The sequence below is a fragment of the Clostridium sp. DFI.1.208 genome, assembly GCF_024463855.1.
Classification (GTDB): domain Bacteria; phylum Bacillota_I; class Bacilli_A; order Erysipelotrichales; family Erysipelotrichaceae; genus Clostridium_AQ.
The window spans coordinates 1-42,500 of the sequence record NZ_JANGCA010000042.1; the positions used below are offsets into that span (position 1 = coordinate 1).

Here is a 42,500-nt window from a genome sequence, read left to right on the forward strand (position 1 = left end):
TTTAACTATAGTTCTTTTCAACATATTTACATTCACAATTTCAAAGATCGAATACTATATTTTCAAGTATTTTATATTTCATACTTTTTCATAAATTACTACTTGACTTTAATATAGTTGTCTTTCTCTATTGTTTCTAAATAGCCTTTTGCTTTTTCACCTAGACGGACAATATTTTCAATATCTTCTTTCGTAAGTGCATTTTCACTATTTTCCATAGTACGCTCTTCAATCAAGGCTTTCTTATTGGCATCTAAATCCCCATACCACTTCATTGCCTTTGCTTTTTCTTTGGCTTTCTTTCGCTCTATCTTCAATTCCAATTCCTTTTGTTTTTCCAATCGAGCCTTTTCTTTCTTTTGTTCTTTTTCCATCTTCATTAAAGCCTTTTTCTCTTTCTTCGCCTGTTTTCGTTCAGCTCTTGTCGGTTTTTTCGGCTTTTCGATTGTTTGAACAGATTCCTCTTTTTGTTTCTTACCTTTATTTTTCTTTGCTTCTTTTTCAGCTAATAACTCTTTTTCAGTCTTATACTCTAATGGCTTTCCGAAATCCAAATAGTGTCTTTTTAAGAAAGGTAGTAATCTATCGGCTGTCATTCCCTGCAATGTCAAAAAGCCACAAAGCATCAAAGGTAAACCCATGATAATGACAATCCAACTTGAAATCTCATCTCCCAATATAGGTGTTAAATATAAATAAGTAGGCACTGTAATAATTCCAGTTAAAACAAGAAACAACCATTGTCGAAAAGTAAATCCATAGTATTTTTCTGCCACTCCTGAAAGTTCTTTATGTGTTCTGATTCTAATATCATCCATACTATGCACCACTCCATTTCTCTGCTAACTGTGAAGATGTTGTTAAAGCTGTAGATAGAATACCGTTCATAAGAAGTATTCCAATCATTGCTCCAATTCCACCACCAAAAGTCGTTGTACTATTTTGCAAGTCTGCAATACCTAAAGCATAGATATGTACACAAAGTATCATTATCATTCCTTCAAACGCTAAGGCGACAGCATTCATAATAAATCGTTTCCCAGTTCCACTACCGTCTTCCCAAGTTCCAATCGCAAGTGGAATCGGTGCAAAGGCAAATGCCAAAACAATTTTTATTACTCGTGTAACGATTTGAGATATACACATAACAAATGTTCCAATTAAAGGAAGATAAATAATAATAAATACCACAAACAATACAAATGGCATGATACTCCAATTTATAATAGGGATTGTAATTCCACCTTCAGCAGTATCTATCAGTTCTTTAATCATTTCTCCAATAGAAAATTCTGTACCTGTTTGAAAGTTAATTGTGTTTATAACCGTATTCGTAAACTCATTTCCAATTTTCATAATCATATTTAAAAACTCATAGGAATAGGTAATTAGCATCTTGAATATCAAAAATCGTGCCACACTCATAATAATTCGCTCCCAAGAGATACGATCAATTTCCATTGCTTGTTTAATCAAGTCAATCATCACGAATACAGTTAATAAATTCAATCCTAATGATACAAACGCACTATTTAATATCTCTGCCAATGTTCCGAATTCAGATGCAGTAATTGTATTCCAATCACAAAATTCCTTGGCAGTTAATCCCATGTTTCCTAAATCAATATTAAAACCAAATAGTGAAAAAGCTATATCTAGTAACGATTGTGCAATTTCTCCTAATGAATCCCACATTGTTTTTCACTCCTTTCCTAAAAAGACAGGGCGAATATTTTTACTCGCCCATACATCTTATAAACCAAAAATATCAGGTGCTTGTGCAATGGCAATTAGCATAAATCCTGCCATTAAAGTCATTAACCCACGACTCTTTCCTTCAGCATCATCTCTTTGCCACCCTAATGCAAATAACACACCACCAACAAGTCCTACAACTCCACCAATCTTCATCAACCAGTCACACACGAAATCAATAAATTGGTCGATAGAATCCGTATTGGAATTGACTGCGAGTACATTTGTCATATTCAATACCATCATCATGGCTGTCGTATTTACGATAAGCCCTGCTTTTGCGACTTTTTCTCTTGTCTTTTTAGACATATTGTTTTTCATTGCTGTTAGTTTTTCCATTTCCATAATCCTCCTTCTTAACAACAAAAAAACAGGCACCTTGCCTGCATATAAAAAATGCTCCCCTTATTTCTATCCCTTCATTTCTAAGGGCATCACCCCTTTCAATAAAATATATAGAGTAGCTAAGATATGCTATTTTATATCGCTCCAAACAGCTTTCAGTTTTCCTTTTCCATATTTTGCTTCAAGCTGTGCTTCCGTTACTACTTTCATTTCAAATGGCTCTTGTACAGTGCAAGGAACTCCAATCGCTTTCATCAATTCTTGTTGTTGCTTTGTCTTTGACTTTCTTGGTTTCTTCATTTCCTGTAGATGATCGTACAGTTTCGCATGGTTTTCTTTCCATTCTTTTGTTTTCTTAAATTCAGGGTCTTTCGTACCATCCTGTTCTGTCCATGCTTCCCACATTTCTTTATAATCATCATGGCTCTTTAAGTCATATAATTCAGAATAGAAAGGTTTTGTTCCTGCCATTAACAAGATTCCATGTCCTGCTTCTAGTTCAGCTAATTCATCCATGGTTGCTAGTTCTCTACCATATACATCCCAGTTTTGAGAAGATGAACCTTGTCTTGAATAGGTTCGTCCTGAAGACTTTTTATACAATGTCTGCTTTCCTAACATGGTACTCATATATTCCAAAGTTTCTTTTGAACGAGAACCTAAGAAAAAGATGTAGTCACAACAGTCTAACGCTGTTTCCCATTCATCTTTATAGATTTTCTTTAACTGTGATAAAGACTGAAGAATAATGGTAATTCCACAATCCAAGCCACGACAATATGCCCAAAATTCCAAGAAACGATTGATAGCCCCTTGTTGTCTAAACTCATCCATGTAGATATTACATGGAGTTGCCAATCGTCCACCATTTGCTTGTGCATTTTGGTCGATTATTGTGAATATCTGTGAATACATGATATTCATCAAGAAGTTGAATGCATTGCTGTTAGGGTCAGAAATAATGAAATAGGCAACTCGTCCATGTTCTCCTTCATCAGCGTTTAATGGCATACCAATTCTATCTAATTCCATAGTGTCGTTATATGTCATTTCATCTACTTCACGCAAGTTGAAAGGAGCAAGTCGGGCTGATGCCGTCATAATAATAGTGGACATCATCTTTGGAGATTTTGCCGATACAACAAAATGTTTCCACTGTTTGATACCAATGTTATTAGGATCACGACTTTCCCATTCATCAAATAAGTTTCTAAGTTCTGAATTTCCTTCTTTGTCAGGTTCTCCCTTACGAATCAGTTCCATGATTTTTCTGAAATTTCGTTCTTCGATTGGATAATTGAAAATCACATAGTAAAACAATGCCTGTAAGAACACCATTTCTGCCTTTTCCCAAAAGGGGTCACCAGTATTGGATTCAATCGTTTCTGATTTTGTATTTTCCATAATCGTATTTATTAGATTCATGACATCATCTTCAGCAATATTTCGTCCTTCATCCATCAATTCTTGTACAATATCTTGACGGCTTTCATCACTATCTAGGTCTAACAAAAACGCTTCTTTTGGTAACTTACGAATATATTTCAATGGATTATAATGGTCGCTTCGCCATTTATCCTTGATATTTAAAACTCGAATATCATATCCTTTTTTCTTTAAGCTCATTCCTGTAGCCTTCAAAATTTCTTCTTTAGGGTCAGTAACGATAATTGTTTCAGCCATTGAATTTAAAATATTAGGAATTAACCAATATCTTGATTTCCCAGTTCCAGGTCTTCCTATCAAAGTGCAGTTTCGATTTCGTTTAGTCACTTTCATATTTTTAGAAAAGATTTCTGTCTTTGTGAATATCCAATTTTGATACATATCCTTTTCACGCATATCTTTCGTAAAATTAGGGTCATTCCATTTCGCACTACCAAACGCTTCTTCCTGCATATTCTTTTTATAAGAAGAATGTAGAGTTTCATAAATCATCCACGAAAATAACGCTAAAAATGAACCTATCATCAGTGTAAATTGATTAAAGATAAGAGGCTCAAATGAAAAAAATTGATCGCTTGCTTGGTTTAATACCTCAAACGACCACTCTCCATCATTCAATTCCACCAGTGTTCCTAATCGTAAGCCAAAATAAAACACAATCAGTAGTACAAGGACTACAATGACTGTGTTGCTTTTATATTCTCGTTTTACTTTCATATCTACTCATCCTCTTTATTTAACTCTAGGTCAAATTCATTCAATGAGCTTAAATCTTCTTGGTTTGCCATATCTTTTTCTGCCCACGAAATACTGTTTTCTTTATTTTCCATTTGTACGGAATCCTTGTTTAAATCTATGGACTGTTCTTGTTGCTTTAAGTCTTCGTGGGCTTGTTGGTTTTTTAATTTCATTTCCCTATCAATCATCTTTGTTTGATGTTCGGATACATGAATTTCGTAATTTCCATCTTCCTGCTTACGAGCAATATAATCATATCCCTCATATTTTTCTCGAAAATTTTTCATTTCTTCTTTTGGTACGATAGCGTGAATTGGTGCATCTCCATTTTTGAGATTTTGTAGCGTTTCGCCACCATTTGCCCCATATTCAATAATCTTATGCCCGTCTGTTCCCATGATTTCTTCCATACGCTCACGAGAACTTTTATGATAGACAACCATGACATGATCTTCATCTTGAAGTGTTGCACCAAAAACTTCTTGAGAACACATATCTTCATAATGCTCTACAAACTCTTCTTTTGTAATGATATGACGGCAGGTATCTGCATGAGGAAATTCAGCAATCATTCGATTTCCATATTCAATGCCCTCTTCCATTGATTCTACCGTTAATTCCATATCTTCCATCTTTAATTCAGGCACTAGGTTTTCGTCCATTTCTTTTTCAAATACACTGTTATCAAAATCCTTTGTCAATCGCATTTCTCGTATATCTGCCAACATTTCATTTAATGCATTCGAGTGTCTTTGATTGACGATAAAGATATATTTATTTTCAGCTGGCATCCTATTTTCCTGATTTACTAAGTTCTGATATTTATCAGCCTGCGATTCACAAAACTTGCCTAATAAAGAAAAACGCTCATATTTAACGGCTCTGTCTTTCCATTGTGCTAATTTAATATCATTCTTTGCCATTTTCTCTTGGTTATGAATAGAAATACCCCTTCGTATTTCTCGTCCTGATGGTTCTACTTCACGATAAGTTGCAAGTATTTCGGCTTCCCTTAATTTAGCAATCATGACCTTTGCTTCTTCTTTGGTAAGTTCAGGAGTATGGATCAGTGTTTTATTCGGTCCGTCCTTCTTGATAGCATTTAACGGATTCGCAAACATCTTGATGCCGTAAAGGGTAAGCATCTTTGTTAGTTTTGCCAACCCTTTAGTTGCTTTTGCTGAATACTTTACGGCTGTTCTTTCTATCGTTTCCCCTGAACGCTGAATATCCATTTTAGTATCATTCATACGATTTCACTTCCTTTTCTAATTCCTCTGTCGCTTCCATATTATCTATATCAATCGAACCTTTGGTAGATTCGTTATAAAGGTAGTCTATGTCTTTGGCACATACAAGTCCATTGAATTCCCCTGATTTTTTATAGGCAGAATATTCATGATATGGTGTAGATACCAAAGCAATCTGATTATCATTGATGCGTTCCAATTCCTTTTTATTGACTCGCACATATCCATAGGTACGGTCTTTAAAGATGGGTATCTGTACAAATCCATTCGATTGTTCCACCAACTTATTCTCATCTACGACAGCCCATACTTTCTTTCCTTCTGAAGATAAAAACATATCCAGTTCATTAAAAGAAATATTCCCTTTTAACTCCATTCCATCACTAACATCTTTTCCTACGGATATAGTAGAAATGGTTTTAAATTTGTCGATTCCCATCACTTCGGGTGTCACTTCAATATAACTTCTCCCTTCTACATAACGCACACTTGTTTTAGGAATAAACAAGGTATATCCCTGCATAGCACTTCGCACCATCAATGTACCCTTCTCATTGTTTAGAATCAAATGAACTGGAATACGATATTTTTGAAATTTCTGTACCATTTCCGTAGAACGAGAAGGTATATCCAATTTCTTTTTCATGATTGGATTTCCTTGCTGTTTCCTTTTTACAGGTGTTGATTGTAAGTTTTTATTCATTGCTAAATTTATGTCAATGGATTCTTTCTTCTTTGTCTTATCTTCCCAACGCTTCATCAAATCATTACAATTCCATGTTTCCTGCTGTTGCCCATCCGAACGATAAATCGCAAAGGTATCTTTCGTAGATACTGTTGCCACTAAAATTTCTCGATTTGCCGACCATTGTGTATCTTTTTTAGGGATATACATATATTTCTTCGCCATTGTATTAGGAATTCTAACAAAATAAGAATCGTCTGTTTCTCTTGTTATTAAGTTATGGTGGACAGTGAAAGTTCTCTCTTTAGATACTGTTTTCTCTTTTTGAATACTTTGTTCAACTTCTTGTTTTCCATTGCTTTTTTGTGGGGTTGCAATATTGTTCTTTGTCAATTTCAAACTTCCACCACTATTGTTGTAAAGGAGAATGGATTTAAAATCTTTTCCATCTACTGTCTTATATTTAGGGTCAATCGCAAACAACATAGATTTATCAAAAATAGAACTATAGGAGAAAACCGACATTCCTTCTTTTTTTCCAATCCACTTCATCTCTAAGGCTTCTAATAAGAATTTTGCATTATCAGAACCTTCTATATCAATGATACCTGCTAACTCCTGATATTTATTAACGATATACAATTCATCAATATGTTCCAATTCTAATTTTTCATTATCGGAAAATGTCTTTTCAAACTGCTTAACCACCAATCGCTTCTGTTCCATGTTCAGCTTCATTTGTGCCTTCTGTCCAATCGTATTCTTTACGAATGTTTTATTAAAAACATTTTCATGCTTGAATTTATGTATCGTTTCATAGCGTAGCCATTGTTCATCATTTGTCATGGTATCCTGCACTAAAGCAGAAATCAACACCCTGTCTAGTTCAGGAGATAGGTATCGTGTAGGGTCTTCATGAAAACGATTCAAGATGTTTTGACGGATTCGATCATAATTCTTCTGATAGAATTCCACCATTGTTTTATCCCCAGTTCGATTTACATAGGTATTGACATTATTGATAATGTATCGTTCCATCAGATTGACCTGAAACTGAAAGATTGGATTTGTCTTTTCTTCCAATGACATGGCATGGATAATATCATCCACTTCTTCTTTGGAATAGGTAGAATGTTTTACTACATAATCTTTGAAGTTCATTTCATCATAAGAAGTTTTAATCAGCTCCTCTTTTTTTGCTTCCTCATAGGCTTCTTTAATTGTTTCGGAATTGAATTCCTTATTCTCAAAATATTTGTTTTCCATAAGGAATTGAAAACCTGATACTCGTGCTTTTTCTAAATCATGTTCTACTGCTCCTGCATTGGCAAAATCCCATAAGTCCTTACTATCTTTCTCTTCTGTCAGCTGTAGATTTTCTTTTACTTTATTTAGATCTATCACACTCACACGGAATCGCTTGTTCATGAGTTCAGGTATCTCTTTTACCATAGCTTGTCTGCCTGCATTATCATTATCACGCATCAGCACGATTTCACAATCTAGCCTGCGTAACATGGCAATCTGCTCTTTGGTAAAAGAAGTTCCCATGGTAGCAACGATATTACGAATATTCATCTTATTACCACCTGCGACATCCATAAATCCTTCTACTACATAGATCTTATCATTGTAGGCATAATTTTTTGCGACATTAAAATTATATAAGTGATTGGATTTCATGAATATATCTGTATTTCTTCCATGTAGATATTTAGGTTCTTCTCCATGAATCGCTCGCCCACTAAAGGTAACGGTATTTCCTCGCTCATCCATCACAGGAATTAAGATACGATTCCCAAAGACTGGATGATAGTTTCCTTGTTCATCTTCTCGAATAAACCCTGTTTTCAACAAATATTCTAATGGAAATGACTTTTTATCAATCCATTGTTGTATCTGCTCATAAGAAATATAGCCAAATTGTAATTCCTGAATTAAGTCTTTTGTAAATCCACGATTTAGAAGATATTGTTTTGCTTTCGTATTCCCTAAACTTGTCAAATTGTAATTGGCAATCTCTTTGATTTTATTCAGCGTATTTAACAAGACTCGTTCATGCTCTGAATAGATACGAGAATTATGAGAATATTGTGCATTTAATGAATTTTGGTTGTTTTGTTCTTTTGGAATATTCAAATGACAAATATCAATTACTTTATTCATGGCATCCCGTACTGTAAAGTTACGATTTCCTAATACTTTGTTTTCATACTTCTGAACAAAAGAAATTGCATTTCCACTTTCATTACACACAAAACATTTCCAAATCTTGTCGTCACGGATACTCAAGGATGGGTCGTGATCGTCATGAAAAGGACAAACTGTTTTAAAATCTTTCCCTTTCTTAACAATCTTTAAACCATATTCTTCCATGACTTCACGAACGCTTGCTTGATTGATAATCATCTGATATTTTTGTTGAAACATAGAGTTTTGTTGTTCTGCCATTTTTCCACCTACTTTCTTTTAAAAAAATAGGAAGTCACTTCCTATTTCTCTATATCTTCCATTTCTTCTTCAAGTTCTATATCTGTTTCTTGTTTTTTTTCCATCAATGTACAATTATCCAATACATAATCCAATTCATCCAACATTCCTTGAATTTCTTTTGCATCTTCTACAAGTTCACTAGGCGAAGGTACATTCATGCGATTGTCATCAACAGTTCTTGCTTCTAACCACATGGCAATATGTTCCTCTTGATCAAAATTCATTGCATACTCACAAATTTGTTCGACTGCTTTTTCTAATGACTTATCATGTTGAATACAAAAAACAAAATCTTCTCCTGCTGGCGAATATTGTTCAATTTCCCATGAAGTTCCACCATCATAGATTTTCCAATCATGAGCTTCGAGTAAATCTCTTAAATCGTCCAAAGATTTCAATGTTGTCATTTTCGCTTCATAACGGAGAATATCTTTATACGATAACCATTCAGGTTTAATTGGTACTTGATTATAGTATCGTTTCATTGCGTGAATGTGGTCTTGAACTGTGTCAGCCCATAAATTCCTCTCGCTTCGTTGTCCATAGCCTAAGTAATACTCACAATCTTGTTGTAATCGACCTAACATCATATATTCATGTTGATACGAACCATCAATCATCATCTGCATTTCATTCGATAAACACATTCCATATTCATCTATTTCATTGAACGACATTTCAGGAACCATATCATACAATTCTAATAATAAATCATCATCATAAACGATTTCGTCATTTTCTACTTTCTTGTAATGTTTGTCAATCACAAGTTTTATCAATTCCTGTACCTTGTCATTTCCATATACTTCAGGAATTTTCTCCTGCAAATCTTCAAAAAATCTTTCCTTATCAAATCTCATTTTATTTACCTCTGTGTTCTTCCTTCTTTATTTTCAAATCTTCTTTAACTGCATAATTATGATTTTGTTATTTACCATCTATCTTCTGTAATATCTAATTCATATTCTTCCACATCTTCTTTTACTTCATCTAGTTGTGTTTCTGAACCATAAGATTTGTTTTTTGATAAATCTTGTTCAACTTGATTTTTCGTAAAACATTGTCTATCATATGAAGTAGATAGAGCATTTATAAGGTTTAAGAGCAATTAGAGCTTGGCAGACTTTATAAATGCTCTATTTTTTCGTTTACAAAAAATAGGAAGTCACTTCCTATTTTTCAATTTCATCCAAATCTTCTTCTAAATCCATACCATAAGTTTCTTCTATACAACCTTTTTCTTTTGCCAAGTCTTGTTCAACTTGACTTTTATTGAAACTTGCCCTAGTATAATAATTAGACAGGGCATATGTAAGACCTTTGGACAATTGGAGTCCTCTAGATTTTACATATTGCTCTGTTTTTTTGTTTGTGTAAAAAGTTTTATCATTCTCATATGAACGATTTAATAATTGTTCTAATTTTTCTTTTTCGTAAATGGATGTAATTTCATTCAACAGAAGATTTCCACCCATATCTTTGTTTTCTCTACAGATTGCAATCATTGGAAATCCATCATCATCTACTTCATCTAATAAAATAATCTTACTTGTATCGTGTTGGTAACTATCAAATGCCAACACGCTTTCTTTTAAATACATTTCACAGTTACTGACAAACTCATACCCTATATCATGCTTTTCTCTAAGTTTAATAACTGTTGATACATTCATGACTAATGGATTATCTGTAGCAAAATCTTCTATGTAATCCAGTGAGTGTGTACTGTCTGCAACTATCAATGGGTATCGTGTATCATAGATACCACTCATCAACTGAATCAACTGTTTATCAAAAGAAGTAATCGTACCATCTTCATGAACAATATTCTTATTGATTTTTCTCAATGTATCTATCTTTGTCATTCATTAACACCTTCTTCCAAATAAAAAAATAGGAAGTCACTTCCTATTTTTCAACTTCATCCAATTCTTCAAAATCATCTTCTATATTTTTAATTTCTTCATTTTGTATGCCAATCTCTTTATCACTTAATTCAATTAGCTTATTTTGTACCATTTCAATTTCTGATGAATTTTTGATTACATCTTCTAGTTCCACCCATTCTCCAAGATACAGTTTGCTACCTTCTTCTTTTTCAAACTTTTCTAACGAAAACCTTGGTTCTTCCTTTCCGGTTTCTTGTACGATTTGAATGATGTAAAAATGATCCTTATTGTGAATATCTGTGAGAAAATAATTATGCCATTTTAAACAACCTTCTCCATTGTCTTTTGAATCTAAATTGATTTCAAATGTACAACTATTAAATGAAATTAGATTTTTATCTATGCTTTGAGATTTCTCTTTTGCAAATAAATCAAGAAATGCTCCATGAAAAGTGGCAACTGGTTCGCCATGCTCATCTGCCTCTTTCCAATCATCCCACATTTCAACAATAGAATACATATCATGTACTCCTGCTTCTTTGATTGATTGAAGGTCACGAGAGAGTTCGTCTAAGTCTTCCTGTGCATATGTTTTATCTAAGAATTCTTCAGGCTCTAAAAACCATGTATGATTATCAGAGGCTTTCGCCACTTTTACCATATCTTGAATAATCTTTCCATAATCATTCGGATTAATTAATAGTGTTTTTTGTTTTTCAGCATTTAAACCATCTAATTTATCCATGATATCCTTTTTAGAATATGCTCCAAAGTATTCTCCATCTTTACTCCAAATTTCAAAATCCTCAGATAATCTTAATTCTTTATCAGGATACCCATAAATCGTTCCTGTTACGAGTCCATAGTCAAAGTCTTTGAGAAATTCTCCATTTTCATACTCTTCAGCAAGATGGACATTCAATCCATTTTGTTTCATATACACATAAAGCTCATACTCATATTTTTCAGTACCAAGTGGTGCTTTATGTTCTTTATTGAATTTTACAATTTTATCGTAAACTTCCTGCATATCCTTTAAGGATTGCTGAAACACTTGTTTTCTATTTTCTGATTCTTGCTTTTCTTTCGATTTATCAACCTGTTGCAATGTATCCTTGGATGCTTCCATTTGTTTATCAATTTGATGAGATAAAACTTGTCTTCTATACAAGGCATCTCTAAATACTTGAAATTGCCTTTCATTTTTTAAATCTTCAATAACCTGTTCATAAGTTGTAGGATACCACACAGTACTTCCATCTGCACTTTCTCGTATAACCATGATATATCCATTTTCAACTTGTAAAATTTCTTCCTCGATACATTGACGAATGATAAAACGAATTTCTCGTTCTTTTTCTAAATCATTTAAATTCCAATTTAAATGATTATCTTGAATATATTGATTCCAACCAATCCATTTTTCGTTTGGTGCTTCTTTTACACCCCTTGCTGTAATTTCAAGATAAGATTTTCCAATTCTTTTTCCATCCATATCTTCTTGATAAATAGCAACTGCATATCCCATTAAATTATTGATAGCAATTCTACCAATTAAAGTTTCTATATCATCTAACACATCTTTATCTTGAATATAATATAAATGATTATTTCCAATATTATTAGGAGTAGTATAATCCTTAGTTATTTCAAATTGATAAGGTTCTAAATATTCATTAAGTAACTGCCTTGTTTTTTCTTGGTCAATTCCCTTACCACCCCAACTAGAAGTTTCTAAAACAGATTGATTTCTACCAATAAACTTTAACAAGTCTTCACTTTCCATTAAACCACAAAATTCAACAATTCGTTTATTACTGGATGTCAATCTTTTCTCCATTTTAACCACCTACATTTCAATTTCATCTAAATCTTCTTCGATTTCATTCATTTCTGTAGATATTTCTTCCTTCCGAATACCAAACAATTCAATATCTACTCGATCTTCTAAATTTTTAAACACATCAAAATGCTTATCAATAATTTGACAAGCCTCTAGTTCACTATCTGTTAAATTATCTCGTATCCAAATCGTGCTACATTGTCCATTACAATCAAATTCAATCAAATTATAATTACCCTTATACGAATCTAAAAATTCTTTTACGATTTCTTTTTCTTCTTCACTAAGTTCATCCATATCCGTATATGATAAATCTTCTTTTAGCTGTTCTAAATCTTTATTGAGTAATGCATTACACTCCAAACAGCAGTCACCAAAAATTCGATTTCCTGTCAATTTCATTTTGAATTGCTTTAAATCTTTTATCACATCATATACAATGTCTGAATCAAAGATTTTTAACTGTGTCGGACAATAATCATCCAACAATAATCCTATAAAATGTCTTAAATCTTGTGCATAAGTAAAATCATATGTATCCTTCATGTTTTTCTATCTCCTATTTTTCAAGTTCATCTAAGTCCTCTTCTATTTCACTTTCTTTATCAAAATTGATTGTTTCATGTTTTAATGCTTCTCTTGTGAAATATTCTTCTTCAGGACTCTTGTGATAAATAAGTGTTTCTTCTGAATCGTTTAAAACGATTTCTACAGCTTCTTTTTCATCAATATATTCCATTGTCTTAAATGCATCTTTTACATCCTGTACAGGATAATAATCACTCAATCCTTGCTCTCTACATATTTCTGTTGCCCATACTTTTAAAACAACATCTGCATTTTTATATTTCTTATTCACGAATTCCAAATTGAAATGAAATTGCATGATTTTTTTCCTGCATTTGAGATTCCCTTTTTTCATTTTCATAAACGACATTCAAACATTTTTCAGAATATCTATCTACATCAAAATTTACCAAATCTTCTAAACTAATATATTTCTTGCCATCTACTCCAAGGATATTTACATTACCTTGTTGAAAGTCTTTTAGATATTCCATTTTTAAGAAATCATTTAATTCCATACCTGCTGTGAAAATGTACTTATTCCCTATCTTATTGATTTCATTACCATCTATCCATTCATCAAATAAGGTGTCAGGATACTGCCAATCAACAGCATCAAATAAATGACTGGAAATTTCTTCCTGATAATTAGTAAGTACCAAGAAGTCCTTATGGCTATATCCATTGTCTTTTTCTGCTTCTTTTACGCTATCTGCCAATTCTTCAAGAGTGAATTCATTTTTATTATAGTGGTTAATCGCCTCTTGGATTTGTTTCTTATATTCCTCATATCCATATTCAGAAATATAACTGGTTTCATAGACATCACGATTATAGGCTTTAAAATTCTTATACCCATACCCTTGTTCCAAGTGTCCATCAAGAATGAAATCTATCTCTACTTTTTGTTCATCATTTCGTAATCGAATCTTTTCTCCTGCATCAGCTTCCTCACGATTTACTTCCATAGGAAATATTTCTTGTAATTGCTGTAATACTGTTTTTTCTAACATTTCTCCACCTACTTTCTTTTTCCTTACTATGTAAAAAAAGAAATGCGACCAAGTAATCACATTTCTATATCTTGTGTAAGTAAAAATTCATAAATATCAAATGGTTGTTCATCTTCCCATGATACAAGTGATTTATAACGCTTTTTCTTATCTTCCACGAATGCTGAAACACTGTATCCATCAATTTCATTATTATTCCAAACTTTATCGCCTTTTTCCAAAGGATATAATCCATGATCTGCAAAGAAAATTCTTCCATCTTTGTTACAAATCAACCAATCATATCCAACCCTATTCATGTTATATAATTCTTGAATTGCTCCTTTTGATAACTTGTTTCCTTTATAAATACATTTTTCATGTTTCTTTGAATATTCATCAAAATAGGATTCATTTGTATAATCATGCTCATGGAATGAATTTAACAAAAATGTCCAAAATAAATTTTTAACCTCGGATGGAAACATATCCATAGTTATCAGTTCACTTTCTTTTTCAAAATGAGAGTATCTCCAAATTTTATTTTGTAAATCCAGTAAACATTCTTTTTCATCTTTTATATCTGCTTTTAAGTTTAGATTCTGTGCTTCTATTTCCGAGTATCTTTCCATTTGTTTTGATAAGACTCCCATTAACTGATTAAAATCCTCTTTCTTAAATTTCATCCAAACTCTATCTTTTCTCATATTCCTCTACTTTCTAAGATATGTTTTATATTTCCATATCCATTTCGTCTAAATCTTCTTCAATTTCTTCATATTCTACATCCATTTTCTGTTTCACTATTGGATGCTCTTTTAAATATATTTCACGCTCTTTTTCGTGTTTTTCATACATTTGTTCTAGCATTTCTAAATCAGGCAATGTCGCCATATATTCAGGATTGTTGTATCCTAACTCATTGACAAGATAATCACATCTTTCCATAAGTTCTTGGATATATGTATAAAAGATAGGTGCTTTTCTTTTATCTTTTAGATCACGATTGATATACCATGACACATTCTCAATCTTATCTTTTTGATATAAGATTCTACCTTGTAAATCCATCTTATCTTCATAAGGTAGAGTAAGAGTATAGAAATATCCATTCAAACCACTATACCAATGTTCTGAAAATATCATTTGACTACCATCATGTTGTTTCACTGGTTCTGTTAGCAAATATAGATTTTTTCTAACTCTTGGTTTGTTGTCATATTCAACAACAGGATAACTTTCTTTATCAGCTTTCATTCTGTCAAAAGAGTCTTTCCGTTTTTGATATGTATCCACAATCAGTTGTTTTGCTTCTTTCTCTGTTTTAAATTGATAAATGAACCCATTTTTATAAACACGATTGTTTGGTAAAAGCCCTATAAAGTTTTCTCCCTTATAATTCGGCTTTTGTACAGTCCATTCATAATGATAGCCAAGTGTATAACCATCAATGAATTGACTTTCTAAATCTTCCTTAGATATATAATAGACATCTTTGGGCTTTTCTAGTTCTTGTTCATCCAAAAAATCAAACAATCCCATTTGTTCCATTTACTCCACCTTCTTTCAAAAAAAGGAAGTGACTTCCTTTTTTTATTTTTAGTATGTTTAGTACCTGTACAAAATTACAGGTTGTGAATCATCAGTCATATAGGCTTTAGACTCACATTTTCTTATCTTGAATTTTCTAAAAAACTCAAGAAGTTAGGACTTTGGTCTTCCCTTTTATATAGTTTTTTTAAATTTCTATATCATCATGGTCGAAATCATCTTGTTCTATTTCATCAAAGTTTTTATCTGCTTTAATCATGCTATGATAAGTATCCTCTGTAGCAAGTTTCAGTTCTGTTTCTATTGTATTGGAATAGGTATCAATGATTTCTTTGGATGAATATCCGTTATCGAAACTTACAATCGTTTGTTCTTTGCCGTTTTCAGGGTCATAGATACGATACAATCCTTCAACTTTGCCATCTCCAATTTCAACAGAGAAATCAGCATACCCTTTTAACTCTCCAGTTTTATAGACTTCCAGTTGCACAATTTGAACATTATCTATTTTTGCATTCTCAAGTCTTTCTCCTGTTCTCCAATCATATCCTCTTTTTTCTGCTATTCTTCTAGCTGCCTGAACGGATGGATTATCGGAATGCCCTTGTGCTTTATCTAAAGTTCTTTCTATCAGCGTTTTGGGAATAATTTTCCCCTCTTTAACTAATGTATTATATTCTTTAATTGCTTCGCTTCTTTTTTTCGCATACTCCATTCGTTGTTTGTTGGCATCACTATAAAATTTTCTTGCTCCTCGTTGTGTTTTTAGTTGTCGATTAGAACGAAGTTTATCATCTAAAAAATCACTAATTGGAGAAGACAATCCTTTTTCTCCTAAAAACTCTTCCAAACTCTTTTTTATAGCTTCATATCTTACTTCAGGTATTTCTATTTCTCCAAATTGCATCTGTAACAAGACTGGTCTTAATTCCTTTTCTAAATACTCTGTATCAGGTACTAAATCCAAGAAATTACCAATGGTAAATACTTTAACAGTATCCATATCATCCACTAATGCGTAATTGGAATTAAAATCAGCCGATACGACAAAAGCTGAAATGTTTTCAGGTGTATCTTCAATACGACCAATAAACTCATTACTTACCACTCTAAATTCATTGCATTTATATACAGAGAGATAACTCTGATTTTTCATAGAGAAACCACCTTTCTTTGCATAAAAGAAAAGAGCCACCATTTCTGATGACTCCAATAAAAAAAGCACCTACTATTTTTTGTAAGTACATTTTGATTTACTTTATAGTTTTCACACGAATTCTACTATACTCATTTTAGCACTTTCTTTGTGAAATGAAAATGCAAAAATAAGGAAATTCAACTTACTTTCTTATCTTTAGCTCCATCCATATTGATCGAGTTATTTTTGTAAAACAATCTACTTCACTTACTAACTCAATCAAAAAATCCAATAGCATTTCTGCATATGTTTCCAACCCAAATAATCGCAAACTTTTAATAATCCTTGTCAATCGTAAGTGGTTGTGATTTTTTACAACTAACCATACCTTGCTTCTTTCCTCAAAAGAATTATTTTTTTCAATTTTGTTTTCTACTTCATTTAATCTTAATCCATAGAATTCTAACATTCTTTGAAAAGACATTATCATATTATACTGAATAATCTCATCCTGTTTCGCCATTTCTAATTCATACTCTTTTAGAGCAGGAGCGACAAATGGATGATGAAAACTCCTTTTATCTAATGGAAACATCCATTGTATGTAATTATGTGTTTCTTCTAGCCATTGGTTATCAGCTTCCCAATAATCAAATAAGTATCTTCCTTTATTGTCTTTTTCTTTACCTTGTAAAAATCCCAATATTGTCATGATATACCTCTTTCTAAAAAATAGGAAGTCACTTCCTATTTTTCAATTTCATCTAGTTCTAAATTTTGTTCTTCATGATTGAATTCAATAAATTTACCTTGCTTAATTTCTCCAACGATCATAGATGGTTCAATATACGGAAAAATCACTTGCCGTTCAGAATTTCTTTTTTCATAAATTGAATTCCATATACTTTCCATTTCATTTGGATATTGATACGCATAGATTTCATCAGCAAAATTATAAAAGTCAGTTTCTAAACAAAGTTCACTAGGAATATCCAGTACATAAATTTTAGAATCATCTGTTTCTTTTCCTATCATATGACAGGCTCTTTCAATTGCCTTATCCATATCTTTTGTTTTTAATTTGGAAAAGCCCCAAAAGAAAGATGAATAATCTGTTTCTTTCATTCGATTATAATCATCAAATAATCGCCTATAAATTGGTAATGCCTCTTGATAATTACATCTATCTTTATCTGCATACACCTTTTTCGACACATCTAAATCCGAAGACTGAATCGTTAATACTCTTGTTATTTTTTCAGCTTTTCGCTTTGAAGTATCGTATGGTTTCGTATATTCGCCACGAATTGAATAATAGTTTTCTTTTCCAATGATGATATGATCTAAAAATTGAATGTCCATAATCTCACAGGCTCTTTTAATTTTTTCAGTAATTTGAAAATCTTCTTGACTTGGTGTGCTGTTTCCTGATGGATGATTATGATACATAATAATTCCACAAGCATTTGACAACAATGCCGATTTCATCACGCTTTTTACATCTACTATCGAACTATCTAAACCACCAACAGATACAATATGAGCATTTAACACACAATTATTTGCATCTAAATTTAATGTCATGCACATTTCTCTATCCAAGTCCTGCATCTCTTCTAAAACAAAATTCACAGTATCTATTGGTTTCTTAATTGGCTTATCATAGTCGATTTCTCGCTCCTTTACTAATCGAATTCCAACAACATCTATCTTCATACCTAATCTTCTTTCTTAATAATTCTAATGCCTTCATCATCTATCACTAATTCTTCATCCGACTTTAATGATTGTAGAATTCCTTTTAAATCCTTTCCTGTCATTTCACTTTCATTATTCATTCTCATAACTCCTTGTCGATTTCTTCTAACTCCATCTCTATCGTTTCATTTTCTTTTTGTGAAAGTTCCTGATGATAGTTTTCCAAAAAAGTATGTACTTCTAAAACTTCATCTTTAAACCACTTCAAATCATCAATCACATCATCTAAAACAAGTCCTTGTCCATAATGCTCTACATTTGCATAATAACTCAATTCTTCAGCTACACTATATTCATTTCCATACTCATAAATTGCATCAAGAAATTCTTCAACACTTTCCTGTTCATGGACAGCATCAAAGTGTACACCAAGTTCTAAACCATTTGGTGCTGTTTTATGGAAGTAAATACCTTCATCATCATGCTTTATATTCCAACCTAAATGCACAGCGTGACCCAATAACAAGAGAATCTGATGTTCCCTATCTTCTTCCACCTCTTTTTCATCACTGTATTCTTTGACTAAATCTTCTGTAGTTCTTCCACCTTCATACCATGCAATAACATCACTGCTGAATATCTTTCCTTCATTATGGAATAATTGGTTCGTATTCTTATCATAATCAATAATACCTTTATCCCATTCTTCCAAAGTCTTTTCAAAATACTGTAGTATTTCTTCTCCTAGTAAAGATATATTTTCTTTGTTTAATAGCTCTGTTCCATGAAGATTTGGATATACATTCTCCTCGATTTCCTTTTGTTCGTGGTTTACTTTATCTTCCAAAGATTCAAGGTCGATTCCCCTGTTTGTCATATCTTCCACTATAGTGTCATGATACCCACAGAAATCAAGTACTTCCTTCAATTCATAAAGTGTTTTTAAATTCATCTCGCCAACCTCTTTCTATTTTATATACCAAAGAAACCAATCAATACGACACCCACGATTGTTACCACAATCCATTGTCTTGTCTTTTCACGATATGTTTCATAGGATATATGATGCTCTCGTTTCTTCACATCTAATTTATAGATATTCCATATCGCACATCCACAACAAACCAATCCCAATCCTGTAAATACTATCTTCATTGTTTATTCTCCTTCCACTTTCTTACTTCTATCATAAAAACAAATGACATGAAAATGACAGAATAAATTTGGTTGATCGTCGTGTATTTGTACAAATAATGGATAATATTTTTCTTTCTTCATTTCTCGAATGATGCCAAACATTTCTGCAACCATTTCCTTATTCCAATTATGGACATCTCTTCTAGGGCATTCAACCCTTGCATAAAACAATCGCTTATATAAATCTCTAATATAACGAAAAACATACTTTTTTAATTCTATCCTTTTTTCTAAATCATCTGTCCATCTCAATGCTTTTGAATTTCCTTCATTATCAAATATAAAGGATACATTTCTCACAGAATCCTCATTCGTAAATTTTTGATCTTTATCGGTATGTATCAAATAATTAAGATGATTATGCAAATGAGGGATTCCATTAAATGTAAGCATTTCTATATCTTCAATCGTAAAATAATGATATTCCATATATTTTCTCCATTTCTAAAAATAGGAAGTCACTTCCTATTTTTCAATTTCATCAAATTCATCTGTCTTATTAAATTGATTTTCATTTTCCATAATTGCTGTTTTTTGACTGGAAGTAACTATTCCTTTTCGCACATAATCAAACCGTTCAGGATAATTCTGATATTCAATCAAAAGACTATGATAATTGCTATTAGCTAGGTCACTGTCTGTTAGAACATATACATTGGTATTCTTTTCATTTGCCTTTAGATATGGTTCTAACATTCTCTGCATCACTTGAGGTAAATGAGCATCTTTTCGTTCCAATGCATAGATTGAATTATTCAACTCATTCTTGTAATAGCAAATACTATCTTTTATCAATTCCAATCGAACTGTTGTCTGATAATCAGTAAAATAAATTTTATGGGGTACTGTTTCTTTCTGCTTCAAAAGTTCATGAACTGGAGATACTTTCTTAGTAGCTTCATCTATCTTTTTAAGTTTATCTGTTGCTTTATTTTTAATAACTTCATTATGATCTACAGCTAATAACTCAATCATATGTCTGTCTTTCGTAAGTTCTAACAATGTCATTTTCTCTTGAAAGGAAAACTTATACATGGGAATCCCTTTTTCATGTTTCTCTATGGTTTTATCATAAATCCATTCTTTACACTTTTTTTCCAATAATTGAAAATCACAACAGAACTGATGATATGTCGTATTCTTATCCAATGCCTTGTGATAGATTGCTTTTGCTTTACTTTGAATGACTTCTCTATTCTTGTTACAATATTTTAATTCTTGTCTTAGCAGAAATCTGTATTGATAATCACTTTCGTTGTTTATCACTTTTTGTTTAATTTCTGCATCAGGCACAGGAAACATAAAAGAATAACGAACACTTCCCACTGGTACATTTCCTACTTCAATGACATAATTTGAACTTTGTTTTATGTTAAATGAGGATACAGGAGCAAAATAATTCAATCCATTGATTTTAAATAAAGTACCACACAAAAATTTATTTCTATTCTGATACTCCACATTAGGTATTCGAGAATCGAATTGTTTTAAATATTTTACATAATCAACATTCACTTCATAGAAATCTAGTTTTTCGCTCATACAAGCACCCCCAAACATGAAAAAAAGCCATGTACCTATACATGACTTTGTATTCGCCTTTTAGCTGTTTGCTATCCTATTCGTTAAATTATGAATAGGCATGGTAGCGAAGCACCCGAATAGATTATTCGCCTTTTAGTCGTTTGACTATCCTGCATTATACAGGCATGGTAGCGAAGCACCTTAAAGATTCGAGATTTGCCTCTTGTCTTGTACTTCAACTGCAAAGGACAAACCTCATATGAATGATAATGAAGATGTTCTCTTCGATTAGAGTATAGCACAGTAATTTATATTTGCAAACTAATTTTAAAATTGCATTTTATTCAAAATAGGAAGTCACTTCCTATTTTTGAAAAAAGTGAAGATTACTCTCCACTTAAATATCTCTATCTTCAAAATCATCTTCAATACTTATATTGACTGCATCATTGTCTTCGTTTCCATCAGTAATGCCATTCTTATTATACAAATAATTACGGTCATATACTTTCAGTTCTTCAAGGAATTCTGAAACATTAAGATATATAACCCCATTATCATCTTTATCTAAAGTCTTTCCATTATATAAAACAACTTTTTCTTTTACTTTAAAACCATTTTCTTTTAACCAATCAAGTTTTTCAGTATCTAGCAAATGTTTTGTTTGTTTATTGTATTCAACTTCAGAAGAATGTTTAATTTCAAAAATGAATGTTTCATTCTTTTTGTTACGAATAACCATATCATATTCGCCATTTTTAAATGGAGATTTTCTATACTCATAAAATCTAAATTGAGAAACAAAGCAATCAGATAAACTTCTAGTTACATTTAAGAGAACAATTTCTTCTAACATTCTTCCTTTAATATCAGATAACAATTTGTTATAAATGAACTCTTGTTTATCTCCACTCAACTTAACGAATTTAGGGTCATTATACAACGCTTTTAATGCTGATTTTGCCTGATTATAACGAATGCAAGGTTGAACAACGACAGGATTATCAGAAATTGAAAATTCTTTGCTAACTGTACAATATTTAACATCATCAAAAAAATCCAACTCATACAAATAATTTTCTATCTGTGCAAGTTCATTTTCTGTTAAGCCATACTTTAATTCATTGTAATTTAAAATCTTTAAATCCTTTTTTATTTGCTCTGATAGATTTTCTACATTCATATCAGCACTATAGGATAATATATCATTGTCTTTAACATCCGATATATAGTGATGCAAAACTCCAATATCATGAGATTCAAAATTTTTCAAAATTGCATCAAGTAAAAATTCATGGTTCTTATCTTCGATAACTCGATTGATAACATTTGTTAATTCTCCTCGACTATGAATTAAATATAAAGCACCTAAATCTCCTTTATCTTTTAATTTAGACAAGGAATGTTGAATATTTTCTGCAATAGCTGAATCAACATATTCTTTAAAATTTTCATCTCTATTATAGTTAATTCCACTTTTTGACAACAATCCACCTTCCACAATATAATCTTCAGCAGTGGCATTTGGAAATAAATGCGTATATTCATAATATGGAATATAAGTTGTATGAATTGAAATTGAACGATCAAACAACTCTCCTCTTTGGCTTAAATAAATACCTAATGAATCTGTTCCTGTTAATACAATATGAATACCTGATATAGCAAACTCATCTGATAGTAAAGAAGATACTCTTACAAATTGTTCTACTTTGGTAATTTCATCAATGAAAATATATTTATATCCCTGTTCATTTAATTTTTGTAAATCTAGATACAAACTTGCCATGTTGTCTTCTTCTGTTACATCTATCCATGCAGTTTTATTAAATTGCTCATTTGTCATACCTAAAATAGATTGTAACATCATAGTAGTCTTCCCAGTTCTTCGCAAACCATATAACGCACAAACTTTACCATAATAAGGTGTATTCACTGATAAATCAGAGTACAGATATTTGTTCAAATCATTCAGTAAATATCTTGTGTTTAATGAACTTACAGATTTCGCTCTATTTTGTAAAGATACTCCAAATCTAACATTTGTTCTGTATATAGACATTTCAGCACCTTCTTTCATACTATTATTATAACAGATTTATATGCACCCTAATAGATAGCATTTTCATGCTCTCTACAAAAATAGGAAGTGACTTCCTATTTTTGAAAAAAGTGAAGATTACTCTCCACTTTGCATTTAACCTTTTGTATCCAATGAATCATTATCATCATATTCATCTTCTACATTTTTTATACATTCTTTTCGTGCTAGAAGCATCTTCTGATAATTACGATCATATACTTTTAATTCATCAAGATATTCAGATATGTTTTTATATTTCACACCTTCAATTTCTTGTCCTTGTGTTTTTCCCATATATAACACTGTTCTTCCTGTTACCTCTAATCCTCTTTTTTCAAAGTATTTCATTTTTGCAGGGTCAATCATATGTTTGTACTGACTTGGTACGATTTCAGAACTGTGTTTGATTTCAAATAATTCTACAGTGTATAATTCTTTATCTTTAATAACTAAATCAATTTCTCCTTCTGTAACTCCTTCACTCGGCATTGGTGGATAAGAGAGTTGAAATACTTCATATTTTTCAGCATCCAAAGATTGTTGGACATTATAAATTGTCAATTCTTCTAATATCTTTCCTTTTACATTGTTATCAATCGTTGAAACAATTAAATTTTGTTCTTTATCTGTTCCTAATCGGAAAGTATTGTGATTTTCTAAAATCTTCAACAATTCCTTGCACTGACTGTATCGCAACCCTGACTGTGTAATAATATTGTTTTCTACTGGCGAAATATTAAAGTCACCTGATTCAACAGTATAGGAATCTACAATTTCTAGTTTTCGTAAATATTGTTCTATCTCATAGACTTCAGAATCTGTTAGTATTTCATCTTTTCTTGCATCATAAATATGAAGTTGTTTTTTCAATGGTTCAACAATGGTGCTTGAATCTATTTTGTTTAGAATATCTGTGTTAGGTTCGATATTTTTCTTAACACGAGTAGTCATTATATCTCTAACAGAGTTATAATCAGAAGGTTTAAATGTACTTTGAATTACCCTGATAGAAAACTGATGGTTTCTATTTTGTACAACACGATTGATAGCATTAGTCAGTTTATCTTGATTATATAAATTTATCAAAGAACGAAATTTACTGCCTTCTTCATAGTTTTCTAAAGAATGCTGAATGTTCTGTGCAATCGCAGAGTCCACATATTGCTCTGCATTTTTTCCATTATAGAACGGATAATCTTCATTATATTCAGGAATCAAAGTACCACCATATTCAATGAATTCATCAATATTTTTATTAGGAAACAAATGTTTAAATTCATAAAAAGGAATATATGTTGTATGAATATATCTAGCTCTGTCATAAAGTTCACGAGAAGAAGATAAGAAAAAGCCTAGAGAATCTGTTCCTGTCAGAACAATTCTCAACCCCTTTCTAACATATACATCAGGAAATAAGGAAGACATGGAAATAAAGTTATCCAATGAAGTGACTTCATCAATGAAAATATACTTGTATCCTTCTTCTTTCAATCTATCAAGATCACTATATAAAGAAGATATGGTATCTCTATTGCTTACTTCGATATATGCACTTTTTTCAAATTCATCTTGCGTTAATTCAGAAATCGTTTGCAACATTAAAGTTGTTTTTCCAGTTCTTCGCAATCCATATAAAATACAGACTTTGGTATCTTCTGATTCAAATAAATAGTCTTTCAATTCTTCTCCAATAATGCGTTGTGGTTTATCTTTTTCACGATTTGTGATTTCTTTTAATTCGTCTTTAACAAAAACATTTGCTGTATATTTTTTCATTAAACCACCTTCTTTCATATCCCTATTATAACAAATTTCTATGCACTCTAACAGATAGCATTTTCATGCTTTCTGCAAAAATAGGAAGTGACTTCCTATTTTTCAATTTCATCCATTTCTTCTTCAATTTCTATAAATTTATTTATTCTATCTTGTTCTTTATTAAATTGAATGTCATAACAAATTCGATTAAGTTCTCCTCTTATAGAAGGATACCCTTTCTTCCCAATGTTTTTTAGATTTTTCATATCGTATAAAGGTGTTTTCAATAATCCTTTTAAAGTTGTAATTCCACTTGCTTTCAAACAATATTTTGCTCGATCTGTAAGATGGAGCATATCCACTGGACAATCTTTTTCTATTTTTGATGCAACTAATTTCTTAATTTCATCTTCCAAAAAATTCTCTACTAATTTCCCATCCTTTTTGCATACAGAATATTCAATACTTGATAAATCTTTAAAGAATGAATAATCCATATTTGTTAAATCACAATCGTTGTCTTTTATGTTCTTATAATCTTCTCCTCCTATTTCAACGCTTCCTTGAAAAGAAATAACTCCATATGTTCCATCCACTCCCTGATCTACATAATCACGAATATACTTTAGGTTTTCTTTATAATCCTTTTCCAAAAAGAAACCATTATTTTCGTTATAGAATCCATAATTCAATTCTTTATTATTGCAAGCATAATGATCAAACTCTTTATCCAATTTTTCTAAAAGTACACCCGTTTCAAATCCATAAAAATTTATTTTATTGTCCATCATTTTCCTTCTTTCTATTTTTAGGAAGTCACTTCCTATTTTTCAAATAAAAAGCATCAAATTGCTTTGATACCTTTTATTTGAAGCCCTTGTTTTTACGCAAGGGCTTCAGGAAGATAAATCATTATACTTTATTTTCTATCTCACTGTGAACTATCAGAGATTTTATTTTTTGTGAGATAGATTTTTATACAATTCTTTATTCTGATTTATTTTCAGACTTCTTGTTTTTGTTTCTTCTTCTGTATTCCAAGATACCGATTAAAGATACTAGAACTCCAAGTCCTGCAACGATAAACAGCATAGAATCACTACCTGCTCCTGTTTGAATAACTGGAAGTAAGCTGTCTTTGTAGATGATAGAATACAACAAGTCTTCACTTCGTTCTACCTTCTTACCATTGACAAACAATCCATCATCATTGACTTCAACTTTGACAACTTCAGGGCTTAACGAATAACCTAGAGGGGCTTTCGTTTCCTTGATATATGTTGTTCCGTAGTTCAATACAAACTTAACAGTTCCATCTTTTGTGTTTGCCTGTTTTGTTTCGATAGGATTTTTACATTCTGCATCTGTGAAAGATGTGAATTCAAATTCCTTACTGATGATGTTCTTCATTGTGTTTTCATCTACTTTATTGACAAGAACATAGTATTCTTTCAATTTATTGATGATAGGTTTTCCTTCATTGATTGGTACAATCACTGCTTTTTCATTAGATTGGTCGATACTAAAATCATATTCATTTTCATCTAATTTATATGCAGAATTTGTTTGAAGTTCCTTCAAGTAGTAATTTCCTACTGGAAGTTCAGGGGTATGAACTAAATGACCTTCTTCATCAATTCCTGATGTTGCAAGCAATGTATCAGGTTCGATTGCTACATTACCTTTCCAATCGTATGTATCATCACGAGTGTAGATTCCAAATACAACATCCTTGTAGGCTTCTTTGTTCATAGCTGTATCAGAGAATTCCATCTGTTTTGTCATATTGATGTTATACACTGGTCGTTCGTTCTTCAATGTAGATTCGATTACTTGAAGTTCATTGATTTGATTATCTACAACTTCAAAATAATGTTTTTCTTCATTCTTCACAAAACCGATTGGTGCTTTTGTTTCAACATAATAGTATTTACCAACTGGAAGTTTAATTGACTGTACAGCTTCATAATCACTTACTAAAGTGTCGATTTCTTCATCTGCCTTGTAATAAGTGATTCCGTTACCTAATGTAATATCTTCGCCTGCGTAAATGGTAATTTCTGCACCTAGAATATTCATTTCTTCAAAGACTGGTGTATTAACCATTCCTAAATCCGTCATACCAATATCCGTATAAGTGAACTGTTTACCTTTCTTCTCGAAAGCTAACTGTCCATATACGATTTCATCCTTCATTGTTCCTGCTACTTGAACTTCGCCTGTGTCTTTTACAGTAAATTCAATCTTTTCAGCAAGAGCAAATCCATAAGGGGCAGAAATTTCTTCCCAAATATAAGTTTGTCCAACTTCTAATCCTTTGATGATATGAGGTTCTTTAGTGGATACCCAAGTTTCAAATACTTCTCCACGATTTCCTTTAGGATAAACAATTTGAGTTGCTCCTTCTAGTTCTTCGTTTGTAGAAGCATCTACTTTTGAGAATTCTACTTGTGTAATTTTGTTTTTAAATACTGCAACAATTTCGATAGTTGGTAATTCCTGCCCTTTATATGTGGCATCCACTGGAATCACTTCATCACTTGAAGCGTATCCGATTGGGGCTTTCAATTCACGAATTTCGTATTTTGAAAGAGGAAGGTCAGCGTTAAATACAACCTGTCCATTTTCATCTGAAGTGGCTGTTTCAATCAATGTTCCTTTTTTGATAATCAATGGTTTTGAGTTTGTTTTTGACAATTTTTCAACTCCATAAATATCTTCAGAAGCATATAGACCAAAGACAGCTCCTTGTAAATTAGCTTCATTATCTTCATCCACTTTTCTCAAGTCAATATGAACCTTTTGACGGTCATTTAAATAGGTTACAGAATCAGAAATGATTGCTGTATGATCATCTTTGTATGACAGAGTTACTTCATACTCTTTATCAGAAATCACAAATCCTTCAGGAGCCTGTGTTTCACGCACTATATAGCTTCCAAGATATAAATTATCTACTTGAGTCTTTCCTGATTTATCGGTAGTTGCTGTTGTAACAACTTCACCAGCTTTATAAATTACCGTTCCGTCAGCAGGGTCAATGATGTCTTCTTTGGCATACACTGTGACTGTCATGCCTTCTAGTCCTTGTTCTTCATAATCGAATACGATATTACCATTTTCATCTTCATGAGAACCCACTAGCACTTCTCCTCGTTTTTCAAAAGAGATAGATCCTTTTACTCGTGTGTCTTCCATAGTAACTACGATATACGCATCTCCATCTTCATCTTCGGAAGTCACTTCCGATTTTTTGATTTCAAATGGAATACTTGTACCATTCAACAAGTAGTTGTAAGGTGCTTTGATTTCTTCGAGTTGGTACTTTCCACTCTTTAGTTTTAACGGAAGAATAACATAACCATCTTTATCTGTATTGAATTCATCAATCCAAACACCTGCCACTTTTTGTCGTACATATTTACCAGTTGATAAATCTTTTACTTTAAATGTAGCATCTGACAATGTAATTTGTTTTCCACTTTCAGCATCAATCTTAACAAGTTTTAGGAAATAATCACTTGGTCGGTTGTTGATGTGATAGTGCATCTTACCATCATCTCCCATTTCAAGCGAATTTCCAGAAGTATCTCCACCTTTAACGATTGTTTGTCCATCTAGTTCTGTTACTTCAAATGTAAATATTCCATCAAGAATATCTGTTTCTTCAGCATTTTCGCCTTTCTTAGTCTGTTGGATAACATACTTACCATAGGCTAGTTTTCCTGAAGTCGCATAACCATTCTTGTTTGTAGTTAATACAGCGTATTCTTTTTCACTACGATTTTCTTTGGCATACTCAAGAGCTTTTTGAATATCATTTCCGTTTGCTTCATAATCAGACTTCAATACAGCAACAAATTCAGCACCTTTTTCATTTACCATGATTTCAGACTGACTTCCATCTGTAATGACTTTGATTAAATCAAATTCTCCTGTGCGAATTGTTTCTTTTACTGTCTTATCGACTGTGATAGTAATTGTATTTTGATCTTTATAACTTGCAGTAAAAGGATATTTTGTTTCATCCAATTCATATCCTTCAGATGGACTGATTTCTTGCCAGTAATATTCCCCTAGATATAGATTTTCAATCGTACCACTTGCATTTTTATCTGTCGTGATTTTTCCAACTAAAGAATCTTTCTTATGAATAACTGTTCCATCCATAGATGGGTCAAGAATATCTTCTTTAGCATATAGTCCATATACAGCACCTGTTAGTGTTGCATCCCCTTGAGGACGATTACCAGTATCTTTATCTTCTTTGACAAGATTGATGGTCGCATTCACTCGCTTATCACTTAATTCTGTATCGTATGTCTTTTCAGCTGTAATATCTACGACAGCCTCTTGATTGACATCAATGACATATCCATTTGGTGCTTTTGCTTCTTTGATGACATATTCTCCATATGCTAATGGTTCAGATACTGCATATCCTGTTTCATCTGTTGTCATAGAAGAAACAACTTTTCCATCATAGTAAATATCAAAAACTGTTCCTGCTACTTGAATGACTTTGCCTGTATCCTTATCTTTCTTGGCGATACGGATTTTTCCTTTGATGACTTGTTCGGGAACAATCGGTTCTTGATAAGTATTTAAAATTTCATTAGTTCCACCTATTTTTAGCTTTATTACGAATAATTCATCATTCAATTTATATCCTTCAGGAGCTTTCGTTTCCTGCATGGTTACAGTACCAACTGGTATTGATGGATTTCCATCAGAAGAATAATACAAAGCATCCCCTGATACTTTAAAACTATCATCATAATATGTAAATCCATTTTCATTTGTTCTGAATACCCAAGTTCTTTCTGCTGTGACTCCCTGTGTGGCAGGATCAACACCTTCAGCATAATCCCCTTTGTAATACTTCACAGTAAATTCGGCATTTTCTAAATGAGCATCTCTTTGAGGTACATCCTGTCCAGTTTCCTTATCACGCTTCTTCAATAAGATACCCACTGGGTCAGATTGAGGAATATCTTTTACCTTATATACTTCTGTTTTTCCACTGGTAACAGAAACTGAATATACTTTTTTATCCAACGCATACCCTTTTCCTGCTTTCGTTTCTTTCAAGTAATATGTTTTTGCCTTCAAGTCCTTGATGGTATTTGCTTTTCCATCAGCTTTGATTTTAAATGTACCTACTCGATTAACATCCTTATTGGCATCGGCTTCACTATTGTACAATCCATATTCTGCACCTTCTAAACTATAGCAGTTGTTATTGTCTGTAATCGAAGGATTCGCAGAAGATTTTTCAATCGTTAGATTTCCTTTCGGCTCATTTTGTCCCCAATATAAAGTTTGATTCTGTGTTACAATTCCTTGCCAACTTACTCCAGTACCTGGGCATTTTGCTTTATATACTTTAAAATCAGATGGTGGGCTAGGTAGGTTTAAAATTCCTTTTAGCGATTCATATGCAACATGATAACGCTGTCCATTAGTAGAACCACTAATTGAAGTGCCACTAGCTACAGCAGATAAGAATTCATTCATTGCCAAGAGAGCTTGATCTCTGTTTGGAAAAGTATTGGAAACCTGATTATTTGGATATCCATAAGCATAATAAATAACTTTTCGCACTCTATCATCATGTACTTCTACAGCAGAATTTAAGGTCATTCCTGCTCGTGGTGGTGCGTACATAGCTTCTCCACAAAATGCTACATGTCCATCAACCTTCCAAAATCCACCAGTTCCCCAAACCGATCCTATTCCATTAGAAATAGATGTATGTCCACCTTCTTCAAAATAAGTAACAACAGGACTACTCAAACTGCGATCAGAAGAATAAGTGCTTGATGCAGATTCGGAGTATCTAAAATCAGGGGCAATTAAAATAGAAGCACCTAATCCTAGCAATAGATTTGCTGTATCATAATCTTCATAAAATTTAGCCGTAATAAAATAATTATCATCCACATATTTCCACGCATGAATTTTATCAACAATTTCTTTACGCTTTTGAATATACTCTTCTTTCATAGTCATTCCATTTTGATAATCGTTTAAAATTTGTTGTTCTTCAGCACTAACAGGACGATTTGGAATAAAGGTTTCGTCATTGATTAGCAGTTTACTATTTTTATCTACTTTATCTTTTGTTTTATCCTTTTCTTCCGTTTCAATGGAATCTTCTTTTGTAGTTTCTCCTTCTGCTTCAGGTTGTTCAATCGGTTCTGTATCTACTTTTTCATTTGTTTCTTGTTCTTCACTAGAAACAATTTCTTTGAATGTAACTACAAAGTTTGAATTTTCGACACCAGTAACATATTCAATCTTTAAATTGTTTTGTTCTGCCACAAATTCAGGTACTGCTACATCATTATTCGTAAAATTCTCAATTACATTTCCTTCAGTAGCGATTGCTTCAATCTTTACATTTGTACCTTCTGCATAAGACTGGCTAAATGGAGTTTCTGTAGTAACAACAGTTTCATTTCCGTTCTCTGTAACCTTAACTTGTCCACTTCCAATAACAGATACATTAAGCGTACTAGATAATGGTTCTGAAATTGGTTGTTCATTTGCATAGGCAGGCATTACACTATTTACAGTTAAAAGTGCTGAAAAAATGCAAGTTACCATTCGTTTAAATGTTTTTTTCATAAGTATCTCCTTTCTTCTTTTTTCGTTTTATGAAAAATAGGAAGTGACTTCCTTTTTATGAAACGAATGAATCTCGAGTTTTCATCCGTTCCACTTTTTCCTACATAAATAAGTAGAGGCATCCAACTGGATGCCTTCGTTTAAAATACCATTTCATTATAAACTATCTCCTTTCTGAAAATAAAAAAAGACAAAAAACGATTAGTTTTCTGCCTTTTCAATAATTTACCACATTATCATATTAGCACATTTTGATGTGAAGCAAAAGTGCAACCACAGGTAAAATTACGGTTTTATAAAATCTAAAATCTGTTGTCATTTTTCAGTTTATAGCATATAATAATAGTGTCAAAGATTGGTAGTGAATACCAAGTGAAAAGAGATAGGACGGCAATCCTATCTCTTTGTTTTTTTGCACTACTACCGAAGTAGTTAGACTACTTCTTCAACTCTTTAACTATCAATAATAAGATAATCAACTGAATAATTTGATTGATATCTATTTGCATATGTCAAAGATTGGCAGTAGTACATCAGGATAGTATAAACCATAAACTTATACCTCCACGATTATTCTACAGAATCTTTATTTGATTTACCAGTTTTTCTACCTTTTGCACTCAAATAGAAAAACAGGAAGTGACTTCCTTTTTTGAATTTATTGATATTTATCAATTTATCGCTTATAATAAAGATGTAAAAAGTGGACAGATTATTCTGTTCAGGATTTTAGGGTTTATAAAAAACTACCTCGTCCTGAGAAAACTAAGGTAGTTTTTTATTTGTCATTTTTTCTTAATCAATTCGATTAGAAGAACAACAACTAGAGTTAGTATAGATAACATTATTGATAATGCTTCATATGTACTCATAAGCATCACTCCTCGAAAATACATTTATATTAACAAGGCTCAACGCTCCTTGGTCTAGCGACCTGAACTACCTAAATAAACTGTCCACCATGATTTTAGCATAAGACTTATACCTTGCCAAAGAAAATAAAGGTATAAGTTTTTTTATTTCCGTATCATATATAATATTCTTAATCATTCACACAACATTGTGCAGGTTCATATCCTTGTTCAATCAGTGAATTCACATCACTTTCAATGACTTCTCTATTTTTATCAGAAATTTTATTTGCATTAGCACAGTCTTCTTCATGAAATTTTTTAGAATTCTTATTCACGACAAATGTTCTTTTTTCACTATCGTTAGGCTCATTTTCAGAAGAAGATGCAATTTCCTTGCTCTCTCCTGTCTGATAATTTATTTCTACTTTTGGTTGATTGTTGTAGCAATACACATAGAATTGAATTCCTTCTCCATGATCTTCAATAGAATAGGCTTCAATCGTAACACCTCTTGCCACTAATTCATTGTCCTTAAAGATAGGAGTAACACGATATAACACATGGTTGTTTGTTTCTTTCAAATAATCAGCAACCATATTTTCAAATGGAAGCATCCCTTCTACATTTAGGAAGCGAGTTCCTGTAATCAAATTCTTTTCGTTTGCGTTCTCTCCTGCTAGTTGAAAACCGATTAAATGACACCGATTGTATAAATACTTTCCATCTACAAAATCATACTTTTCTGTTTTCCATCCTGAAGGCTTTACCATACCAATGCTTTCTCTATCTTCTGTTGGCATAATACTTTGATGAAGATTAGCAAAAGCAACACTACACCGACCCAATCCATCTAAATCGGAATATTCTTCAAATGTTTCTGTACTTGTAATTTCTTCATCCGTAAACAAAGGCACATTCCCGTTTAATACGGTATATGGCTCATTACTGAATTCAGGTATGTCATTAAGTTGTACATTCTCCTGAATCATTCCATTTTCTATAGGTTTATCGGACTTTAAATCCAATGAACATCCAGTAACAAATATACTTGTCAATAAGACAAGCAATATCTTTGACATTTTCTTTTTCATAATTTCTATTCTCTCCTATTCTTTATCGTTTTCCATTTTCCACATCTTCGGCACTGTATCCTTTCATGACCCAAGTTTTCATCAATTCTTTCATGTAGTATAAAGAATATTTTTCATAAGTACTCGCTTCTCTTGAAGCAACTACCATCATTCTTCCACCATATAGTTCATATAGTTCTTTTATGATGCCCAATTCAGCTTTGTTTAATTCTTCTTTTTTGTTTACAGATTTGAAGGTGTACTGGATTTCTGCAATAACATATTCCAATGAACCATATTCCATGTCATTTTCTATTTCATCCCAAGTTAAATTGCTAGAAATAGATGGAATATCTTTTTCTTTAAATTCTCCATTGATCAATTCATTCGTATCCTTAAAATGACAAGTGAATTCCAATGTGTGTATCCTATTACCTTTTTTTATTGAAAAATACTTAATTTCCAAATTAGTTTTTTCATTTATCTCTTTAATACTTGGTTTCAAAATATAGGCATTTAAAAATTTATATTGTGAATATGTTTCAATATCAGAAACTTCTAAAATATTTTCTTTTAATTCTTCCAATGCGATTTTCCATTTCTTGCGGAATCTGTTTTGTAAAAAATAAAGATATAATTTAATCGAATAAGTTGATTTTAAATAAAGAGTGTTTTTTAAAGCATATTTTATATATCCACAAGTGTTGATATCAAAAAACATACTTCGTACATAATCAGATCTACCGCATTCTAAAATAATTTCCTGTGTTGTTTTATCATATTCTGCTTCTTCAAATAAATGATGTAATTTGAAATTTTCTTGTTCATCATCTAGCCATTCTACAACACTGTTATTAAAGAGATGTTGTAGATATTTTGATAATCTTTTTGTTTTCAGCCAATTTGAATTAACAGAAATAAGATCACAATACTCTTTTTTTGTAAATCTAACTTTCGCTGTATCAATATTTTTGGGATTGATTTTTGATAGATAAACATCTAATACTTTCAATTCTTGCAAATTCAAATCCAAGTTTTTTAAATCAATAATTGTTTTAGATTTAGATACTAAATTATTTTCATTCAACATATATATCCCCCCCCACACATATATTCTATAATTAGAATATATACTAATATAGGTAATAATGTCAATTTTTATTATTACCTTTGTTGGTCTACATTATTACCTATATCTATTATAAGGTAAGTTTTTCACTATTTATTATTACCTTTATTGGTTTATAGTATTACCTGCGTTGGCTTTCTCTATTACCTATATTGGTCTGTAGTATTACCTGTATTGGCTTCCACTATTACCTATTATACTAATTTCTGCTTTATGTAAAGTGTTTTTAGGACTCCGTAAACAAGATATAAACAAGAGTATAAACAAGACTATATCATCTTTAAGAAAAACAAACTTTTTTAAACTTAATCTTACTATTTTTCTCTAACCATCAACACCTAGATCATAAAGTGAATGATATAATCATAAATAAAGATAATTATTTGAAAGGAATGTATAAAATGAAAATTATCAAAAATCGTGTAAGATGCAAAAGTTGTGGAAATATTATTGAAAGTACATCAAAGTACAGTTTACAAGGGACTACACAGGGTAACGGTCTGACGGGAGGGGTTCCGCCCGTCAGATTTTCCATGTGATGTTCAAGCTGTCGCTTGTAGCGGCTATGGTGGTAATCATCAAGTCCACCACCCGCCGCTTGTCGTCAAAGGATACATTCTCCCAAGTGTCGAGGTAGCCGGAAATCTGGCTGACCTGTTCCGGGCTGATGGCTTCCACCGTCAGCTCCGCTATCCTCGCCAGAAGTTCCTGCTTGCATCCGTCCAGTTCCGCTATCTTCACATTCACATAGGAGAGCAGGACATTGTTTGCACCCGTCAGACTGTCCACCAGCTTTTCAATCTCGCTGTCCACATGGGCAAGCTCCACTTGCAGGGCGGCAATTTTAGGGTTTGCCTTTGCCGCTTTCTTTCTGCCTGTCAGTGTCTTGTAGCTTGCCAGTTTCTTTACCATCTGCTGATAAACAACCGCTTCCAGTTCCGAAGTAATGATTTTCCCGCACCCCGGACAACTCTTGTTATCCAGCCGTTTCGTACAGCGAAGGTATTGCTTGCCGGAGGGATTGAAGATACTCATAAGGGCATACCCGCAGTTCCCGCACTTGATTTTTCCCGCCAGCCATGTGTGGGTGGCTTTCCGGGCAGACTGGATTTTCATGTTGTTCATCAGCTTCTTACGGCAGGTCAGCCAGATGTCGGAGGGAACAATGCCCTCATGGGGAGCCAGTACCAGCATTTGGTCTTTCAAGTCGTTCTTTTTGCTGGGCTTCACATCCCGCCCTTGATACAGATAGCAGCCGTTCATGCCCGTAAAATCGGCAGCGTCATTGACCAGGACTGCCCCTTGACTTTTGAAAAACTCGTACACATCAAGGTCTGCCTGCACATAGACAGGATTGCGTAACATCTGCGCCAGCGTGGGGCGTATCAGTTCTTTACCGTTGAATAAAATCCCCTGTTCGGCAAAGTACCGGGTAATGTCCCCGTAGGAGGTTGTGGGCTGGGCGTACATCTCAAACATCAGCCGGATATTTGCCGCTTCATCTGGATTTACCACCAGCTTCTTTGTGTTGATACCGTCCATCTTAATCGGCTCTGTATGGAAGCCGTAAGGGGTTTTCCCACCCATCTTGAAACCTCGCTGGCTACGGGAATAGTAAGCGTCCGTTACCCGCTTCTGTATGGTTTCCCTCTCAAGCTGGGCGAACACGATACAGATATTCAGCATCGCCCGCCCCATCGGGGTGGAGGTGTCAAACTTCTCCGTAGAGGACACAAACTCCACTTCGTACTTTTGGAAGAAGTCCATCATCTTCGCAAAGTCGAGAATGGAACGGCTGATGCGGTCGAGCTTGTAAACCACCACTTTCCGCACAAGGCCGCTTTCAATATCCCGCATAAGCTGTTGGAATTGTGGACGCTCCGTATTTTTCCCGGAATACCCTTTGTCCTTGTACTCTTTGCAGTTCCCGCCTTTCAATTCGTATTTGCAAAATTCAATCTGGCTTTCAATGGAAATGCTGTCCTTTTTGTCTACCGATTGTCTTGCATAGATTGCGTCTATTCGATTGTTCATATTGTCGCTCCTTTTCTTAAAAAAGAAACGGAGCTGCTGACACCTTTATTATACCGTCAGCAGCCCCGCAAATCAACGATGGCTTCGGAAAACCTTATGCCCCGGCTTCCTCACTCTGCCGTTTGTCGGCATACTTGCGGAACACCTCATAAAGCTGCTGTTCCAGCTCCCGGCGTTTTGCCGCTTCCTGCTCCAGCGTGAACACCGGGGAGAGATTTTCCAGCGTGATTTCCTTTCCCTGAAAAGTCACGACTTCGGTTTCTTTCTTGTATCTGATATGCTCCATAGTACCTCCGTATTTAGTTTTCAAAGTGCGGTGCCGCCATGCTGCGGCGTGAAATGTTTTCTGTCATCAATCACCGTTCCCTTGTGTGCCGCTGTTGGCGTTTCAGTTCTGCCAGCACCTCCGGTGGGATGCGGTCTACCAGCTGCTGAATGTCGTGCAGCTCGCTTTCCAGCTTTGCCCGTTCCATCGTATCTTTCATCTTGCCTTTTTCGCTGGCTTTGGCTCTGGCTTCCAACTGTTCATTTTCCGCCAAAAGGTCGTTTATCGTGACCTTGTATTTTTTGAGCTGCCCAGAGAAGTTCTCCATCTGCGGAAACCACTTTTTCAGCAGGGAGATGGCTTCCTCTTTTTTCTTTCCGGCATTCAGCGGGTTAATGCCGTCCAGCGTGGCTTCAATGGCTCTTGCCTGTTTGGATAGATTGACCGCCTGCTTGAACAGCCGAGTGGGGATATGCTTCCTGCCTGTCTTGCTGGCACTCTCCCCACGCTCCAAGTCGGGATATTTCTCCACCATATAGGCGTGAAAATCGTCCTGCCATTTTGTGAGGTTGGCTCTGTTCCCAATAATCTCCTTTGCACACAGGCGGTTGTCCTCTGTCAGCGGGACAAAGACCAAATGCAGGTGGGGCGTTTTCTCGTCCATGTGTACCACCGCCGACACGATATTTTCTTTCCCTACCCGCCTGATTAAGAAATCAGCCGCCCTCTGGAAAAATTCCTGTATTTCCTTTGGGGACTTCTTCTTGAAAAACTCCGGGCTGGCGGTTATCAGCGTATCGACAAAGCGTGTGCTATCCTTGCGGGTGCGGCATCCGGCTTGTTCAATGCGGCTCTGAATGAAATGGTAATAGCGGCTCTCCGGCTTGACGATATGGAAATTGTACTTGCTCCGGCTGGTGTCAATGTCGGGATTGCTGGCGTACTGTTCCTTTTGCCGTTCGTGATGGGCTTCCAGCGGTCTTGCCGGATTGCCCTTGTGTTTTTCAAATCGCAAAATTGCGTGTTGTGCCATGAAACTCCTTTCCCCATTCCATTCCTTTCCGGGACTTTTCCACAGGAAAATCCCGCAGAAAATATCTCGGATAGAAAGGGAATGGATAGAATATAAATCAATCTTTTTATCTCTGTATTTCTATATACCGTCCGGTTTCCGTACTTCAAGAGGATTGATTATCGTACTTGTGGAGTGCGGTTTTCAGTCCTCCGGCGTACCGGAACGGGATTTCTTGAAGTCGGTGTTTGGAACCGCTTCGTAGGATTTTGGGTAAATGCGGTTGGGTTTTCCACAGCCCTGCTTCTGGATCTCCACCAGTCCGGCATATTGCAGCTCCCGCAGGGTGTTGACCGCTTTCTGCCGCCCGCAGTGGAGCAGCTCCACTACCTCATTGATGGGATAGTAGAGGTAAATGCGCCCATATTCGTCCGCCCAGCCGTTTTTCCGGGACAGGTCTGTCCGGCGTAGGATAAAGGCATACAATACCTTTGCTTCGTTGGACAGTGGCGTGAATGTGGGGGCTTCAAAAAGAAAATTGGGAAGCCGGGTAAAGCTGACCGCCTTTTCCGGCTGATGGATATAAATGGTGTTTGTCATATCGTGTTTTGTGGACGGTTAGAACCCCGTTTTCTGGGGCAGACGGTAGTTTCTATTGCCTGTCCCTGTTCTGTGCTTGCAAAGCCTTGTAAATCAAGGACTTTTCAGCCCCTAACTGTCCACACAAGACCTCCTTTTCCGTTCACTTTCTGTTTTCTGCCGCCTGTGAACTCTGGCGGCACAGCCGGGACAGTATTTTGCCCGGTTGGATTTAGGGACGAACACACCGCCGCAGACCGCACAGCGTTTTAGCTCCTTATCCCGGAAAATCTCCGCTTCCAGCGTTCCGATTTGCGGCAAGACCGACCAGCGGAACCACTTACAGCAGACCGAGAAAGAAATAGTCTGGGGGCAGGTGTGGGTGTCCCCATCATCAAGGAGCATACAGTTCCCATCCTCATAACAGCAGCACTCCCGGCAGATCAGGGCGTTTGCCTGTTTCCTCTGTGCCGGTGTCATGCGGTAAAGGGAACCGTCCTGCCTGCGCTCTATGGGCGGCAGTCGTTTATATGGGTTCTCTCTCATGTGTTCCCTCCATTTTGCTTTCCTTTGCCGTTCTCCCCGAAAGGATTTCCGGCGTTGGCACGCTCCCCGGACTTCGGGACATTTTGTCCCGAAGTGGCTCGTTGCGGTGCTTCCCCTGCCGGGGTATTCCTTTTCGGACGGTTATTCATTTTTCAAGGTGCAGCTCATCGATGAACTACCTTAAGTCTACACCTAAAAGACCGCCCGCCCCGTATATCCATAAGGTCGGAAATCAGCCCGGAAAACTCTCTATTTCCACGCTCTTGGAATTGTGGTAGAATAGAAGAAATAGAATGGCAAATCGAAATTTCACGGAGGTATATTATGGGACTGTTTTCAAAGAAGAAAAATGAAGAAGTGGCTATTGATGAACTAACACCACAAATAAAAACTAAGTTAGATGAATTAGCCCAAAAAGGCAATCAGTTTGAGGAAGAAGAACAATATGAGGAAGCTATACAAGCATGGAAAGAAGCTCTTAGCCTAATCCCAGAGCCACAGCAATTTTACAGTGAAACCATATGGTTTTTAGCTGCCATTGGCGATATTTATTTTCAAAAGAAACAATACGAAAAAGCACACGAATGCTTTGACAAAGCAAGGGGGAATTTGAGCGGCGAGGGATATGGAAATCCGTTTGTTATGCTTCGATTAGGTGAATGTTGTTTAGAAATAGGGGACGAAAAAAACGCCACAGAATATTTGCTTAGAGCCTATATGTTTGAAGGAAGGGAGATATTTGAGCCTGACGAGGACGGTAATGATGATGGCAAAAAATATTTTGATTATTTAAGAACTCATGTTGAAAACATTGAGTGAAGATTAAGAAAACACAGTTCCCATTTATCGAGCAGACAAGGAGGGAGAGCATGGAACTATCCATACAAGAACGATTGAAAGATTTGCGTGTGGAGCGTGGGCTGACGCTGGAGCAGCTTGAGGAGCAGGTAAATCTCTCCAAGTCTGCGCTGGGCAGCTATGAAGCAAAGGATTTTAAGGACATCAGTCACTATGCTATTATCAAGCTGGCGAAGTTTTACGGTGTAACCGCCGATTATCTACTGGGGCTGTCCCAAACAAGAAATCACCCAAACGCTGATCTTGCAGACCTGCGTTTGAGTGATGATATGATTGAACTCTTGAAAAGTGGGTTGATAGATAATTCCCTCTTGTGTGAACTGGCAGTACACCCGGATTTTCCCCGGCTGATGGCTGACCTTGAAATCTATGTAAACGGTATCGCAGGAAAACAGGTACAGAGCGCAAACGCCATCGTGGACACCATGAGTGCAACGATTATGAAGCAGTACAATCCCGGCTTGTCCGACCCGCAGTTAAGACAGCTTATCGCCGCCCATATTGATGATGACAGCTTTTGCCGCTATGTGATACAGCAGGACATAAGCAAGATAGCTCTTGACCTGCGGGAAGCACATAAGGAAGATTTTTTCAGTGTCCCGGAGGACAATCCACTGGAAGATTTCTTGCAGACCGCCGAGGAAACTGCCAGCCCAGACAGCGACCCGGAGCAAGCGTCGCTGGCGTTTATCTGCAAACGGCTCCGGCTGAACTATAAGAAGCTGTCCGAGGAAGAAAAGAAATGGCTCAAAAAGATTTCGGAGAAGTCGGACTTGCTGAAAAATCCAAACCCACAGCGGGGGAGGAAATAAGAAATTGATAAAATTGAATTTACTTTTTTAACAGGAGGATTATACAATGAGTATGGATTTGAATTTTTGGAAGTACAAGGAAGATACCGCACATGACCATTCAACCGTATATCAGACAGCGTGTTGTGATGGCGAGGTAATGGAAGTATTGGAAGTTCTTCCGATTGACGAGATTTTGAAAAAAGTGGCTGATTCTTTTTCTGACTGGAATATACAAGGTGGAGGCAAAGATTTTGAAAAAGAAGGACATGGAGCATTTCAGGTTTTTACAACTTCGCAAATCGTAAGGTTTGATTGCTATGGTATGCAAGAGGCTGATATGAACGCTCTCATGGATATTTTACTTGATTTTGGTTGCCCTCTATACGACCCACAAATTTCAACGAGATTCGATTCTTGGACAGATAGATAACAAATCCCATTTATCGTGGAGATAGCAAAGCCAGCCGAGCCAGTCAACGGTCAAGATGAACGGCGCATTTTATGCGCCGCCGTTGACAGTCCCGCCCGTCTTTGCTAATAGTCAATCAAGGCGGGAAAGCCTTAAAATGGCTTCCCGCCCATTTCAATTTTGAGAGAAAAATCCGTCTGTTTTTTCGTAAGTGTGGCTATCCGTATGGGACACTTTGTCCCATAGTCCGGTGTGGGACGAGGGACGGGGGCTTTCATATCCGCCCTGTCTGCTGATGAAACCAGTCCTGCGCTTGCGGCTCCACGCCACGCAATCACAGCCCTGTTTTCCTGCCGTTTCAAATGCCCTTGCCCTCCCGGTTGGCAACGGCATTTTCGCAGCAACGCCGACAGAGCGTATAACACACTACACTTTGCGAGCAAAGTCGTGTGCCAAGGGGCAAGCCCCTTTGGAAACCCCTGACAACAAAACAGGCTGAATATCTCGCACTTTCCCGGTGCTTGATATTCAGCCTTTATTTGTTGTCAGTAGCCCCCGTTTCGTGGTCTGCGTGTAGTTCCTTGTAAACTGACCTAACTCATGATATTAAATCATATCGTTGTGGCTCAATTACAGTAGATGGTGGAAAAGACTATATTCGTAGAGGCTTTAAAGAAATAGTAGATTTAGAAGATTTGAGCATCTGTGTTTATAATATGTCTGACCTTAGAGATAGAAAGATTCTAGAAATTGAAAAAAGTCCAAAACAACCATATAAAACAAAGAAGCTATCCGATTTTACTGAAAAGAATTAAATACACTCTGCAAAGCAGTAAATAAAAACTTACAGGTACATTATTTGCTATTTTAAATGAATTCTAAGAGCGATTAGTCCACTACCAAGTGTATTTATACTATCACAATAAACTTTAAGCAAATAGACTGCATTCTGAAAGAATTAAAAAAATTCTCATAGTCTTAAATGATATAATATGGCTATGTTAGAGTAATGAGGTGTTCTTATGAAGAAAAAACAAATAGACTCGAAGTTAGCACTTTTGGAAATTGAAACTTTAGTAAGCAATTATACTGAAACAGAAGTTGATATTTTTATTGGGATTTTATGCGTGAGATTTATGAGAGAATATAATATTTCTAAAGAAGAATTGTTAGAATCTTTATCAGGTAATATAGACAGATTAACATTTGTAAGAAAATATTTTTCTTAAAGAAAAAGAGAATTCAGACTGTTGACAAAGTGACTGTCGACAGTCTTTTTAAAATCTGATAGAATATCTGTGGCAGAAACGTACTTCATAAACCCAAAAATAGTCGACGTTTCTGCCATTTATTATGCCAAAAATGATA

At 34.4% G+C, this 42,500-nt stretch carries 37 protein-coding genes; 4 read left to right on the forward strand and 33 right to left on the reverse strand.

What is annotated here, in order from left to right:
• Positions 1 to 98 precede the first annotated feature (98 nt).
• The 32 genes from NE665_RS17690 to NE665_RS17845 form a co-directional block, all read right to left on the reverse strand.
• Positions 99 to 818, reverse strand: a complete 720-nt coding sequence (locus NE665_RS17690) for a PrgI family protein (protein WP_256302589.1) — start codon at positions 816 to 818, stop codon at positions 99 to 101.
• Position 819: 1 nt separating this feature from the next.
• Entirely contained in the window at positions 820 to 1,695 is an 876-nt protein-coding gene (locus NE665_RS17695; RefSeq protein ID WP_187426257.1) for a hypothetical protein, read from the reverse strand.
• Positions 1,696 to 1,752: 57 nt separating this feature from the next.
• A complete protein-coding gene (locus NE665_RS17700; protein WP_118654677.1) occupies positions 1,753 to 2,094 on the reverse strand; it encodes a DUF4134 domain-containing protein in 342 nt (113 codons plus the stop codon).
• 135 nt (positions 2,095 to 2,229) lie between these two features.
• On the reverse strand, positions 2,230 to 4,263 hold the full coding sequence (locus NE665_RS17705) for a VirD4-like conjugal transfer protein, CD1115 family (protein WP_118654676.1): 2,034 nt from the start codon (positions 4,261 to 4,263) through the stop codon (positions 2,230 to 2,232).
• Positions 4,264 to 4,265: 2 nt separating this feature from the next.
• Positions 4,266 to 5,534: a hypothetical protein gene (locus NE665_RS17710; RefSeq protein WP_002610995.1), complete on the reverse strand. Its 1,269-nt coding sequence runs from the start codon at positions 5,532 to 5,534 to the stop codon at positions 4,266 to 4,268.
• Positions 5,527 to 8,670, reverse strand: a complete 3,144-nt coding sequence (locus NE665_RS17715) for a CHC2 zinc finger domain-containing protein (protein ID WP_142691801.1) — start codon at positions 8,668 to 8,670, stop codon at positions 5,527 to 5,529. The genes NE665_RS17710 and NE665_RS17715 overlap by 8 nt, the downstream gene beginning before the upstream one ends.
• A 41-nt stretch (positions 8,671 to 8,711) precedes the next feature.
• Positions 8,712 to 9,572, reverse strand: a complete 861-nt coding sequence (locus NE665_RS17720) for an LPD11 domain-containing protein (RefSeq protein WP_207732793.1) — start codon at positions 9,570 to 9,572, stop codon at positions 8,712 to 8,714.
• A 312-nt stretch (positions 9,573 to 9,884) separates the two neighbouring features.
• Positions 9,885 to 10,577, reverse strand: a complete 693-nt coding sequence (locus NE665_RS17725) for a hypothetical protein (RefSeq protein WP_118654674.1) — start codon at positions 10,575 to 10,577, stop codon at positions 9,885 to 9,887.
• 43 nt (positions 10,578 to 10,620) lie between these two features.
• A complete protein-coding gene (locus NE665_RS17730) occupies positions 10,621 to 12,441 on the reverse strand; it encodes a hypothetical protein (protein WP_207732794.1) in 1,821 nt (606 codons plus the stop codon).
• A gap of 9 nt (positions 12,442 to 12,450) precedes the next feature.
• Entirely contained in the window at positions 12,451 to 12,990 is a 540-nt protein-coding gene (locus NE665_RS17735) for a hypothetical protein (RefSeq protein ID WP_187426259.1), read from the reverse strand.
• 13 nt (positions 12,991 to 13,003) lie between these two features.
• Positions 13,004 to 13,303, reverse strand: coding sequence for a hypothetical protein (locus tag NE665_RS17740; protein WP_256302590.1), 300 nt, complete (start codon positions 13,301 to 13,303; stop codon positions 13,004 to 13,006).
• Positions 13,296 to 14,024, reverse strand: coding sequence for a hypothetical protein (locus tag NE665_RS17745; protein WP_207732796.1), 729 nt, complete (start codon positions 14,022 to 14,024; stop codon positions 13,296 to 13,298). Before NE665_RS17745 ends, NE665_RS17740 begins: the two co-directional genes overlap by 8 nt.
• A gap of 56 nt (positions 14,025 to 14,080) precedes the next feature.
• A complete protein-coding gene (locus NE665_RS17750) occupies positions 14,081 to 14,710 on the reverse strand; it encodes a hypothetical protein (protein WP_118654672.1) in 630 nt (209 codons plus the stop codon).
• Positions 14,711 to 14,735: 25 nt separating this feature from the next.
• Positions 14,736 to 15,554, reverse strand: coding sequence for a hypothetical protein (locus NE665_RS17755; RefSeq protein WP_118654671.1), 819 nt, complete (start codon positions 15,552 to 15,554; stop codon positions 14,736 to 14,738).
• A 187-nt stretch (positions 15,555 to 15,741) separates the two neighbouring features.
• Positions 15,742 to 16,710, reverse strand: a complete 969-nt coding sequence (locus tag NE665_RS17760) for a hypothetical protein (protein ID WP_207732797.1) — start codon at positions 16,708 to 16,710, stop codon at positions 15,742 to 15,744.
• A gap of 184 nt (positions 16,711 to 16,894) precedes the next feature.
• The gene (locus tag NE665_RS17765; RefSeq protein ID WP_118654670.1) at positions 16,895 to 17,404 is read right to left on the reverse strand and encodes an opioid growth factor receptor-related protein; all 510 of its coding nucleotides are present in this window, start codon (positions 17,402 to 17,404) and stop codon (positions 16,895 to 16,897) included.
• 35 nt (positions 17,405 to 17,439) lie between these two features.
• A complete protein-coding gene (locus NE665_RS17770; RefSeq protein WP_118654669.1) occupies positions 17,440 to 18,408 on the reverse strand; it encodes a JAB domain-containing protein in 969 nt (322 codons plus the stop codon).
• A gap of 124 nt (positions 18,409 to 18,532) precedes the next feature.
• Positions 18,533 to 19,342 carry a hypothetical protein gene (locus NE665_RS17775; protein ID WP_118654668.1) on the reverse strand — a complete coding sequence of 270 codons (810 nt, stop codon included), beginning with the start codon at positions 19,340 to 19,342 and terminating at the stop codon, positions 18,533 to 18,535.
• A 20-nt stretch (positions 19,343 to 19,362) separates the two neighbouring features.
• Positions 19,363 to 19,545: a hypothetical protein gene (locus tag NE665_RS17780; RefSeq protein WP_118654667.1), complete on the reverse strand. Its 183-nt coding sequence runs from the start codon at positions 19,543 to 19,545 to the stop codon at positions 19,363 to 19,365.
• 3 nt (positions 19,546 to 19,548) lie between these two features.
• The gene (locus NE665_RS17785) at positions 19,549 to 20,016 is read right to left on the reverse strand and encodes a hypothetical protein (RefSeq protein WP_118654666.1); all 468 of its coding nucleotides are present in this window, start codon (positions 20,014 to 20,016) and stop codon (positions 19,549 to 19,551) included.
• Positions 20,017 to 20,052: 36 nt separating this feature from the next.
• A complete protein-coding gene (locus tag NE665_RS17790) occupies positions 20,053 to 21,129 on the reverse strand; it encodes a type III toxin-antitoxin system ToxN/AbiQ family toxin (protein ID WP_118654665.1) in 1,077 nt (358 codons plus the stop codon).
• 379 nt (positions 21,130 to 21,508) lie between these two features.
• On the reverse strand, positions 21,509 to 23,173 hold the full coding sequence (locus NE665_RS17795; protein WP_118654664.1) for an AAA family ATPase: 1,665 nt from the start codon (positions 23,171 to 23,173) through the stop codon (positions 21,509 to 21,511).
• Positions 23,174 to 23,308: 135 nt separating this feature from the next.
• A complete protein-coding gene (locus NE665_RS17800; protein WP_118654663.1) occupies positions 23,309 to 24,970 on the reverse strand; it encodes an AAA family ATPase in 1,662 nt (553 codons plus the stop codon).
• 95 nt (positions 24,971 to 25,065) lie between these two features.
• Positions 25,066 to 25,740, reverse strand: a complete 675-nt coding sequence (locus NE665_RS17805) for a DNA-directed RNA polymerase subunit alpha C-terminal domain-containing protein (RefSeq protein WP_161129321.1) — start codon at positions 25,738 to 25,740, stop codon at positions 25,066 to 25,068.
• A gap of 199 nt (positions 25,741 to 25,939) precedes the next feature.
• A complete protein-coding gene (locus NE665_RS17810) occupies positions 25,940 to 31,582 on the reverse strand; it encodes a SpaA isopeptide-forming pilin-related protein (protein ID WP_187426260.1) in 5,643 nt (1,880 codons plus the stop codon).
• Between the two features lie 1,042 nt (positions 31,583 to 32,624).
• Entirely contained in the window at positions 32,625 to 33,527 is a 903-nt protein-coding gene (locus NE665_RS17815; protein ID WP_142691798.1) for a DNA/RNA non-specific endonuclease, read from the reverse strand.
• Positions 33,528 to 33,549: 22 nt separating this feature from the next.
• Positions 33,550 to 34,596: a replication initiation protein gene (locus NE665_RS17820; protein WP_142691797.1), complete on the reverse strand. Its 1,047-nt coding sequence runs from the start codon at positions 34,594 to 34,596 to the stop codon at positions 33,550 to 33,552.
• A gap of 561 nt (positions 34,597 to 35,157) precedes the next feature.
• Positions 35,158 to 36,669, reverse strand: a complete 1,512-nt coding sequence (locus NE665_RS17825; protein WP_025483965.1) for a recombinase family protein — start codon at positions 36,667 to 36,669, stop codon at positions 35,158 to 35,160.
• A 94-nt stretch (positions 36,670 to 36,763) separates the two neighbouring features.
• On the reverse strand, positions 36,764 to 36,955 hold the full coding sequence (locus NE665_RS17830; protein WP_025483966.1) for a hypothetical protein: 192 nt from the start codon (positions 36,953 to 36,955) through the stop codon (positions 36,764 to 36,766).
• A 70-nt stretch (positions 36,956 to 37,025) separates the two neighbouring features.
• Positions 37,026 to 37,967, reverse strand: a complete 942-nt coding sequence (gene mobV, locus NE665_RS17835) for a MobV family relaxase (protein ID WP_025483967.1) — start codon at positions 37,965 to 37,967, stop codon at positions 37,026 to 37,028.
• A 183-nt stretch (positions 37,968 to 38,150) separates the two neighbouring features.
• Positions 38,151 to 38,546: a replication initiator protein A gene (locus tag NE665_RS17840; RefSeq protein ID WP_025483968.1), complete on the reverse strand. Its 396-nt coding sequence runs from the start codon at positions 38,544 to 38,546 to the stop codon at positions 38,151 to 38,153.
• Positions 38,547 to 38,657: 111 nt separating this feature from the next.
• A complete protein-coding gene (locus NE665_RS17845) occupies positions 38,658 to 39,071 on the reverse strand; it encodes a cysteine-rich VLP domain-containing protein (RefSeq protein ID WP_009251525.1) in 414 nt (137 codons plus the stop codon).
• Positions 39,072 to 39,395: 324 nt separating this feature from the next.
• Between NE665_RS17845 and NE665_RS17850 the strand changes: the two genes are divergently transcribed.
• Genes NE665_RS17850 through NE665_RS17860 form a run of 3 tightly spaced genes read left to right on the forward strand, consistent with a single transcriptional unit; the run spans position 39,396 to position 41,153 of the window.
• Positions 39,396 to 39,890, forward strand: a complete 495-nt coding sequence (locus NE665_RS17850; protein ID WP_004462512.1) for a tetratricopeptide repeat protein — start codon at positions 39,396 to 39,398, stop codon at positions 39,888 to 39,890.
• Positions 39,891 to 39,940: 50 nt separating this feature from the next.
• On the forward strand, positions 39,941 to 40,741 hold the full coding sequence (locus tag NE665_RS17855; RefSeq protein ID WP_009251526.1) for a helix-turn-helix transcriptional regulator: 801 nt from the start codon (positions 39,941 to 39,943) through the stop codon (positions 40,739 to 40,741).
• 46 nt (positions 40,742 to 40,787) lie between these two features.
• A complete protein-coding gene (locus NE665_RS17860; RefSeq protein WP_008398421.1) occupies positions 40,788 to 41,153 on the forward strand; it encodes a hypothetical protein in 366 nt (121 codons plus the stop codon).
• 131 nt (positions 41,154 to 41,284) lie between these two features.
• Here the strand turns inward: NE665_RS17860 and NE665_RS17865 are convergent, their stop codons facing one another.
• Positions 41,285 to 41,494, reverse strand: a complete 210-nt coding sequence (locus NE665_RS17865; RefSeq protein WP_025512545.1) for a gluconolactonase — start codon at positions 41,492 to 41,494, stop codon at positions 41,285 to 41,287.
• Between the two features lie 660 nt (positions 41,495 to 42,154).
• Between NE665_RS17865 and NE665_RS17870 the strand changes: the two genes are divergently transcribed.
• On the forward strand, positions 42,155 to 42,361 hold the full coding sequence (locus tag NE665_RS17870; RefSeq protein ID WP_142691795.1) for a hypothetical protein: 207 nt from the start codon (positions 42,155 to 42,157) through the stop codon (positions 42,359 to 42,361).
• Positions 42,362 to 42,500: the final 139 nt, after the last annotated feature.

Coding starts and splice junctions, on each gene's coding strand:
- NE665_RS17690 (WP_256302589.1), bottom strand. CDS start 818: ATGGATGATATTAGAATCAGAACACATAAAGAACTTTCAGGAGTGGCA.
- NE665_RS17695 (WP_187426257.1), bottom strand. CDS start 1,695: ATGTGGGATTCATTAGGAGAAATTGCACAATCGTTACTAGATATAGCT.
- NE665_RS17700 (WP_118654677.1), bottom strand. CDS start 2,094: ATGGAAAAACTAACAGCAATGAAAAACAATATGTCTAAAAAGACAAGA.
- NE665_RS17705 (WP_118654676.1), bottom strand. CDS start 4,263: ATGAAAGTAAAACGAGAATATAAAAGCAACACAGTCATTGTAGTCCTT.
- NE665_RS17710 (WP_002610995.1), bottom strand. CDS start 5,534: ATGAATGATACTAAAATGGATATTCAGCGTTCAGGGGAAACGATAGAA.
- NE665_RS17715 (WP_142691801.1), bottom strand. CDS start 8,670: ATGGCAGAACAACAAAACTCTATGTTTCAACAAAAATATCAGATGATT.
- NE665_RS17720 (WP_207732793.1), bottom strand. CDS start 9,572: ATGAGATTTGATAAGGAAAGATTTTTTGAAGATTTGCAGGAGAAAATT.
- NE665_RS17725 (WP_118654674.1), bottom strand. CDS start 10,577: ATGACAAAGATAGATACATTGAGAAAAATCAATAAGAATATTGTTCAT.
- NE665_RS17730 (WP_207732794.1), bottom strand. CDS start 12,441: ATGGAGAAAAGATTGACATCCAGTAATAAACGAATTGTTGAATTTTGT.
- NE665_RS17735 (WP_187426259.1), bottom strand. CDS start 12,990: ATGAAGGATACATATGATTTTACTTATGCACAAGATTTAAGACATTTT.
- NE665_RS17745 (WP_207732796.1), bottom strand. CDS start 14,024: ATGTTAGAAAAAACAGTATTACAGCAATTACAAGAAATATTTCCTATG.
- NE665_RS17750 (WP_118654672.1), bottom strand. CDS start 14,710: ATGAGAAAAGATAGAGTTTGGATGAAATTTAAGAAAGAGGATTTTAAT.
- NE665_RS17755 (WP_118654671.1), bottom strand. CDS start 15,554: ATGGAACAAATGGGATTGTTTGATTTTTTGGATGAACAAGAACTAGAA.
- NE665_RS17760 (WP_207732797.1), bottom strand. CDS start 16,710: ATGAAAAATCAGAGTTATCTCTCTGTATATAAATGCAATGAATTTAGA.
- NE665_RS17765 (WP_118654670.1), bottom strand. CDS start 17,404: ATGACAATATTGGGATTTTTACAAGGTAAAGAAAAAGACAATAAAGGA.
- NE665_RS17770 (WP_118654669.1), bottom strand. CDS start 18,408: ATGAAGATAGATGTTGTTGGAATTCGATTAGTAAAGGAGCGAGAAATC.
- NE665_RS17775 (WP_118654668.1), bottom strand. CDS start 19,342: ATGAATTTAAAAACACTTTATGAATTGAAGGAAGTACTTGATTTCTGT.
- NE665_RS17780 (WP_118654667.1), bottom strand. CDS start 19,545: ATGAAGATAGTATTTACAGGATTGGGATTGGTTTGTTGTGGATGTGCG.
- NE665_RS17785 (WP_118654666.1), bottom strand. CDS start 20,016: ATGGAATATCATTATTTTACGATTGAAGATATAGAAATGCTTACATTT.
- NE665_RS17790 (WP_118654665.1), bottom strand. CDS start 21,129: ATGAGCGAAAAACTAGATTTCTATGAAGTGAATGTTGATTATGTAAAA.
- NE665_RS17795 (WP_118654664.1), bottom strand. CDS start 23,173: ATGTCTATATACAGAACAAATGTTAGATTTGGAGTATCTTTACAAAAT.
- NE665_RS17800 (WP_118654663.1), bottom strand. CDS start 24,970: ATGAAAAAATATACAGCAAATGTTTTTGTTAAAGACGAATTAAAAGAA.
- NE665_RS17805 (WP_161129321.1), bottom strand. CDS start 25,740: ATGGACAATAAAATAAATTTTTATGGATTTGAAACGGGTGTACTTTTA.
- NE665_RS17810 (WP_187426260.1), bottom strand. CDS start 31,582: ATGAAAAAAACATTTAAACGAATGGTAACTTGCATTTTTTCAGCACTT.
- NE665_RS17815 (WP_142691798.1), bottom strand. CDS start 33,527: ATGAAAAAGAAAATGTCAAAGATATTGCTTGTCTTATTGACAAGTATA.
- NE665_RS17820 (WP_142691797.1), bottom strand. CDS start 34,596: ATGTTGAATGAAAATAATTTAGTATCTAAATCTAAAACAATTATTGAT.
- NE665_RS17825 (WP_025483965.1), bottom strand. CDS start 36,669: ATGAACAATCGAATAGACGCAATCTATGCAAGACAATCGGTAGACAAA.
- NE665_RS17830 (WP_025483966.1), bottom strand. CDS start 36,955: ATGGAGCATATCAGATACAAGAAAGAAACCGAAGTCGTGACTTTTCAG.
- mobV (WP_025483967.1), bottom strand. CDS start 37,967: ATGGCACAACACGCAATTTTGCGATTTGAAAAACACAAGGGCAATCCG.
- NE665_RS17840 (WP_025483968.1), bottom strand. CDS start 38,546: ATGACAAACACCATTTATATCCATCAGCCGGAAAAGGCGGTCAGCTTT.
- NE665_RS17845 (WP_009251525.1), bottom strand. CDS start 39,071: ATGAGAGAGAACCCATATAAACGACTGCCGCCCATAGAGCGCAGGCAG.
- NE665_RS17850 (WP_004462512.1), top strand. CDS start 39,396: ATGGGACTGTTTTCAAAGAAGAAAAATGAAGAAGTGGCTATTGATGAA.
- NE665_RS17855 (WP_009251526.1), top strand. CDS start 39,941: ATGGAACTATCCATACAAGAACGATTGAAAGATTTGCGTGTGGAGCGT.
- NE665_RS17860 (WP_008398421.1), top strand. CDS start 40,788: ATGAGTATGGATTTGAATTTTTGGAAGTACAAGGAAGATACCGCACAT.
- NE665_RS17870 (WP_142691795.1), top strand. CDS start 42,155: ATGAAGAAAAAACAAATAGACTCGAAGTTAGCACTTTTGGAAATTGAA.